Here is a 56,013-nt window from a genome sequence, read left to right on the forward strand (position 1 = left end):
CCCCGTTCCCCCGCCTCCGTCGGCCATCACCCCGCGCCGGCCGCCCCCTGTTCATCCCGATCTTTTGCGCGCAAAATGATTTGCGTACAAATTGTTCGCGCGTTCGACGCGCCGCCCGAATGATGGACCGCCCGCCCCCGCTGCCCCAGACGCTCGACGAGCAACTCTGCTTCGCCCTGTACTCGACTTCGCACGCGATGACGAAGGCGTACAAGCCGCTGCTCGACAAACTGTCGCTGACCTATCCCCAATATCTCGCGATGCTCGTGCTGTGGGAGCGCGACGACATCGCCGTGAAGGACATCGCCGCGCGGCTGGACCTCGACCCGGCCACGGTCACGCCGCTGCTGAAACGGCTGGAGGCGCTCGGCTACGTCGAGCGCGTGCGCAGCGCGGCCGACGAACGCGTCGTGAACGTGCGCGTGACACAGGAAGGCCGCGCACTGAAGGAGCGCGCGCGCTCGGTACCCGCCGATCTGTTCTGCGCGATGCAGCAGTCGCCCGAGTTCCTTGTCAGGCTGCGCGCCGATCTCCACCAGTTGCGCGACGCGCTGTCGGCCGCCAACGAACGCTGACGGCCAAGCATCGGCAAACCGGCCCGGCACTGCCGGGCCTTTTCTTCAAAATTTCATTTGCACACTAATGATTTGTGTTCTATATTTTACTCGTGGCCGGCGACACCCCGTTCGACCGGGCCGCTTTTCCTCCCCTTTCCCGACAGGAGCTGCACGATGAACATTCTGTACAAGACCAGCGCCACGAGCACGGGCGGCCGCGACGGCCGCGCGGTATCCGCCGACAACAAGCTGGAAGTGAAGCTGGCCGCGCCGCGCGAACTCGGCGGCACGGGCGCGGAAGGCACGAATCCGGAGCAGCTGTTTGCCGCAGGTTACTCGGCCTGTTTCCTGAGCGCGATGAAATTCGTCGCCGGCCAGGACAAGAAGGCGCTGCCGGCGGACACGCAGGTCACGGCGGAAGTGGGCATCGGGCCGAACGACGCAGGCGGCTTCGGGCTCGACATCGAGCTGCGCGTGTCGCTGCCGGGGCTCGACAAGGCCGACGCGCAAGCGCTGGTCGAGAAGGCGCACCACGTGTGCCCGTATTCGAACGCGACGCGCAACAACGTACCGGTGCGCCTGACGGTCGTCTGACGCGACGCGACACCACGCATGCAAAAAGGGCGCGTGCGGCATGTAGCCGCACGCGCCCTTTCTGCTGCGTGACTCGCCGGAATGGCGGACCGGCCGGCCCGCCCTGCGCTGCTTAGCGCGCGCCGAACGAATACGGGCGGTTCATCGCCGATTCGCGATCGATCTTGCGCATGCGGAATTCGAGATCGTAGATATCGGTGGCTTCGGACAGGTACGCCTCGGCGCGCTCTTTACGGGCCGTTTCAGCGTTCTTGGTCAGCATCAGGAAGAGGTGGCTCAGCAGGTACATGGTCGATCTCGCAATCCAAGGGTTCTTTGACTAGGGTTTTCCCGAATTATAGGGAAAACCCTAGTCCTTGGCCAGCGTCGATCAGACGATGCGTCGTTCGGTCGCCACAGTGCGCCGCTGTGCCTCGAAAAAGGCCCAGATCATCGCGCTCGCATCGGGGCCGACCGCCGCATGAAACGGCACGGCTTCATCGCCGCCGGCCCACGCATGATCGAGCCCTTTCACATGACAGAGCCGCACGACAGGCTCGCCGTCGCGGCAGACATCGGTGATCTGCGCGCCCGCGGCGCGCGTCTCGACCCGCTCGCCGCCGCGCAGTGCGCCGCGGCTGTCGGCAAGCCCGTTCAAGCGCATGAACTGAACCGTCAGCTGGTCGGCATTCTTCGGGGCGACCACGTGGTCGCCGTCGCCCTGGACGATCAGCGCGGGCATGCCCGGATACGCGGCGGCATCGACCAGGGCATCGACGGCCGCAGCCGGGTTCTGACGCACGCCGCGCCGCATCACGTCCATCGCGGTGATGCCAGAATTCGCCTCGCCGAGCGCGGGGCCCGAGTGCAGCGCCACCGCCGCGAAGCGGTCGGGATGATGCAGTGCAAGAAGCGACGCGAGGCCCGCGCCGGCCGACAGGCCCGCGACATAAACACGCGATGCGTCGAAACCGTGTTCGTCGACGAGCGCGTCGACGAGCGACGCCACCGCGTTCGCCTCGCCGCGGCCCGCGCGGTCGGTATCTTCATACCAGTGCCAGCAGCCATGTGCGTGCGCGCGCAGCGACTGCTCCGGATACAGCACCGCGAAACCATGCTTGTCGGCCAGCAGGTTCATCCGCGTGCCTTGCGCGAATTCGTCGACGGACTGCTGGCAGCCGTGCAGCATCACGACGAGCGGCATCGCGCCGCGCCGGCGGCCGGGCGGCACATAGAGGCCGTAAGCGAGATGCTGGACGAGGCGCCCGAGCGCGGGTGCCATCGGATGCTCGCCACGCGTCCATTCACCTGCCGCCCATGCGGCCGCGCGCGGGCGCACACGCGATTCGCGCGGCGGGGACGGATCGGATACGACGGAAGACGCCGCTGCCTCGAGTGCGTCGCGTGTGATGCGCTGCGCATCGCGCGCCGCGCGTTTGGCGGCCGGAGACAGCATGCGTTTCATGCCGCCCAGCCACACCTTGGTCAGACTTTTGGTCATCGATCGGGCTCGCAGTCAGGAAAAATAGGGGCACCACAGCGGATGCGGCGTTCGACTTTGTGCAATGCACCATAACATTGTTTCCGGGATTTTTCCTGCACGCGGCTATTTCCCGGCCGCGCAAAAAACGGGGCTCGGGCGCACGCGGCGCTATACTGGGGCTTCGCCGCTTGTATCCGTTGTAGTCGTTCTTTCCGGCTCGCGCGTTGATTTAAGCATCTTCCCCGCCTTCGTTCGTCCCCTTCCCGATGTTCGACCTGTCGTCTCACCTGTGGATCATGATCACCGCGTTCGGCGGCGCCGGCCTGACCTTGCCGCTCGCGATCACGATCGCCGTCTGGCTCGCGCTCGGCTACTCGTGGCAGCGCGCGGCCGCGTGGCTCGGCGTGCTCGCGGCCGCGATCGGCGTGGTCGCGCTGACGAAGATCGCGTTCCTCGGCTGGGGCATCGGCATCCGCAAGTGGGATTTCACCGGGTTCAGCGGCCATGCGATGCTGTCGACGTCGGTTTATCCGGTCGCGATTTTCCTGGCGCTGATCCGCACGCGCACACCGGTGCGGCTCGCCGGCATCGCGCTCGGGCTCGCGGCCGGCGTCGCGGTCGGCGTGTCGCGCGTCGCGCTCGACGCGCATTCGCCGTCCGAATCGATCACCGGCTGTATCGTCGGCGCGATCGCCGCGCTCGCGTTCATCGCGGGTTCGTGGCGCGCGGTGCCGCACCGCTGGTCGGTGCCCGCGGTCGTCGCGAGCCTCGCGCTCGTCACCGTGGCGCTGCACGGCATCACGGTGCCGTCGCATCGCTGGGTCACCAAGGTGGCGCTGCAGCTGTCGGGCCACGAGCGCCCGTTCGTCCGCGCGCGCTGGAAGGCCAACCCGAACTACCGCCCCGCATCGCAGCCGTCGTCGCTGCAGCGCACCCAGTCGTCGTCGCAGACGCTCCGCACGTGACCGGCCGCCCGGCCGGCTCTCCTTTTCAGGTCTGACCACTACATGCGCGCCGTCGCATGTGCGGTATGTCGAGCGTTATAACCCGCCCTATATTACGATTACGGTTTCCACCCATTCAAACGAACTCGCCATGCGCTCAACCGTCCGTCCGCTTCGCCGCACCCTGCTTCGCCTGCTGCCGATCGCCACGTTGGCCGCCGGGGTCGCGTTCAGCGCGCCCGCTTCCGCCGCCGGTGAACTCGTCGTGTCGGCCGCCGCCAGCCTGACGAACGCGTTCAAGGCCGTCGGCGATGCGTACGAGAAGCAGCATCCGGATACCAAGGTGCTGTTCAACTTCGGCGCGTCGGACGTCCTGATGCAGCAGATCGCCAAGGGCGCGCCGGCCGACGTGTTCGCATCGGCCGACCAGAAGGCGATGGATCGTGCAGCCGACGAAAAGGTGATCGTACCCGGCACGCGTCGCGATTTCGCGGCGAACTCGCTCGTGCTGATCGTGCCGGCGGACAGCCACGCGGCCGCGCCGACGTCGCTGAACGACCTGACCGCGCCCGGCGTGAAGCGCATCGCGTACGGCGACCCGGCGTCGGTGCCGGTCGGCCGCTACACCGAAGGCGCGCTGCGCGCGGCCGGGGTGTGGGACGCCGTCAGCGCGAAGGGCGTACTGGCCGCCAACGTGCGCCAGAGCCTCGATTACGTCGCACGCGGCGAAGTCGACGCAGGCTTCGTGTTCGGCACCGACGCGGCGATCATGCCGGGCCGCGTGAAGATCGCCCTGACGGTGCCGACCAAGACCGCCATCACCTACCCGATCGCCGTGGTCAAGGACAGCCGCCACGCCACGCAGGCGCAGTCGTTCATCGACTTCGTCGCGTCGCCGCAAGGCCAGGCCGTGCTGTCGACGTTCGGCTTCAAGCCCGCGGGCAAGTGAGCGTAACGCAATGCAAGACGCCTGGGTCCCGCTGCTGCTGTCGCTGAAGGTTGCCGGCTGGGCGACCGCGCTCGACATCGTGCTCGGCGTCGCGGCCGCGTTCATGCTCGCGCGCTGGCGCTCGCCGCTGCGCGACGTCGTCGATTCCGTGCTGACGCTGCCGCTCGTGCTGCCGCCGACGGTGCTCGGGTATTACCTGCTCGTGCTGCTCGGCCGACGCGGCGTGTTCGGCGCGTGGCTCGACAGGCTCGGCATCGAGCTCGTCTTCACGTGGCAAGGCGCGGTGATCGCATCGATGGTCGTCGCGTTTCCGTTGATCCTGAAATCGGCGCGGGCGGCATTCGAAGGCGTCGATCCGCATCTCGAACGCGCCGCGCGCACGCTCGGGCTCGGCGAAGCGGCGGTGTTCTTCCGCGTGACGCTGCCGCTCGCCACGCGCGGCATTCTCGCGGGCGCGCTGCTCGCGTTCGCGCGCGCGCTCGGCGAATTCGGCGCGACGCTGATGATCGCGGGCAACCTGCCCGGCCGCACGCAGACGCTGTCGGTCGCGATCTACGCGGCCGTGCAGGCAGGCGACGACAGCACGGCCAACTTCCTCGTGCTGGTGACGTCGATCACCTGCGTGCTCGTACTGCTCGCGACCGGCTGGCTCGTGCCGTCGCGTGCCCGGCGGAGCCAGCTGACATGACGCGCCTGCCTCGCCCATCGTCGTGCGTGGCCGGCCGGCTTCTGCGGAGGCCCGCATGAGCCTCGTCGTCGACATCCGCAAGACCTACGCGAATGCCGAGCGCCGCTTCACGCTCGACATGTCGTTCACCGCGACGACGCAGCGCGTCGTGCTGTTCGGGCCGTCCGGCGCGGGCAAGAGCATGACGCTGCAGGCGATCGCCGGCCTGTTGTCGCCCGACGAAGGCACGATCGCGCTGAACGGCGAACCGCTGTTCGACGCCGCGCGCCGCATCGACGTGCCGACCCGTGAGCGCCGCGTCGCGTACCTGTTCCAGGACTACGCGTTGTTTCCGCATCTGAACGTGCGCCAGAACATCGCGTTCGGGCTCACGCCGGGGCTGCGCAACCCGCGCGCGAAAGCAGTGCCGCCGGAAGTCGCGTACTGGCTGCAGGCGTTCGATCTCGAGGCGCTCGCAGGGCAGTATCCGTCGCAGCTGTCCGGCGGGCAGAAACAGCGCGTCGCACTCGCGCGCGCACTGGTCGCGCAGCCGCGAATCCTGCTGCTCGACGAACCGTTCGCGGCACTGGACGGCGCAATGCGCCAGCGCATGCGTCACGAGCTCGCCGAGCTGCAGGCGCGGCTCGATATCCCGATGGTGCTGATCTCGCACGATCCCGACGACGTCGCCGCGTTCGGCGACCAGGTCGTGCAGTTGAGCGAAGGACGCGTGCAGGCGGCGACGCCGCACGCCGAGTGGCCGACGCGCGTCGCCTGAGCGCGCGAGGCCGTGGTCGTGGCCGTCGTGGCAGGCACGTTGGAGCCTGAGAGAAGCCGCCAGCAGCGGCACAAGCGGAAAGCGGAAACGAAGCCGGCGCCGTACCGATACAGCGGCGACGCCGGCTTCGCTCCGTCCGTCACACAACGGTCGAAGCGCGCCGGTGCGCCGCCGCTCAGCCCGTCACCGCAAGAATCACGCTCGACGCCTTGAACAGCGCGATCGCGCGCCGGCCGGCACCGAGCTGCAGCGCATCGACGCTGTCGTTGGTCACGACGGCCGTCAGCGTCCCGCCGCCGTCGAGCGCCAGGGTCACCTCGCTGTTCACCGCGCCCGCTGCGACGGTTTCCACCTGGCCGCGCAGCTGGTTCCGCGCGGACACCTTCAACGCGTGCTCGCCGTCGTCGGCCGCGAGCACGACCCAGGACGCCTTCACGAGCGCGCAGGCATCCACGCCAACCCGCAGGCCGAGCGCATCGGCGCTCTCGTGCGTCAGCACGGCAACGACCGGCTGTCCGCCGGGCAGCGTGAGCGTGACCTCGTCGTTGACGGTGCCGCGCACGATTGCCGCGACCTTGCCGAACAACTGGTTGCGCGCGCTGGTCTTCATCCCGATCCGGCCGATCAGCGCCCAGTCGACGTCGAACCCGGCCACGGCCGCGCTCGCGGCCTCGATGAACCGGCGATGCTCGCGCTCGATCGTGCGGAACGCGGCGATCAGCGACGTCGCGCGCGGCGTCAGCGTCGTGCCGCCGCCGCCCTTGCCGCCCGTCGAACGCGCGACGAGCGGTTCGCCCGCGAGATTGTTCATCGTGTCGACGGCATCCCACGCGGCCTTGTAGCTGAGGCCGACGGCCTTCGCCGCGCGCGTGATCGACCCGGTGTCGCCGATCGCCGCGAGCAGCGCGATGCGCGTGGCGCCGCCGAGCGTCTGCTCGCCGGCGCGCAGCCACAGCTCGCCGCCCAGTTCGAGCGGTTCGGCGGACGGGGAAGAATGCGGTACGTCGGTCATCGGGATACGTGCGGGAATTCGACCGGAACCGGAATCGGGCCGGAATCAGGCGGCCATTATAGTCGGCGCGTGCCGCTCAACCCGGCTTGCCGTCGAGCTTCGGCGGCCGCAGGCTGGCAAGCAGCGTCTCGGCGTCGCGCGCCGCGCGCTGCTCGAGCGCCGCGCCGTAGCCGCGCACGAAACCGAGCTGGTACGGCGGCGCCGCCAGTTTCTCGAGGTGGCGCAGCGCGACTATCGCGTCGTTGGCTTCGCCGAGCACGCTCTGCACGCGCGCGAGCGTCTTGACCGTCTCCGTGCGCGTGCGGCGCGACGCCAGCGACGCGAAGAACTCGAGCGCATAACGCAACCGCTTCGCATCGATCCGCACCCGATGGCGCGCAGCCGTATCGAGCGACGTGAGCGATGGCGACGCGTACAGATGGCCGAACAGCCGCCGCACGCGCTTCGTCGCGTGGCGCCGCAGCGAGGGGGCGTCGTCTTCGGCGTGCGGCAGCGCAAGCGAGCCCAGCCATTCGAGCCAGCCGAGCGTCAGCCGCGCGTAGCGGGCCGAATGCAGCGCCTGCCGCAGCTCGCCCCGTGCCGCGACACACTGCGCGCGCGCGGCGTCGAGCGTGCCGTTCCATTCGCCGTCGCCGCCGTCGGCTGCGATCAGCGCGGGCAGGCTTTCGGTCGCGAACACGTCCCAGTCGCGCACCGTGCCGAGCAGCGCGGCAAGCCAGTGCATGTCCACGCCGAGCGTGTCCCGCCACTGGCGGTCGGCAAAGCGCGGGAAGAAGCGCATCAACGTACGGAGGCGGCGCAGCGCGACCCGCATCTGGTGCACGAATTCGGGATCGTCGTACTCGAGCACGCCGCCCTCGTTGCCCAGCCATTGCGCGGTGATGTCGCCTGACAACGCGAACAGCGCGGCGCGCTGCGTGCGCACGCCGGTCAGTTCGACGGGCTGCGCCTTGACGGGCCCGCTGGCGGCCGGCTCGGCCGCACATGCGCGATCGATCACGCTCGTCAGCTGGACGAATGCGGGCCACGCGCCGCTCAGTTCGCGCGCCGCGGCAAACAACGCGTGCAGCGCGGCCGTGCGCGCGGCCAGGGTTTCCCAGTCCGGCGCGGCAAGACGCAGTTCGACGTAGCGGCGCGGCGGCTCGTCGCCGCGATGCAACGTGACGTCGTCGAGCGTCATCTCGACCACGACGCCGCTGTCGTCGGCCCACCGCCCGCGCCGCCGCTCGCTGACGAGGCGCAACGCCGACGATTCCGGCTCCATGCCGGCCTCCGGGCGCCCGGTCGTATCCGGTGCGACGCCGTCGACTTCGCCCGTCGCGGCGCCTGCCGCCTCGGGTACGGGCAACGGCATCGCGACGACGATGCCCGCATGCTCCGCGTCGAACAGTTCGCGCGCCGTGACCCCTGGCGCAAACACCTTCGTGCGCGACGCAACGACCCGCCTGCCATGCGCATTCGACTCGACCCACGTCCACCAGCTTGCGCCGGGGCTCGGCTCGGCCTCCTCGATCTGGCACGGCTCGATCGTCACGCGCTCATGGCCGCGACGCATCCGGACCTGCGGGCAGATCCGCCACGCGCGCACGAGTTCGGCGCCGAAATCACGCTGCGCGCCACGGGCGCGACCTGCGGCCTTGGCCGGCCACCCTTCCAGCGACAGCGACAACACGATTTCCAGCACACGCGACATGGAGGCTCCTGCACATGAAGAAGCGCCGGCGGTCTTCCGATCGCGCCGGCGTCGTCCGTGAAGCTGCTTCCATAGTACACGCCGCAAAAACGCGCGGGCAACGATCTGGCCCTGTCGCCCTGTCGCAGGTCAAACGGCGTACTGCGCGAGGCCGTTGCCGAACGACCAGTTCTCCTTCAGCACCTCGACGAGACTGATGAATACGTCCTGCTGCCGCACGCCGGGCTGCTGCGCGAGGTTGTCCGCGATCGCCCGGTACAGCGCGCGCTTCTGCTCGAGCGTGCGCGTGTTGTTCGCGGTGATCTGGATCATCACGAGATCGTCGCTGCGTTCGATGTCGAGGTAGTGGCGGCCGTACACGAAGTTCTCGGCCGCATGCTCGGTGACGACCATGAAGATGTCGTCCTCGGGCACGTTGAACGTGTGCATCAGCGCGCGATGCACGCCGTCGACGAGCGCCGCGCGGTACGCGGCCGGTTTGCCTTCGCGGACTGCGATACGGGTGAATGGCATGGTCCTGCTCCTGTCTGTGAAGTTGATGTTGATGTTGACGTTGACGTTGACGTCGACGTCGACGAACGGAAACACAGCGTCAGGTTAGGTGCACCGAACTATAATGAACAGTCATTGATTAATATTTCATCCATTTACATCGAAAATGAAAGTCCTCGACCTCGATGCCGTACGCGCGTTCGTGCTGGTCGCCGATCTCGCCAGCTTCACGCGCGCCGCCGATGCGCTCGGCACCACGCAGTCGGCCGTGAGCCTGAAGCTGAAACGGCTGGAAGCGCACCTCGGCAAGCCGCTGCTCGCGCGCACGCCGCGTGTGGTCAAGCTGGCCGCCGACGGCGAGAATTTCCTGCCGGCCGCCCGCGCGCTGCTCGACGCGCACGACCACGCGCTCGGCGCGATATCGGCCGGCACGCACCGGCTCGCGCTCGGCGTCAGCGAGCATGTCGCCGTGCCCGACCTGCCGGCCGTGCTCACGAGCCTGCATCGACAGGACCCGGGGCTGTCGCTCGAAATGCATCTCGGAACGTCGACGAACCTGCTCGCGCAATACGACGAACGCCGGTTCGACGCGGTGATCGTGCGGCACGAGCCGGGCGAAGACCCGCCGCGCGAAGACGGCACCTTGCTGTTTTCCGAGCCGCTGGCCTGGCTCGCCGCGCCGGACTGGGCACCGCGTGCGGGCGAGCCGCTGCCGCTCGCGGTGCTGGCCGGCCCGTGCGGCGTGCGTGCGGCCGCGCTGCGCGCCCTTGATCACGCGGGGCGGCCGTGGCGAGAACGCTTTACGGGAGGCGGTGTCGCGGCGGTCACGGCCGCCGCTGCCGCGGGGCTTGCCGTCTGCCCGCTCGCACGGCGTGTCGCGCCGCGCACGCTGGTCGACGTCGGCGCGAAATTCGGGCTGCCGCCGCTGCCGCTGTCGCAGGTCGTGCTGTACTCGCGCGTGCGCGACCCACGCGCCGCCGCCGCGCTGCGCAGGTTTGCCGACAGCCTTGCAATCTCGGCGTAAACTGACGGGTTTCGCCGCCCGCAATCTCCAGAAGAATTCCAATGAAGCCCGAAGCCCGCAAGCACCTCCGTGCCAACCTGCTGATGCTCGCCGCCGCCGCGATCTGGGGTTCGGCTTTCGTCGCGCAACGCCTGAGCCTCGACGTGATCGGACCGTTCCTGTTCACGGGGCTGCGCTTCCTGCTCGGCGCGCTGGTGCTGGTGCCGCTGCTGACGCTGAACACGGCGTCGCGCGCGCAGCTCGCGGCGATCCGCCGTGCGCCGGCGCTGCTGCTGCCCGGCCTCGCGCTCGGCGGGCTGCTGGCGGTATCGATATCGCTGCAGCAGATCGGCCTGCAGTACACGCGCATCGCCAACGCGGGCTTCATCAGCTCGCTGTACGTCGTGATCGTGCCGCTGATGGGTGTGTTCGCCCGTCACCGGATCGGCACGGGCACGTGGTTCGGCGCGCTGCTCGCGGCGATCGGCCTGTATTTCCTCAGTATCGACGAGCACTTCTCGGTGCTGTACGGCGACTGGTTCCAGCTCGCCGGCGCCGTGATCATCGCCGCGCACGTGATGGCCGTCGGCCATTTCGCCCGGCGCCACGACCCGCTCGTGCTCGCGTTCCTGCAATTCCTCGTGTGCGGCGTGGCGTGTCTCGCGGTCGGCCTCGCCGTCGAGCCGGTCAGCGGCGCCATGCTGCGCGGCGCACTGCCGACGCTGCTGTACGGCGGCCTGTTGTCGGTGGGCGTCGGCTATACGCTGCAGGTCGTCGCGCAACGCGACGCCGCGCCCGCGCACGCTGCCGTGATCTTCAGCATGGAAGGCGTGTTCGCGGCGCTCGCCGGCTGGGCCGCGCTCGGCGAAACGCTGACCCTGCGCGCGCTCGTCGGCTGCGCGCTGATGCTGGCCGGCCTGCTCGCGTGCCAGTTGCTGCCGAACGGCGACGCCCGGAAAAAGGACGAGGACGCACTGCCGGCGTGACACGCACCGTCCCTATAATGGCGGTTCGCGTGACAACCACGCCAACCGCTTCCGACAGGCCCGCTCCGTGACGTCCACTTCCGTCGATCCCGCCGCCGACCTGCTGCGCGAACGCGCAGCGCACTACGCCACCCAGGCGGCGCTGTTCCTGCGCGACCAGGCGCTCTCCACCGCGTCGCACGACCTGCGCAGCCCGCTGAATGCCATGCATAGCTGGGCATACGTGCTCGAGCGCCAGCTCGCCAACGCCGATCCGAACCTGCAGCGCGCGCTCGCGGGCATCCGCACCGGGATCGACCAGCAGGTCGCGCTGATCGACGACGTGCTCGATGCGCCGCGCGCGGAAACGCGCACGCTCGCACTCGCGCCGCAGCCGTTCGCGCTGCGCGCGCTGCTCGACGACACGCTCGCGCTCGTCCGTTTCGCGCTCGCCGACGCACGACAGGTCACGCTCGACGCGACGCTGCCGGACGGCGAACCGTCGCTGACTGCCGACCGTGAACGCATCGCGCAGGCGCTCTGGACGATGCTGACGGTCGCGGTCGAAGCCAGCGCCGCCGGCGGCCGCGTGACGTTCGCGTGCGCGCGCGACGGCGTGCAGTTCACCGCGCGCGCCACATGCACCGTCAACGCCGACACGCTCGCCGATCCCGCGCAGCCGCACGCGTTCGAATCGTTCGCACGACGCGAGCTGCTGCGCGAGCGCGACGCGAAGCGGGTCGCGTGGGCGCTTGCGCTCTGCCAGCGCGTCGCGCTCGCACACGGCGGCACGTTCTCGCACGACGCGTTCGCCGATGGCGCAACCGCCACCGTCACGTTCTCCGTCCCCGGCGAGGCGCCGGTGTAAGCCAGCGGCCGCCCAATACATTACGAATTCCTTTCTGGCTCTATACTGACGGGCCTGTCATAACCGGAGTGATTCTTTGTTACAGATCTTCGCGCTCATCGGCGCGTTGTTCCTGGTGGCCCTGAACGGGTTCTTCGTCGCGGCCGAATTCGGCCTGGTCAAACTGCGTGCCACGCGCGTCAAGACACTGGCCCGCAAGCACGGCCTGCGCGGCCGCATCCTCGGCATCGTGCACGGCCGGCTCGACGCGTATCTTTCCGCGTGCCAGCTCGGCATCACGCTCGCGTCGCTCGGCCTCGGCTGGGTCGGCGAACCGGCGTTCGCGCAACTGCTCACCCCGCTGCTCGACCTGATCGGCGTGCAGTCGGAGCGCGTCGTGCACCTGATCTCGCTGGTGTTCGCGTTCTCGCTGATCTCGTTCCTGCACATCGTCGTCGGCGAACTGGCGCCGAAGTCGATGGCGATCCGCCAGTCGGAGAAGGTCGGCCTGTGGGTCGCGCTGCCGCTCTACGCGTTCTACTGGGCGATGTACCCGGCAATCTGGGTGCTCAACAACAGCGCCAACGCGGTGCTGCGGCTCGCCGGGCTGTCGGCCGACCATGGCGGCGACGCGCACTACTCGACCGACGAATTGAAGCTGATCCTGCGCAGCCGCCGCAGCACGGCCGGCAACTCCGCGCAGCCGGCGCGCGGCACGTACAGCAACGACGAGTGGAACACGCTCGCGCATTCGCTCGATTTTTCGTCGATGACCGTGTCGGACCTGATGCGGCCGGCCCATGAAATGATCGGCCTGCGCCGCGACCTGCCGCTGCCCGACAACATGGAGATCGTCGCGCGGCACCGCTTCAGCCGCTATCCGCTGTTCGAGGATGCGTCGCGTGAACAGGTGAGCGGGCTGATCCACCTGAAGGACCTGCTGCTCGCGCGTCACGCGGGCGCCGCGCTCGAAGACCTGTCCGACTACGTGCGCCCCGTGCAGTACGTGAAACCCGACACGCCGGCCCTCGACCTGTTCCGCCGTTTCCGCAAGGGCGCACCGCACTTCGCGCTGGTCGGCAACAAGGGCGAGAAGCCGATCGGCTTCCTGACGCTCGACAACCTGCTCGGCGCGCTGGTCGGCCAGATCCACGACGAGTTCCGCCAGGGCGACGCCGACTGGAGCCGCCTCGACGACGGCACGCTGATGGGCAAGGGCAGCCTGCCCGTCGTGTCGCTCGAACAGGCGCTCGGCATCGATATCGACGAAGGCCGCGCGGAATCGGTCGGCGGCCTGGTGATCCAGGCGCTCAGCGACCTGCCGACCGAAGGGCAGCGCGTGTCGTTCGACCGCTTCGACGTCGTCGTGAAGAAGATGAACGGGCCGCGCATCGTGCTCGTGCGCGTCTACCCGAAGATCGCGAAAGAGGCCGACGAATGACGGCCGCGCGTGGTTGCTGCCGCCGCACGCGATGAACGCGACGCTGCCGCGCTGCTGCGTGATCACGCCCGAGCCGGCGTCCGCGTCGGCCGCCGATTGCGCGGCGTTTCTCGACCGGCTGTCGGCCGTGCTCGCGCGCGGCGAGACGCTCGTGCAACTGCGCGTGAAATCGCTCGACGCAGCCGCGTTCGCGCGGCTCGCCGCCGCGGCGCTCGCGCGCTGCGGCGCGGCAAGCGCACACCTGATGCTGAACGGCCCGATCGATGCGGCCGGCGTGATGCGGCTCGACGGCGCCGGCTGGCATCTCGACGGCCGCGCGTTGCGCGCCGCCGCGCAGCGGCCGTTGCCGGCCGGAAGATGGGTGTCCGCGGCCTGCCACACGCGCGACGACCTGCTGCTGGCCGCGCGCGCCGGCGCCGATTTCGTCACGCTGTCGCCCGTATTGCCGACGCTCAGCCATCCCGGTGCGCCGACGCTCGGCTGGACGCAGTTCGGCACGCTGGCCGCCGAGGCCGCGATGCCCGTCTTCGCGCTCGGCGGCATGAAACGGTCCCACCTCGACGACGCACGCCGCCACGGCGCACACGGCATCGCGGGCATTCGCGGGTTCTGGTAGTCCGGGGATTTCCGGCGACGCAACCGGGCGCAGAGGCGCCCGGCCGTTCGGACATTACCGCCTCACGTCGTCATGCGTTCAGGTTCGGGCGCACTCCGCGCCACGCGCCGTCGTCGATGCGACGTGCATCGTGCGTGAGCGCATACCGGTTGACGTCACCCGTCAGCCACGCGACGAGCGAGTACGGCGGCAACTCCCCTTCATCGACCCGGTCGCGCGCACGCGCCGGCGTCTCGAACACGACCCGCCCTCTCGGCGCATCGAACGGCACCGCCTCGGGCGACAGGTTCAGCGCGATCGTCAGCGTCTCGTCGTCGGCGAGCCGCCATGACGCAAGCAGCGCGTCGGCATCGCCGTCGCCGTCCGACTTCAGCGCACGCGCATCCTGCGGCCGGCAATCGGACAACCTCGGCGCGATCAGCTTCGCGCGCACCGCCAGCGCCGACTGCACGAAATGCGCGCGATCGGCGTCGCGCGCGGTTTCGTCGAAGATCAACGGGATCTGCGGCGTGAGCAGCGACAGCGCAAGCGCGGCCAGACCGGCCTCCTGCCCGTGGTCGCCCTGCCCGCTGTCACGCCACGCGCCATCGGACAGCACCAGCGACGTCAACGACAGCCCGCTGTCGGCAGCCATGCCCTCGCCCGACCCGGCCGGCTGGAATGCGGCCCCGGCCGCGGTCAGCGCGCGGGCGAGCGTGTGGATCGACTGGTGCGCGGAAATGCCTTCATGAGCCGACGTGTCGCGGCCCGTCAGCCGGTGCAGCGCGCGTTCGCCGCACCCGTTCCACTGCGCATCGAAATGGGTATCGGCAAGATGCGCGGGATGCCGCTCGCTGCCGAGTACGAGGTGGATGAGCCGGTCGGCCGGCACCGCCGCGCGCACGCGGTCCGCGATCTCGCGCAGCCACGACACGCCGATCCGGTCGGCTTCGCGCAGGCGCAGCCCGTCGCAACGGTACTCGTCGATCCAGTACAGCGCGTTGTCGCAGAAGAAATCGCAGACTTCCGGATGATCGAGCGCGAGCGGCGACGCCTGCAGCGGATCGTCGCGCGTATGGAAGAACGGCGCCGCGTAGTGGCGCAGCGCGTCGGTACCGCTGCCGAAGCGCGCGTAGTCGAGTTCCAGCAGCACCGCGAGGCCGTAGCCGTGCGCATCGTCGATCAGCGCCTTCAGCGCGTCGGGGCCGCCTTCGGCCGCGAGCGGCGCGAACGGCAGGCTGTCGTGCGGCGACGCGAGCAGCTCCAGCGCGGTCACGCCGAGGCGCGCGAGTTGCGGCAGGCGCCGGCGCACGCCGCCGAAGCCGCCCACCGCGTGCGGGCGAATCGCATAGAGCGAGATGTCTTCCCATGCGCGCCCGCGCCAGAACGTGTTGCGCCACGTGAACGCGCGCGGATCGACGACCTCGCTCGGGCCGTCGAGCCCCTCGGGTTGCGAGCGCGACGCGGGATCGGGAATCGATACCGTATCGTCGAGGCGATAGCGGTAAAGCGCCCCCGCGCCGCAATCGGCAAAGACTTCGAACCAGTTCGTGCCGGCAGCCGTCATCGGAACGAGCAACGGGCCGAAACCGGTATCGAGTTCGAGCTGGACCTGCGTGCTGCCCGGTGCCCACACGCGAAAATGCGTGCGCGGCGTCGCGCAGAGCGCGCCACAGGGCTGTGCGCCGAACGGCAGGCAGTGAATGTAGTGCTGCGCATACGGGTCGTGCGGACAATCGGACATCATGCGCTCCTCGTGCGTACCGAGCGGCATGGCCGCGCCAGCGGCGCGGCACATCGGGGCCCGGCATGCGACGGCCAGGCGGGGGGAGAAACGAGTATGCGCCGGATTCGCCATCGCGATGCAAGGTCCCCGGACATTATTAAATGCGAATCGACCCCTGGAAAACCCGCGGTCCGGCAAGCGCCGGCGAGGCGGGTAGCCCGCATACCGGAATGCCTGCTCGCCTTGTTGCACCGGCCGTGCACGCTTACGCTCTGCGCGATGCGCGTGGACATACCGTCCGCGCCCGACCCGAGGAACCCGCCATGTCGCTTCCCGCCAGTGCCGCCAAATTCGATCCGGCACGCGCACACGAATACGCCGAGCAATCCCGCATCGCACTCGCCGGCTACGATGCCTGCCACGAACTCACCGCGTGCATGCTCGCATCCACAATCGCTGCACCCGACGCGCGGATCCTCGTCGCGGGCGCGGGCGGCACGGGGCAGGAAATCTGCGTGGCGGCCGCGCTCGAGCCGGGCTGGCGGTTCACGGCCGTCGACCCGTCCGGGCCGATGCTCGCGCTCGCGCGCTCGAACGTCGAGGCCACGGGCTGCGGCGCGCGCACGGCGTTCGTCGAGGACGGTGTCGATGCGTTGCCCGACACACCCGCGTTCGACGGCGCGACGCTGATCGGCGTGCTGCATCACGTCCCGGGCGACGAAGCGAAGGCGGCGCTGCTGCAGGCGATCGCGCGGCGCCTGAAACCCGGCGCGCCGCTCGTGCTCGCCGGCAATCATCGCCGCTACGCGGACCACCCTCGCCTGCTCGACGCATGGCAGCAACGCTGGCGCATGAAAGGCGCGACGCCCGACGCGGTGCGCGCGCAACTCGCGAAGATCCTGCAGGGCGCCGATCCGCCCGCGTCCGAGGAAGCCGTGTTCGCCCTGCTGCGCGACGCGGGCTTCGATGCGCCGCTGCGCTTTTTCGCGAGCCTGTTCTGGGGCGCGTGGATCGCCGTCCGGCGCGCGTGATGGATCGGCGCGGTCGGCCAGACGCGGTCGGCTAGAAGCGTCGCGCCACGTCGCGCGACGCGTTTCGCTGGTGCGCCACCCGCGCTGGGTATGATGTCGTTCCCGCCCCCACTTCCGGCGTCGACATGCTCACCGTCCATCACCTGAACAACTCGCGTTCGCAGCGCGTGCTCTGGCTGCTCGAAGAACTGGATGTGCCGTACGAGATCGTGCGCTACGCGCGCGACCCGAAGACGATGCTCGCACCGCCCGAGTTGCGCGCGATCCATCCGCTCGGCAAGTCGCCGGTCGTGACCGACGAGGGCCGCGCGTACGCCGAATCGGGCGCGATCATCGAATACCTGGTCGAACGCTACGGCAACGGGCGCCTGGCGCCGCCGCCCGGCACGCCCGAGCGGCACGACTACACGTACTGGCTGCACTACGCGGAAGGATCGGCGATGCCGCCGCTGCTGCTCAAGCTCGTCGCGCTGCGGATCGCGCACGCACCGATGCCGTTCTTCGCGCGGCCGATCGCGCGCAAGATCGCCGACACGCTGCAGTCGGGCTTCGTCGATCCGCAGATCGCGCTGCATCTCGGCCATGTCGACCGTGCGCTGCAGCGCACCGGCTGGTTCGTCGGCGACAGCTTCAGCGCGGCCGACATCCAGATGAGCTTTCCGCTCGAGGCCGCGACCGCGCGCGGCGGCGACGGCCGGTTTCCCGCGATCGCGCGCTTTCTCGACGCGATCCACACACGGCCGGCCTACCGGCGCGCGCTGGAACGCGGCGGCCCGTACGAGCTTCTCAAATGACGCGGCGCACGACCGCGGCCCGCGTCAGCTCAGCAGGCCGGCTGCCACGTTGATCGACAGCCCGAGCACGGCCATGTTGAAGTAGAACGACAGGATCGACTGCGCGAGCACCGAGCGCCGCGCGGAGCGGTTCGCCAGCGACACGTCGGCCGTCTGCGACGCGACCGCGAGCGTGAACGCGAAATACAGGAAATCCCAGTAGTCGGGTTCCGGATTGCGGTCGGGAAAGCGCAGCGCGCGGTCGTTGGATGGCGAGCCGTAATAGAGGCGCGCGTAGTGCAGCGTGAAGATCGTCGGGATCAGGAACCACGCGCCGAACAGCGTCGCGCCCGTCACCGCGTAATGGCCGAGCCCCGCGCGAAACCCGACGCCCTTGGCGGTCGCCAGTTCGATCGCGATCGCGGCCACGCTCGCGACCGTCGCGAGGCAGACGACCGTCAGCACGGTCGTCGCGCTTTCATCCTCGCGGATCGCGATTTCACGCACCTTGGAATGGTGCGCGGTGACCATGCGCACCCACATCAGCGCGAGATACAGCCAGATCGCGCAATCCCAGCCGATCAGCGCACGCACGGTCGGACGCAGCGGAAACGGCAGCAGCACCGCGCACAGCACGCCCGCGACGAACGCCGCGACCATGCGCGGCCGGTTGCGTAATACCTGCGGATAAAACGTCATTGTGTGATTCCGAAAGCAGATGGAAAGGGTTCGGCCGACGCGCGGGACACCCCCGCCGCGCCGCACCGGCGGGTAGCGCCCCGATTATCGTCATTCCGTCGTGACGTGGCGATGGGCGCGAGCGCCTAAGATAATGGGATGACTGCCACCGCCCCCCTCTGCCACCATCCCGCGAATACGGCCGGCCGTGACTTCGTCGTCGGCGACCTGCACGGCTGCGTGGATGTGCTGCGCGCGCTGTTGCACGACACCCGCTTCGATCCGGCTCGCGACCGCCTGTTCTCGGTCGGCGACCTCGTCGACCGCGGCCCTGCATCCGAAACCACGCTCGATCTGCTCGACCGCCCGTGGTGCCACGTCGTGCGCGGCAATCACGAGGAGGTGCTGAGCCTCGTGGCGCGCGGCAAGCTGTCGCCCGACGCGTGGCGCGGAATCGGCGGCGACTGGGGCGCCGACCTGCCGGCGGAACGGCTGCACGCGCACGCGGCGCGCGTCGACGCGCTGCCGCTGGTGCGCGTGATCGGCGACGGCCCCGGACGCTTCAACGTGCTGCATGCGGAATTCTTCGGCTCGGACGCCGATCTCGACACGGGCAACTATTCGCACGACGTGCGCGAACGGCTGATCTGGGGCCGCGATCTCGTCCAGGGGCTCGCCGATCCGGCGCGGCAGGCCGGGCTGTCGCTGACCTGCACCGGGCACACGCCGGTGCGCGCACCGCAGCGGATCGGCGCGCAGTGGTTCATCGACACGGGTGCGTTCGCACCGGCCGGGCGGCTCACGCTCGTCGAGCCGCGCACCGGGCGCACCTGGTCGATGACGCAGGCCGAGGCGCGCGAACGCCACGCGGGCGACTGGCCGTTGCCCTGATGCCCTGATGCCCTGATGCCCTGATGCCTGCGAGCGAACGCTAGCCGACCTGGTTCAGTTCGAACACCGCATCGACGGCCGAGCCGTTCCAGTTGTATTCGAGGTAGGCCGCGTGATGGCAATCGCGCAGCAGCGCGGTGCGGAACGCCGCCAGGCACTCGCCGCGCGGGTCGCGCACCGACGGATAGACGATCCCCGCGCCGCCGGCATTGCGCACCGCGCGGCCGAGCGCCTGCCCGGCGCTGTAATCGAGCGGGTGCAGCAACGCCGGATCGCGTTTCGGCCACATGCGCACGTCAGCCACGTCGCCTTGCGCGATCACCGTATAGAGCCGCATCTGCTGGCGCATCGGCGGCTCCTTCGTCGCCGCCAGGAACAGTGCGCTGTGATAACGCGTTTCGGCGATCGCCGTATCGCGCGAGCGCGCGCAGTAGAACACGCCGTAGCTGCCGTCGGAAAAACGGCTGCCCTGCGGATTCAGGTGCGTGAACGCGGCCATGATCGGCCCCCAGCCCTGCCCGTAGCGACGTTCGGCGGGCGGGACGAGGTCGAGCGTGCCGACTTCGTTGCGAATGCGGTCGTTGGTCAGCGATTCGAGCGCGTAAAGCGCGTCGAAATCGTCCGCCGACGCAACGCGGTCGAACAGGTTGATTGCCGGGAAACGGGTGGGGATCACGCGATAGGCAGGCGCCCAGTCGACCGCGGTCGTGGGCCATTGTTGTGCTTGGATCGGCATCGTCACGCCCAGCCACCTCGCATCGCGTCGAGATATTGGCGGACGGCGACCAGATCGCCGACATTGCCGGCGAGCATCCGGTCGAGTGCGCGCTTGCCGCCGAACGGCGCCGCGTCGTTGGGCCGCTTGACCCACGCATCGGCCGCGGCCGGCTGCGGCAGCAGGATCTGCAACGCCTTGTAGATACCGAGCAGCAGCGATAGCCGCTCGAGCGTATCGCGCGGCAGCCGCGCCGATTCCGGCGTGGCCTTCCACTTGAAGAACGTCGAACGGCCGGGTGACCCGAGCAGCACGATCTGTTCGTCGATCGTCAGTTCCCAGTCGCGCGCGATGTTGAAAAACGCACGCAGACCGGCCGCCGACATCTGCGCGACCGAGGCCTGCGGCGGGGAGGAATGCGATTCGTAGGCGGGCTGTGACATGATCGTTAGTCTCGAAACGAATTTACTAACAAGATTAGTCCATTTTCGCATTTTTGCAAGGGTCGGCACCCGGCGACCGATTCACGCATCCGGCAAAACGATATTTTTTGTCCATTCTGGACTCTGATTTTATTTTCTGCGTTAATGGCCGTGCGGACACCGCGCGCAGATGCGGCTCGGGTCCGTGAAACCGTGTCGCACAGAACCGGAAGCACCCCGCCAAGGAACGCACCATGAAGAGACTGATTGCCGCTGTTTCGATCGCCCTGCTCGCGGTATCCGCAGGCCCCGCCGTCGCGAAGGACTGGACCACCATCCGCTTCGGCACCGACGCCAGCTACGCGCCGTTCGAGTCGAAGGCGCCGGACGGCAAGCTCGTCGGCTTCGACATCGACCTCGGCAACGAGATCTGCGCGCGCCTGAAGGCGAAGTGCGTGTGGCTCGAGAACGATTTCGACGGGATGATTCCGGCGCTGAAGGCGAAGAAGTTCGACGCGGTGCTGTCGTCGATGTCGATCACGCCGCAGCGTGCGCAGCAGATCGGCTTCACGACGAAGATCTACAACCAGCCGACGCGGCTCGTCGTGAAGAAGGGCTCGCCGCTGCTGCCGACGGCCGAATCGCTGAAGGGCAAATCGATCGGCGTCGAGCAGGGCACGACGCAGGAAACGTACGCAAAGGCGTACTGGGGCAAGCAAGGCGCGAACGTCGTGTCGTACCAGAACCAGGACGGCGTGTACGCGGACCTGACCTCGGGCCGCCTCGACGCGGCGCTGCAGGATGAAGTACAGGCCGCGATCGGGTTCCTGAAATCGTCGCGCGGCGCGAACTACACGTTCGTCGGCCCGGAGCTCGTCGACGAGAAGGTGCTCGGCATCGGCGCCGGCATCGGGCTGCGCAAGGAAGACACCGACCTGAAGGCGAAGATCGACGGCGCAATCCTCGACATGGTCAAGGACGGCACCTACAAGCGGCTCGCGTCGAAGTACTTCGACTTCGACATCTACGGCGGCTGAAACGGCGTCGCGCGCGTACGGGCGCCACTCCCGTCGCGCGCGTCCGACCGCCCCTCCCCTCACCACCGGACGGCAACGGCATGACGCCGTTTGCCGTCGCATCGAATGCATCATCCGTCGCACGCGCGGCAAGACCCTCGCGCTTCATTCGGATTGCAGATCAATCGTTCGCGGCGACGATGCCCGGCGCGAACGGATATCGTGCGGCTTCGGTCAATAGGCGAAGACCGGGCGTCGAGGTACCGGCGCCCGAGCGCACATGCCCTTGCGAATCGGGTTCGCGTGCAGGAAAGTACCGACCCGGCGTGGATGACCGGCAATCAGCCGGATCCGCCTCGCACCGGGCGCGGAGAGATGGCCTGTCGATGCATGCCGGCCGGCCGAGAGAGCGACATGCGACCGGCGATGCTCAGCATCACTGCGATCGCGGCCTGCCGGCCGCGGCGTGTGGCGATCGTTCATTTTTCTACCCCGTGTCAGTCTGATGGTTGTTCCGGCAACCGGACCAGGCCGGTGCCCCGACGATCAGGCGACGACGCTCCGTGCTCGCCGGAACGCGGCTGTTGCGCCGCGCTCCGCCGCCGCATCCCCGCGGACCGTGTCCTGGCCGGTACTGACAGGGTTCGCTGCCGAACCGGACGGACCGTGCATCGTCGACTTTCGCACGCCCACTTTCGCAAGGAGCGGGCCAGCTTCGCGCGAGCCCGTCCGGACAAGGGGCCGGCCGGGCACCGTGGCGGCCGGGACGAGTGCCGAATGCGGGAAGTTACGAAACTGAAACACGCGGCGCGCGGCACGCGCGGGCCACGTGGCGGCCCTGGCTTGCCGGATAAGGCTGAACAATGAAGCACGGCATTTTTACCGATGGACGGCCGGCCGTTCACGCCGATTCGCCGCGAAAATTCGCATGGCCGCCGACGCGAAATGTTTCATGCGCTTTACATGCCGCCGGCAGCACGCGGGCCGCGGGTTGCCCGCACCATCCATCCGCCGGTGCCGGGCCGGCCGGGCACACGGCTATACTGCGAAACCGGCGCGCGTCGTGTCCGCATCGGCGCCTCCGACCGGCGGATGCCGTGCCGCACGACGACGCTGCACACCGCCACACACGCCGCCCCACCGCCCGAACGATCGCCCCGCCGATGATCCGTACCCTCTATATCGCCGAACGCGCCAGACTGATTCGCTTCGGTGTGTCGGGCCTCGGTTCGACCGCGCTGCATGCGTTGATCGCGGCCGCGATGTTCGCGCTGTTCGACGCAACGCCCGTGACCGCGAACGCGGTCGCGTTCGCCTGCTCGACCGCGTTCTCGTATCTCGCCAACACGCTGTGGAGTTTCTCGTCGCCCGTGACGTGGGGCAACTTCATGCGCTTTCTCGCCGTCGCGATGGTCGGCCTCGTCGTGACGATGCTGCTTGCGCACGGCGCCGTGGCGCTCGGGCTGGCACGCGCGTGGAGCGTCGTCGCGGTCGTGCTGTGCGTACCGCCCGTCACGTTCGTGCTGCACCGGCTCTGGACCTATCGCTGAACCGGCTCACGCGTCGCACGTGCGCCGCTCAGCCGACCCGCTGATGCCCCGCGTCGCCGGACGGCGCGCCGTCGTGCCCGCCGTTGTCGCCGTTCCCGCCGTTGTTGTCGTGATCGTTCAGCCCGTGCTCGATCATCATCCGGTAGAGCGTCACGCGCGAAATGCCGAGTTCGGCGGCGGCCTTGTTGATGCGGTGATCGTTGCGCAGCAGCGCATTCTCGATTGCGGTGCGCTCGGCGAGCGCCCGCGCCTGTTCGAGCGTCACGGGTTCGGTTTCGCCCGGCGTATCGAGCCCGAGATCGTGCGGCGTCAGCAGCCGGCTCTCGGCCATCACGATCGCGCGCCGCACGCGGTTGATCAGCTCGCGCACGTTGCCGGGCCACTCGTAGCGCCGCATCGCGTCGAGCGCGGCCGACGTGAAGCCGCTGATCTTGCGGCCGCTATCGGCCTTGTATTTCTGCAGTACGTAGTGCGCGAGGATGTCGATGTCCTTGCCGCGCGCGCGCAGCGGCGGCTCGTGGATGCGCAGCACGCACAGGCGGTGATACAGGTCGGCACGAAAGCGCCCGGCCTCGACCGCGCCGTCGAGATCCACGTGGGTGGCCGAGATGATCCGCACGTCGACTGGAATCGATTCCTGCCCGCCGAGCCGCTCGATCTTCCCTTCCTGCAGGAAGCGCAGCAGGCTCGCCTGGCTTTCGACCGGCATGTCGCCGATTTCGTCGAGAAACAGCGTGCCGCCGTTCGCCGATTCGATCCGGCCCGCGCGCCGCTGGTTCGCGCCGGTGAACGCGCCGCGCTCGTAGCCGAACAATTCCGACTGCAGCAGGTGATGCGGAATCGCGCCGCAATTGATCGCGATGAACGGCCCCTTGCCGCGGCCGGAACGCTCGTGAATTGCGAGCGCCGTCAGCTCCTTGCCGGTGCCCGACTCGCCCGAGATGAACACGCTCGCGTCCGTCTTCGCGACCTTGCGGATCGTGCTGAACAGCTGCTGCATCGCCTCGCAGTTGCCGATCATCCCGTGTTCGCCGATCGACGCCGCGTAGGCCGCGCCATCGACGCGATCGAGCGCGGCCATCCCGCGCGCGTGGCCGAGCACGTGCGAAATCCACTCGTACGGCAACGGAAGGGTCACGTAGTCGAAGCAGTAGCTGCGGATCAGCTCGCGCACAGCCGGGCCGATCGTGACACCGGCCTGGGCGATGGAAATCCAGCCGATCGACGGCTGGCTCAGGCATGCCTTCAGCGCGGGATACTCGCGCGACGTGAACCCGGAGAAATCGACCAGCCCGGCGGCGACGCTCACGCCGGACGTCATGTTCTGCGCGGCGCCGGCGGTCTTCGCGACGGAGATTTCCCAGCCCAGCCCGCGCAGTTGCGCAAGCAACGGCTCGTCGGGCGAACGCATGATCACGAACAGCTTGCGTCCATCCTCGGGCGCGGTGACGGACACATGCGTCATCTCGGGCACCGTGTGCCCGTTTGCCTCAGGTGACCTAGCAACCATCGTTGTTCCCCGCTTGGCATTGGTATCGCGCGCCCGGCTCGCCGCCGCTTGCGACGAACCTCGATCGAACCGACATATTGGCCGCATTTCCGTCCGAATAAAATCCCCTCGTGCATGAATCGCGCGTGAGGTGGACAGTGTCATCAACGGTATATCGATGTGGCCGGCGCGCGGCTAGATGGGTGTTATCCCGGTGGCGTGCGCGGCGCGCGCGGTCCACGGGCGGCCACGCGACGCGCAAAGCCGCGCCGGTGCTGGCGCTCGGCGTTCGCGGGCGATGCGGCACCGACAGGATCGGCCCGGCCGCGCATGCGTGCGCGGCCGGTCGGCCGGCCGCCGGGATGCCCGCCCGGCCGGTTCGAATTGATTTCGGTCAATCGTCAGAGGAAGCCGGCTGATGCAGGAACGCAACACGCCGGGCCCGATGCCGCGCACGCCGGCGCAGCGGCGGGATCAGCGACCCGATGCGAGCGGCGCCGGCGCGTTCGCACGGCCACGGCCGGCCGGCGTGCCGCCGTGTTCGCCGTAGGTGGCGGCAAGCGCGTCGACGCGCGCGAGATGGTGATGATTGTCGTGGTCCCACGGATGGAAGCCCGGCCGGAAGAAGCTCAGCCATTCGCCGGCGATGCGCGGGAACAGCCCGCGGCGCGGCCCGTACAGGAACGCGATCATCCGCAGCATGCCGCGCACGTGATGGCCGGCGCCGCGATCGCGCCACAGCAGCGTCGCGTGCATCAGGAACACGGTCGGCCAGAACGTCAGCGTCGTCAGCAGATACACGCCGATGCGGATCAGGTAACGACGCAGCCCCGGCGCCATCGCGGTGTTCCACACGTCGAACGACACGGCCTTGTGCTCGGTTTCCTCGAGCGCGTGCCAGATCCACATCTGGCGGTAGCCTTCGACCGAACCCTCCAGGCGCGTCGGGTCGCGCAGCAGCCAGTCGGCAAGCATCGCCGTGTAGTGCTCCGCCGCGACCGTGTGCGCGAGCTGCACCGAATGCGGCAGCTTGCGCTTCATGTAGCCGAGCACCGCCCACACACGCTTGTCGAGCTTGCGCGCGGGCAGGTGGTTCGCCTGCATCAGCTCGTTGTACTCGATGTGCTCGCGCGTGTGCATCGCCTCCTGGCCGATGAAGCCGAGCACCTGCTGCTTCAGCACGGGATCGTCGATCCGGTCGCGATAGTTGCGCACCGAATCCATGAAGAAACGCTCGCCGGCCGGGAACAGCAGCGACAGCGCGTTGAAGAAATGGGTCACGTGCGACCCGAGGCCATGCCAGTCCTTCGCGCGTTCGACCGGCAGGTCGAAGCGCAGGTCGCGGCGCACCGGCATGATCCCGGCTGCGGTGGCGGAAGCGGCTGACTTCATGTTCATCGTTCTCCTGGTTCCGGAGCGGCCCGGCGCGTCGTCCGACGCGGGCCCGGGCGGCACATCGCGCACCGGCAAAATCTTGACATCGACAGCTGTAAAGATAGGCCGCCCGCGGCGGCGCGCGCAAGCCGCGCGGTAGATGCGCGCTTCCAAACAGGGCACGGTCGAAAAGGCGGAAAAAACGGCGTTCGAGCGGCGTCCGGACACGGCGGGATTCGAACGCACGTGAACGCACGCGAGCCGTTCGCGGCAGTCGGCAGCGCATCGCAGCGGTGGCCCGAAAGCCCCGTGTGGCGGGCATTTCACGGAATCCGGCAACCCTGATCGGCACGTTGCCGAGCGCGCCGGTAGCACCGATTCATACACGCGTCGCACTCGCGCGGTGCAACCTCGGTCGCGGGGCTGGCCGGAAATTCAAACGCGCGTTCCATTTGCGTTCCGCGCGATCGCGGCCGCGACGGCCCGCCGCCGTCCGCGATACGCGTGCGACCGGCCGAAAGCCATGAGCGGCGGCCCGCAGCGCGCTCGCCTACAATAGCGGTTTTACCCATCCTTTTTCAGGAGAAGTCATGTCTGTCATCACGACCGAATCGGGCCTCAAATACGAAGACCTGACCGAAGGCACCGGCGACGCAGCGCAAGCCGGCCAGACCGTCAGCGTCCACTACACGGGCTGGCTGACCGACGGTCAGAAATTCGATTCGAGCAAGGATCGCAACGACCCGTTCGCGTTCGTGCTCGGCGGCGGCATGGTCATCAAGGGCTGGGACGAAGGCGTGCAGGGCATGAAGGTCGGCGGCGTGCGTCGCCTGACGATCCCGCCGCAACTCGGTTACGGCCCGCGCGGCGCAGGCGGCGTGATTCCGCCGAATGCGACGCTCGTGTTCGAAGTCGAACTGCTCGCCATCTGACACGGCACACGAGCCCCCGGCTGACGCCCCGCCCCGTGGCACACCTTCCGTCCCCCACCGTCGCGCTGCAACGCTACGACACGCTCGAAGCGTCGGACGTGCACGACTTTCACCAGATCGTGCTCGGCATCGACGGCGCGATGGTGATGGCGGTGAACGGCGTCAGCCAGCGTCTCGACCGGCACCGCGCCTGGCTGGTTCCAGCCGGCGCGCGCCATGATTACGCGGGCCTCGGCGAGAATCGCCAGCTCGTGCTCAATCTTCCCCTCGCGTCACTCGCGGTGCCGCAGCGGCTGTTCGACAGCGCGCGCGCCGTGGCAATCGATCCGGCCCTGACGTCACTGGTCGCGCAGATCGCGGCGGCGGCCGCGCAATTCGAAGCGCCTGCCGCCGACGCGCCGCATGCGGCCGCGCACCGTTTCCAGTGGCAGGCCGCCGCCCGGCTGTGCGGCGCGCTGCTCGACGAACGCGACATCGCCGCGCCCGCATCGGGCCTCGATTTCGCGCGCATCGACCGCTGGCTGCGCGCGCGGCTCGCCGAGCCGCTGCGCATCGCCGATCTCGCCGCGCACTGCGGCTACGGGATGCGCCGCTTTCATCAGCTGTTCGTCGATGCGTTCGGCGAAACGCCGCATCGCTACCTGCAGCGGCTCAGGCTCGACGCGGCGGTGATCCTGCTCGCGGATGGCCGGTATCCGCTCGTCGATATCGCCGGGATGGTCGGCTTCGCGGATCAAAGCACGTTTACGCATGCGTTCACGAAGCGCTTCGGCGTTGCGCCGGGTCGCTGGCGCGGCGAGCGGCATTGAACGCCGCCAAGGTTCCGCGCTGAGCGAGCGTCAACACGGGTCGTAGCGGCACGGTTGGGCACGCGGCGCTCACGTCGGCCCGAGCGCAGCATGCTTCGCTCCTGCTTCGCTCCTGCTTCGCTCCTGCTTCGCTCCTGCTTCGCTCCTGCTTCGTCCCTGCTTCGTCCCCTGCTTCATCCCCGCTTCGCCCCGCTCGCCGCCCTGCTGCTTCGCCCCCGGCGCTTCGACGCTTCACGTCCCGCTGAAACATCGCCGGCCGCCCGCGCCCTACGATTGGCGCATGGACACGACCCTCCCCTCCTCCGCCTTCCAGCCCGCGCTCGCCCGCGTCGTCGCGACCGTCAGCACCGGTTTCGTCGTCACGCAGCTCGACGTGACGATCGTCAACATCGCGCTCGCGCATCTCGCCGGCGACCTGCGCTTGCCCGTCGCCGGCCTGCAGTGGGTCGTCGATGCGTACACGCTCGCGTTCGCGGTACTGATGCTGTCGGGCGGCGCGCTCGGCGACCGCTTCGGCGCACGCCGCCTGTACATCGCCGGCCTCGTGTTGTTCGCGCTTGCGTCGCTCGCATGCGGCGCCGCGACCGCGCCCGCGATGCTGATCGCGGCGCGCGCACTGCAAGGCGTCGGCGCCGCGGCGATGCTGCCCAATTCGCTTGCCCTGCTCAACGACGCGTGCCGGCACGACCCGCGCCTGCGCGCGCGGGCCGTCGGCTGGTGGACGGCGGCCGGGTCGATTTCGATCGCGGCCGGCCCGGTCGTCGGTGGCCTGCTGATCGCGGCGTGGGGCTGGCGCGGCATCTTCCTCGTGAACCTGCCGCTGTGTGCGGCCGGGCTGGCGGCCGCCTTCGCGTGGATACCTGCGCGCCGTGCGGCGGCAACGCCGGCCGCGCCATTCCGCTCCGTCCGCGCACTCGACCTGCGCGGCCAGTTCATCGCGATCGCGATGCTGACCGCGTTGACCGGCGCCGTGATCGAATGGCGTCCGCTCGGCTTCACGCATCCGGTCGTCGCCGGCGGTTTCGCGCTGGCGACGCTCGCCGCGCTCGCATTCGTCGCGGTGGAAACGCGGACGGCCACGCCGATGCTGCCGCTGTCGCTGTTCCGCCATCGCACGTTCAGCGCGGCCGTGCTGTTCGGGATCTGCGTGAACCTCACGTACTACGGCACCGTGTTCGTGCTCGCGCTGTACCTGCAGCGCGCACGCGGCGAGTCGGCGTTGCAGGCCGGCCTCGCGTTCCTGCCGCTGACGGGCGGCTTCCTGCTGTCGAACCTCGCGAGCGGCCGCGTCGTGGCGCGCCACGGCCCGCGCGCGCCGATGCTGGCGGGCGCGCTCGTCGCCGCGTTCGGCTACGGATCGCTGCACTTCATCGACGCGTCGACGCCGCTGGCCGTCCTGCTCGTGCCGTTCCTGCTGATTCCGTCGGGCATGGGTTTCGCGGTGCCGGCGATGACGACCGCCGTGCTCGCGTCGGTCGCGCCCGAACGGGCCGGCATCGCGTCGGCCGTGCTGAATACCGCGCGGCAGGCCGGCGGCGCGATGGGCGTGGCCGCGTTCGGCGCACTCGCCGGCGGCGGCGGCGCGGCGCAGGTCGTGGACGGGTTGCGGATCGAAACGGCCGTGTCGGTCGCGCTACTGGCCGCCGCCGCGCTGCTCGCGACGCTGGTTCGGCCCGATGCGCATCGCGGCGCATCGTCCGTGCGTCAGGCCGTGCCGGCGGCCGATTGAACGGCTGCGGTCATGCGTCGCCGGGGTCCCGCTGGATCAGGTGACGCCACGGAAACACGTTGTCCTTGAAGTGACTCACGTAACCGCCGCTGCCGGCCTGGATCACCATGAACGACAGCCGCGGATGCAGCGCCTGCAGCGCTTCGAGCGCCTCCCGGTCGAGACAGGTGTTTCTCAGCGTCAGCCTGCGGAGCCGCTGGCCGGCGCGGCTCTTCAGCAGGCGCTCGTAGGCGTCGAACGACGTCACGCTGCCGGCGTCGCGCTCGCGTTTCCACGTCGAATGCAATGCAGTCGACTCGGAGAAATCGAGCCAGCCGAGCGACGGCAGGTTGTCGCAATCCGCGAGACGATCGATGAACTGCTGCGTGTCGTCTCCGCCGCCGATGCGCAGCCGCTCGAGATGCGCAAGCGGGACATCGAAGAAACGCGCATCGGGCGCGTTCGGCACCGTCAGCTCGGCGAGAAACGGCGCCTTCGCGGCAAAGCGGGCAATCTCGCCGCCTTCCTGCATGATCAGGTCGCGGCGCACGATCATCGACTGGTTGTGATCGGCCGGCTCGGTCGGCCGCACATACAGCGAGCGCAGCATCGGGAAGCGCGCATCCGAATCGAGCAGCGGCCCGAAATCCCATTCGCGCGTACCGTTCGCCCCTTCGTCGATGCCGCTGAACGCGAGGTCGGTCACGAGATCCGCGACGTCCCGCAACGCCAGACACTGCAGCGTCCAGTCGAACGGTTCCTCCCAGGCGCCGCCGAAGTACCGGACGTGCAGCCCCGCCCGCATCGGCGCGACCGTGACATGGTTGAAATCGGTCTGCCACAGCGGCTCCGCGGGATCGGCATGGTCGCGCCCGTCCTCGGCGCCCTCGCGCTCGCAGAAATCGTGAATGCGTCGCTGCAGGTCGAGTAACAGCCGATAAGCGGCGGAATCCAGCGGATGGGACATGGCGATGCAGCTCCGGTCGGCGACGATCGCGACAGTCTATCCGACCGTGCAGCCGTCGCGCACGACGCTCATCGCCGCCGTGCGCCCGCTTCGTCGCCGACCTTCTTCACGACCGTCTCGCCCGCCTTCACCGGCCGGCCGTCGTCGTGGCGCAGCGCAAGCTTGCGGATCGCGCGCCCCGTCTGGCGGTCGACCAGCACCGAATGCGGCTCGCCTCGCGCGAACAGGTTCGCTTCGCCCCACTGCCGCAGCATCACGATCACCGGGAACAGCCCTTCGCCCTTCCTGGTCAGCACGTACTCCTGATACGCGCTGCCGTCCGACGCCGGCACGACGTCGAACACGCCCGCATCCACGAGCATCCTGAGCCGGTCGGACAGGATGTTGCTCGCGACGCCGAGGCTCGCGCGGAAATCGCCGAACCGGCGCACTCCGTCGAACGCATCGCGCACGATCAGCAATGCCCAGCGATCGCCGACGATATCGGTCGCCCGCGCCACCGGGCACGGCGAATCCGCAAGACTTTTCTGCCTGGCCATGTGCCTCTCCGCAATCTTTCCGGCCGCCTTTTCGGCAACACCGGCCATCCGTGCACGGACGTTTCGCCCGCCGCACAACAGGTTGCATTTTAAAACTACTTTTCCTACACTCACACCAGTTTCAATTTGCAACTACTTTGCGCGAGGAAATCCATGGCGTCTTCCTGTCGTTCCGGCACCGTTGCATCGAACGCATCCGCGCCTGCCGCGCATCCGGCCGCAGTCGGCACCCTGTCCACGGCGCGCGTCGCGACGCTGGCCGTATGCTGCGCGGCCAGTGTCGCGAATGTCTACTACGCGCAGCCGCTGCTCGATTCGATCGCGCGGGATTTCGGCGTGTCGCAGGCGGCCGTCGGCGGCGTCATCACCGCGACGCAGCTCGGCTGTGCGCTCGCGCTGCTGTTCGTCGTGCCCCTCGGCGACCTGCTGAACCGCAAGCGCCTGATCGCCGTGCAGCTCCTGCTGCTGACGGCGGCCTGCATCGGCGTCGCCGCCTCGTCGACGCGCATCGCGCTGCTGGCAGGGATGGTCGCGGTCGGGCTGCTCGGCACCGCGATGACGCAAGGGCTGATCGCGTGCTCGGCCGCGCTCGCGGGCGCCGGCGAACGCGGGCGCGTGGTGGGTGCCGCGCAAGGCGGTGTCGTGGTCGGGCTGCTGGCCGCACGCTCGCTGGCCGGCGTCGTCACCGACATCGCGGGCTGGCGGGCCGTCTATCTGGTATCCGGCGCGCTCGCGATCGCCATGCTCGCCGTGCTGTCGCGACTGTTGCCGGACGAAAACGGGCCGCGCGAGCGCATCGGCTACGCGGCGCTGCTGCGATCGATGGTGTCGCTGCTGCGCGACGAACGCGTGCTGCGCGTGCGCGGCGCAATCGCGCTGCTGATGTTCGCGGCATTCAGCATCTTCTGGAGCGCACTGGTGCTGCCGCTGAGCGCACCGCCGCACGCGATGTCGCATACGCAGATCGGCGCCTTCGGCCTCGTCGGCGCACTGGGCGCGGCGGCCGCCGCCCGCGCGGGCCGGCTCGCGGATCGCGGGCGCGGCGAAGCGACGACCGGCGCCGCGCTCGCGCTGCTCGCGTGCTCGTGGCTGCCGCTCGCGTTCGGCGATTCGTCGATTGCATGGCTGGTGGTCGGCATCGTGCTGCTCGACGTCGGCGGGCAGGCCGTCCACGTCGTCAACCAGAGCATGATTCTCGGCACGCGGCCCGATGCGCACGCGCGCCTCGTCGGCTGCTACATGCTGTTCTATTCGGCCGGCAGCGGGCTCGGCGCGATTGCATCCACGATGATGTATGCGCGCGCCGGATGGACGGGCGTCTGCGTGCTCGGCGCGGTCGTGAGCGTGGCGGCGCTCGGCGTCTGGGCCGCGACGCTCAGGCGCACGTGACGCGTGCCGGCGTCGCGCATCGGATAGGAAGAACCAGCCGGCCCTGCGCAGGCGGCCGGCACGCGAACCGGCCGCGCATGCGCGCCGGTTCGGCTTCCCGTTCGGCTTCCCGTTCGGCTTCCCGTTCGGCTTCCCGTTCGGCGCGCCGATTGCGCGCCACGGGCGCTCAACCTGCCGCCCGGATCGCCTCTTCGTACACGCCGGCCACGCGCCGCGCGATCACCGCGTTGTCGAAATGATCGCGTGCATAGCGCTTGCACGCGGCCTCGTCGGGCAGCGTGATCGCGCCCGACAGCGCGGCACCGAGCCCTTCCGCGATCGCGTCCGCGCCGGTGGACGGCAGCACGAGATCGTCGGACAGCCCGGCCACCGCCTCCGGCAACCCGCCGACCGGGGTGACCAGCACCGGCGTGCCGGACGCGAGCGATTCGACGGTGATCAGCCCGAAGCCTTCGAGCGCGACCGTCGGCACGACGCTGACCGTCGCCGCGCGGTACAGCGCGGCGAGATGGTTGTCCGGCACGAAGCCGAGCAGCTTCACGTTGTCCTGCAGGCCTGCCGCATCGATGCGCTGCTGCAGTTCCTCGCCGATCTTGCCCTTGCCGGCGATCAGCAGCAGCACGTCCGGGTGACGGTGCTTGAGGAGGCCGATCGCGTCGATCAGGTCCTCCAGCCCCATGCGCCGCACGAGCCGGCGCACGGCCAGCACGATCGGCCGGTCCTGCGGCAGTTGCAGCTTGTGCCGCGCCTCGGCGGGCGTGAGCGGCGTGTCGAACTGCGCGGTATCGACGCAACCGGGAATCACGCGCACACGCGACGGATCGATCCCGTAGCGGTTCGTCAGGATCTGGCCGAACGCCTGCGACAGCACGATCAGCCGCGACGAACGCGTATAGACGGCCTGCTCGAGATAACGCTTCGCGCGCTGGCCGAGCGACGCGGCGCCCTCGACCTGGCTTTCGTCGGCCCACGGCCCCTGGAAGTGCGACACCTGCGGAATCCCGCGCGTGACGTCGAGGCCCGGGAACGTGTACAGCGCGAAGTGCGACGAGATCACGTCCGGCCGCTCGCTGCGGATCTCCTCGCGCAGCGCGCGCCGCGCGGCGAGCATGCGGCGCGCGAGCGGCTCCGATGCGGGGCCGAAGCCCTGGATCGCGCCGCCCGTGTCGTCGGCGACCTTCTGCGAGCCGGCGACGAGCCCGCGCACCTCGACGCCCGCGCCCGGCAGCGCGCCGACGAGCGAGTAGTACATCCGGTCGAGGCCGCCCGCGCGTTCGGGGAACCAGTGCATGCCGATCTGCAACGATTTGATCGGCCGGGAAGAGTGGGACATTACGATTGCTCCTGCGTCACTGCATGCTCGACCCGCTCGAAGGCGGACGGCTGCGTGGGTTGGCCGATGCGCCGGTAGAGCGCGACATACTGGGCGCCCATGTGCGCCCAGCCGAAACGGGTCATCAATTCGCGGGCCGCGTCGCCCATCGCGCGGCACGTGTCGCGCGACGCCGCGAGCGAGCCGATCGCCTGCGCGAGCGCGGCCGGATCGTCCGGGTCCTCCAGCACGATCCCGCATTCGCGCGTGATGATTTCGGCACCGCCCGCCGTACGCGCGGTGACGACCGGCAGCCCGGCCGCCATCGCTTCCAGCAGCGACAGGCTCATCGCTTCGTAGCGCGACGGGAACACGTACGCGTCGACCGAGCGCATCAGCGTCGGCATGTTTTTCACGAGGCCGAGGAAATGCACGCGCGCATCGATGCCGAGCGCGCGCGCCTCTTCCGGATACGGGCTGCCGGGCAGATAACCGGCCACCGCCAGGTGCACGTTCGCGGGCAGCTTCGTCAGCGCCTTCAGCACCGTGCCGAGGTTCTTGCGCGGCGTGCGCAGGTCGCCGACGAACAGCAGCAGGAACGCGTCGTCCGGCAGCTTGAACGCCGCACGGTCGGCCTGCGCACCGGCGAACGCGCTGCCGTCGACGCCGTTGTAGATCACGCTGATCTTGCGGCTGTCGATGCCGAGCCCGGCGATCTCGTCGGCCACCTTCTGCGACACGGCGGTGATCGCGCGCGACCGCCTGTACGCCCAGCGCTCAAGCGTGGTGTTCACGCGCGTATAGACATACTGATAGGCCGACCACAGCCCCTTCGTCGGCCCGAACGGATAGTACGGACTCTCGAACCAGCCGCCGTGCACGAAGTGCGCGGTATTGACGTCGGCCTTGATCCACGAGATGAAGCCGTTCACGTGCAGCACGTCGTATTCGCTGCGGTGCGCGCGCAGCCAGGCCGCGCTCTTCAGCGCGAACACCTGCTGCTTGACGAGATTCGACGGCCAGAAGCCGCCGACCTTCACCGGCACCCAGCGCACGCGCGGGTCGGCCAGCAGCTCGGGCGCGACGTGCGACGCGACCAGCGTGACCTCGTAGTTCTCGGCCAGCGCCGCGCGCGCGATTTCGTAATTGACGCGGCCCTGGCCGTCGTTATGTCGCACGACGTGCGTGACGATCGCGATTCTCAATGGTCGCCTCCCCGTGAATGCGCGGCGGCCAGCAGGCGTTGTGCCTTTTGCCAGTGCGCCGCGGCTAGTATCGAAAAAATGGCTGTGAACATCAGCAGGCCGCCCGTGCCGATCAGCGAGTTCGTGAACACGAGCATCGCGAAGGTCGACAGGCACAGGCTCAGGCACGCGCCGACGAACTTGTCGTTGCGCAGCTTGAATGCCGCGCGCAGCGTGCGGCCGAACAGCATCACGACGCCGGAGAGATACAGCAGCGTGCCGGGCCAGCCGAGCACGAACGGCACGTTCATCACGCCGCTGTCGAAGCTGCCGTACTTGCCGAGCTCGCCGCTGTCGCTCGACAGCTTCGTGGATGCACCCGTCGCGCCCATCCCCTCGCCGGCGACGTCGGTGAACGCCGTCTGCGCGAAGGTGGCGTAGAACTTGTTGCGGTCGTCGTAGCTGCGGTCGTCCTTCAGGTTCGTGATCGACTGCAGACGCGCGCCGAGACGGTCCGCCACCGGCCCGACGGTCAGGAGCGGCACGCACAGCCCGACCAGCACGACGCCGCTGATCAGGATCCGCATCCGCACGCGGTTGCTCGACTGCACGAGCTGGATCGCGAGCGCGATCACCCATCCGCCCCAGGTCGAACGCACGAGACACAGCGCGAACGACACGAAGCCGGCCGCGCCCGCGAACCAACGGATCTTCTGCGGCGCGGCGAACACGAACACCAGCGCGCCCATGATCGCGAACGCGAACGGCCCGGACGAATTCATCGTGCTGAACACGCGCACGCCGTACGGCACCGGCTCGCCCTGCGAACCCATGTCGGAGCCGATCATCCACAGCACGTCCCACTGCGGCATCACGAAGTACTGCACGACGCCGTACAGGCCCATCACGAGCATGCCCCACATGAACGTGGACAGCAGCACGTCGCGGTATTCGGGATAGTCGCGGGCGTTGACCATGATGTGAAAACCGATCAGCACCGGGTACACCCAGTTCGCGAGGTCGTAGGTGGCGGCCATCACGCCGCTCGACACGATCCCGACGAGGTACGCGTACGCGAGCCCGAACAGCATCAGCAGGATCGGGATGCCGCGCCGCTGCGCGAGCACGCGGTAATGCCGGATCAAGCCCAGGCCGGCGATCATCGTCACCGCGAGCGGCGCGACCTGGATCAGGCTCGTCGGCGTGAACGCGCCCTTCGACCAGTCGGCGAGACGCCGCACTTCCGGGCTCAGGAACCACACCCACCACATGAAGCCGACGTAGCGCGCCGGACTCTTGAAATACAGCCAGATGCCGACCGCGATGGCCAGCACCGGAAACGCGAGCGTCAGCACCTTGCCCTGGTGAATGGCAATCAGCGCGGCGGTGAAGGACCACAGCCCGGCCTGCCCGACCCAGTGCTTCCGCTCGGGCAGCCAGCTGCGGTGGCGCGACGGTGCGCGTTCGGCGGCAATCGTACTCATCGATCCGCTCTCACCGCGACGACGGGCGCGAATCCGCGAGCGGCATCGCGAGGCCCGCCGCCGCCGGCGTCCGGCGCCGGCGCAGCATGTCGCGCGTGATCCGCACGTGCTGCTCGGCGAACGCCTGCGTGGTCAGGTCGCGCTCGCGCAGGCACGCGGCGGCGGCGCGCGCGCAGCCCAGCGCCGCGACCGGATCGGCCGCGAAGCGATCGGCGGCCTGGCGCATCGCCTGCGCGTCGAAGGCCGGCACGTAGGCGGCCGTATCGTGCGGGAAGTAGTCGCTAAGGCCGCCGACGTCGGACACGATCATCGGCTTGCCGACCGCGGCCGCCTCGAGCATCACGGTGATGCCCGACGCATGGAAATTCGGCCGCAGCGGCACGACGATCACGTCGGCCCATGCGTACAGTTCATGCTGCTTCGCGAGCCCCGACGCCGAGCCGATCTTCACGTTCGGCGCATGCCACTCGCGCGGCACGCGGCGCCGGGTGGCCAGCCGCACGTCGTAGCGCGCATCGCCGCCGAACGCGGCGAGGAACGTGCGCCAGTCGCGGTCGCGGTCGTTGCCGATCGCCGCGATCCGCAGCGGCCGGTTCGGTTGCCATTGCCGCGGCTCGACGATCGGGAAATCCTGCGTGTTCAGCCCGTAGTAGACGAACTCGGCTTCGCGGCCGAGATAACGGCGGCACAGGTCGGCGTTGTCGCGGGCCAGCGTGGTCAGCGCGTCGGCGCGCGCGATCAGCTTGCGGTACAGCCAGCGGCGCGGGCCGCCGAAGCTGCCCCACTTGTCGAACAGCCACACGCTCTGCGCGAGCAGCAGCGGACGTTTGCCCTGCTCGCCGGCCAGCTTCAGGATCAGCGACGCCGCAAGGTGCTCCTGCTCCGTGTGCGTCCAGATCACGTCGGTGTTCAGCAGCGCGGCACGGTTGCGCCATGCATGCACGACGTCGAAGCCGAGCGCCGCCTTCAGCGCGCGGCGCGCGAGGCTGGCGACGCGGCTCTCGCCGCCGTCCTGCGAATAGGTCAGCCGGAATTCGTCGGATTCGGCGTGGTGATAACCGTACAGGCAGCCGATGTTCTCGCCTTTCCGGTAGGTACGCGGATCGGCGCCGTGGAACAGATGGACATGAACCTTGGTTGCAGTCATTCGAGCCCTTCTCCGGGTTCGGCCGCGCGGCGTTGCGCGCGGCTCGTTCAAGACGTCACCGGCGGCATCGCCGCACGGTGGGGGGCAAGGTTCGCGCGGCGGGCATCGCGCGCGCCGCGGCGCACCGCGCGCCACTGCTCGCGGATCCGCTCGCGCTTCGCCGTATGCAGCGACAGCAGCACGTGCGCGAGGCCCGGGTAGACGCGCGTACCGACCAGCGTCCACCACCACCACGCGATTTCGCGCCGCACGGGCGGCAGGTGCTCGCGCAGGATCAGGTGCAGGTTGTACGCGCCGTTGCTGATCGCATTCAGCGACGCGGCATCGCGCCGGTCGTCGTCGAAGCGTTCCGCCGGAAAATGATCGACCGCGATCGCCGGGTCGTAGACGAGCTTCCAGCCGTTGCGCTGCACGTGCATGCTGAAACCCATGTCGTTGTGCACCTGCGCACCGGCGCCGCGCAGCCGCGTGTCGAAGCGCAGCCGCTCGATCGCGGCGCGGCGGTAGCTCATGTTCGCGCCTTTCAGCATGTCGACTTCGCGCATGCCGCCGACGCCGAGGTGATGGTTGCCGACGATCTTGCCGGACAGCGTGAGCTGGCCGACGAGCTCGCGCGATTCGTCGAGCACGCGGCCCTTCTCGTGCACCCAGTCGCGCCCGCCGACCGCGCCCACGCGCGGGTCGGCCTCGAACGCCGACTCGACGCGGGCGAGCCAGTCGGGATGGGGCGCCGCGTCGTCGTCGGTGATCGCGACGATGTCGCCGTTCGCCGAGTCGAGCCCCTTGTTCAGCGCGGCGACCTGGCCCGGCACATCGACCGGCACGATGCGCAGCGGCAGCGCGCCGCCGACCGCCGGATCGGCGAGCCGTTCGTGCGTGGCATCGTCCTCCGGGCGCGCGACGACGATCACCTCGTCGGGCAGCCGCTGCTGCCGCTGCAGCGCCAGCAGGCAGCGCGCGAGGTCGGCGGGGCGCCGATAGGTCGGAACGAGCACGGAAATTTTCATCGTTGGTTCTCCTGTCGACCGGACAGGCGGCACGCGCGGCCCGCCCGGTTACGTGCGATTCGGATCAGGCGCTCAGGTATTCATGCACGGCCGCATAACCGCGGCCGTAGCCGCGCGCCTTCGGCGGCACGCCGTTGAAGATCCCGCCTTCCAGATCGACGCCCGCGGTACGCAGGCGCTTGATCGCGTCGGCGATCTCGCCTTCGGTATGCATGCCCGAGCGCAGCACGAGGAACGTCGAGCCGGCCATGCGGCCGATGATGGTCGCGTCGGTCACCGCCAGCACCGGCGGCGAATCGATCAGCACGACGTCGTAGCGCTTGCCGAGTCCTTCGAGGTATTGCGGCAGGCGCGTCGACATCAGCAGCTCCGACGGGTTCGGCGGGCGCGTGCCGGCCGAGATGAACGACAGGCCCTGCACCGGCGTCTCGCGCACCGCGTCCTCGAGCGCCGACTGGTCGCTCAGCAGCTCGGACAGGCCCGGCTGCGAGGTGAGGCCGAAGTAGCGGTCGAGCAGGCCGCGGCGCATGTCGGCGTCGATCAGCAGCACGCGCTTGCCCGAATGCGCGAGCAGCACCGCGAGGTTGACCGTCAGGAAGCTCTTGCCGATGCCGGGCGTCGGGCCCGTCAGCACGATCACGCGGTTCTTCGCGTCCATCATCGCGAACTGCATCGCGGTGCGCAGGCTGCGCAGGCTCTCGACACTCAGATCCTTCGGACGCAGGCTCGCGAGGATCGGCCGCGTACGGCTGCCGCCCTTCTCGGCCGCCGCGTCGAGCTTCACCTGTTCGGCGCTTTGCGGTACCAGCCCGTACAGCGGCAGGTTGAACGTGCGCTCGATGCGGTCGGGGTCCTCGATGCCCTGGAACAGGTTGCGGCGCAGGAACACGACGCCGGTGCCGAGGATCAGCCCGAGGAACACCGCGGCCGACAGGATCAGCACCTTCTTCGGCTTGACCGGGTCGCCCGGACGCAGCGCGGAGTCGACGAGGTGGATGTTGCCGCCCGTGCCGGCCTTCTGCACCGACAGCTCCTGCACGCGGTTCAGCAGCAGCACGTAGATGTCCTCGGCGACCTTCGCGTCGCGCTGCAGCTGGACGGCCTTCACTTCGGTGGCCGGCAGGCTGCGGAAGCGGTTGCTGAACTTGTCCTTCTCGCCCTGCAGCTCGGCGAGCTGCTGCTTGGCGGCGATCACCATCGGGTGCGAATCGGTGAAGCGCTGCGCGAGCGACGCGAGCTGCAGGCGCTGCGCGGCGATCTGCTGCTCGTACTGCACGCTGCCCTCGAGGTAGACCTTCGCCTCGTCGCTCGCGTTGATCGAGCCCGACGTGCGCTGGTACTGCGTCAGCGCGGCTTCCGCCCGTTCGAGGTCGGCCTTCAGGCGCGGTTCCTCGCCCTTCAGGAAGTCGAGCATCTTGGTCGCTTCGGCCTGCTTCGCGACCACGTGCTGGTTCAGGTACGACTGCGCGAGCGCGTTCGCGATCGCGGCGGTCTGGTCCGGGTCCTTGCCTTCGAGCGAGATCTGCACGACGCCCGTCTGCTTGCCCTGCTCGGTCACCTGGATGCCGGCCTGGAACCCGCTGATCGCGTCGAGATCGTTGTAGCGGACCACCGTGAACTGCGTGCCGGGGCGCGCGACGAGCTTCGACACGAGCAGCGTCACGCCGCCGCCCTGCGCCGATTCGCCGACCTGGCCCGACAGCAGCCGCATGCCGTTCTGGTCGACGAGCGAATAGGTGCCGTTCGGGCCGGCCGTCAGCGTCAGCTTCTTGCCTTCGAGCGCGGGCACGACGCTGATCGAATCGACGTCGGCGACTTCACCGCCCCATGCATACGATTTCAGGCCGAGCCACGGCCGCGACGGCGTGCCCGGCGTCGCGACACGCGCGGCGAGGCTGCCGATCAGCGGCAGCGTCTTCGGCACGACCGAGAAATTCAGCTTGAACTGGTCGACCACCGGCGCGACGACGCCGCGGCTCTTGATGATCTCGATTTCCGCGTCGGTCTGCGCCTGCTGCGGGCCACTGTTGATCGTCGCGCCGGTCTGCGTCTGCGTGAGCGCCTGCGACGTGTTGTCGTTGCTCTCGACCCGCACGTGCACGTCGGCCTGGTACACCGGCTTCGCGACGTAGCAGTAGAGGCCGGCGAGCGCGACGACCGTCACCGCGATGCCGAGCAGCAGCCAGATGTCGTCCATGATCACCTGGAGCAACTGGCCGAGGACGACGTCCTCTTCCTCGGTTTTCACGGACAGATCCGCGTAGGAGTGTTTCGCTTGCGTGTTCACCATTCGTTCCCGCTTGAGTGGTGCCGGGGCGGAGGTGCCGCCCCGGCGGGCTATCAGCGCGTGATTTGCCGCATGTAGAAGATCGTCTGGATCGTCGGCAACACCTGCTGCAGCACACGGTTGAACTGCACCGAGCTGGCCGTGCTGACGTAGACCACGTCGAGCGGCTGAAGCGGGAAGCGGCTCGACAGCATCAGCGCATCGGGCTGCGTCATGTCGAGACGGAACACTTCAGGCTTCGTCGGGTTGTCGCGCATGCCGCGCATCACGTAGATCTTGCGCGGGTTCGCATCGGTGTCGAGGATGCCGCCGCCGGCCGTCAACGCGTCGGCGATGGTCAGCTTGCCCTTGAGCATCGGCACCGTGACCGGCGTCTTGACCTCGCCCATGATGAACACGCGGCTGTCGCTGCGGTCCGGCACGTTGATGATGTCGCCCTGCTGCAGCATCACGTTCTGCCGCACGTCGCCGCGGTCGAGCACGCCGTTCGCGTCGAGCGTGTAGAGCTTGCCGTCGCGCGTCAGGCGCACGCGCTGCAGATCGGCGTCGGTCGTCGAGCCGCCCGAACGCGAGATCGCGTCGACCAGCGTCAGCGGCACGTCGCTCATCGCGAGCGGGCCCGGCGTCTTGACCTCGCCGGTCACCTGCACCTTCTGGCTGCGGAACGACAGCACGCGCACGTCGAGCTGCGGATTCTTCACATAACGCGCGAGTCGCGTGGCCAGCTCGTCACGGGTCTGCGCGATCGTCTTGCCCGCCACGTGGATGCGGCCGACGAACGGGAAGAAGATCGTGCCGTCGGCGGCGACCGTCTGGCCATAAGGATCGGCCTGGCCCGGCAGCGACGACGAATAGGGTTGCTGCAGCGCGCCCGCGATCGTCTGCGTCGTGTTGCCGCCGCTCGAGAACGACTGGCCCTGCGGCGTCGTCAGCTCCGGGTGGTCCCAGACGGTGACGCCGAGGATGTCCTGCGGCCCGATGCGGTACACGTATTGCGACGGATCGGTATAGCGTCCGGGCGGCAGCGGATGATCGACCTGCGCTTTCTGCAGCTGGTCCATCACCACTTTGGCGTCGATGTAATGAACCGGATAGGTCTCGGCCGCTTGCTGCCGGCCTTCGTCCTTCAGGTTCGACGAGTCGAGGTAGTTGCCGGGCGCGGTTGCACAGGCTGACAGGAAGGTCGTCAGCGCGACGGCAAGCGCCACCGGGCGCATCGGGCGTTTCAGCATAGTTTCTGTAGCCATCCTTGAACCAGACGTTCGATCAGTGAGTAGCTCTCGCGGTAATCGGCCTCGGGGCCGCCGTGCGGGTCGGCAATCTCGGCCCCTTCCCACTTGCCGAGCAGGTGGACCTTGCCGCGCGCGAACGGATCGACCTGTTCGACGGCCGCGATCTGTCCGCGCTCGCTGACGAGAATCAGGTCGGCGTCGCGCACGATCCGGCGCGACAGCCGCCGCGAGCGGTGGGTCGTCGCATCGACGCCCCGCTCGGCGAGCAGCTGCCGCATCACCGGATCGATGCCGTCGCCGTCGTTCGCATGCACGCCGGCCGAATGGAACGTCGGGCGCGGGCCGCCGCGCGACGCGGCGTGCGACTTGAACAGCATTTCCGCCGCCGGGCTGCGGCAGACGTTCGCGTGACAGACGATCAGGATGTTCCGGAACATGGCGTCTCGTAACGAGTGACGGGAAACGGGTTACGCGCTCGCGGGCGCGGTGCCCGGCACACGCGCGGCGACGGCCTGGCGCGAGCCCGGCCGGCCGATCGGGTGGTATTCGATGCCCTGCTCGCTCATCGTCTCCGGCTCGTACAGGTTGCGGCCGTCGAAGATCACCGGCGCTTTCCACAGCCGGCCGAGCGCGACGAAGTCGGGGCTCTTGAAGATCTTCCATTCGGTGACGATCACGAGCGCGTCGGCATCGCGTGCGGCCTGCGCCTCGTCGTCGACGAAGCTCAGGCGCTCGAGCCAGCTCGGGTGATCGGCGAGATCGAGCGCGATCACGCGGCGCGCTTCCTGCTGCGCGACCGGGTCGTACGCGGCGATGCGCGCCCCGCGCGACAGCAGCTCGGCGATCAGCTCGCGGCTCGGCGCTTCGCGCATGTCGTCGGTGTTCGGCTTGAACGCGAGGCCCCAGATCGCGAACGTGCGGCCGGTCAGGTCCTCGCCGAAGCGGGCGACGATCTTCTCGGCGAGCACGCGCTTTTGCGTGGCGTTGACCGACGACACGGCCTTCAGGATCTGCAGTGCCTGCCCGTGCTCGTCGGCCGTGCGGATCAGCGCCTCGACGTCCTTCGGGAAGCACGAGCCGCCGTAGCCGCAGCCGGCATACAGGAAGTGATAGCCGATGCGCGGATCGGAGCCGATCCCGCGGCGCACGGCCTCGATGTCCGCGCCGAAACGGTCGGCGAGGTTCGCCAGCTCGTTCATGAAGGAAATGCGGGTCGCGAGCATCGCGTTCGCCGCGTATTTCGTGAACTCGGCCGAGCGCACGTCCATGTACAGCGTGCGTTCATGGTTGCGGTTGAACGGCGCATAGAGCTTCTTCATCAGCTCGCGCGCGCGCTCGCCCGGCACGTCGTCGTCGCAGCCGATCACGATGCGGTCCGGCCGCGTGAAATCGTCGACCGCCGCGCCTTCCTTCAGGAATTCCGGATTCGACACGACCGAGAACATCTGGTCGCCGCCGCGCTTCGCGAGCTCTTCGGCCACCGCCGCGCGCACGCGCTCGGCCGTGCCGACCGGCACCGTCGACTTGTCGACGATCACCTTGAAGCCCGTCATGTAGCGGCCGATGTTGCGCGCCGCCGCGAGCACGTATTGCAGGTCGGCCGAGCCGTCCTCGTCGGGCGGCGTGCCGACCGCGATGAACTGCACGTCGCCGTGCGCGACCGCGGCCTCGATATCGGTCGAGAAGCGCAGGCGGCCCGCCGAGCGGTTGCGCGCGATCACTTCCTTGAGGCCCGGCTCGTGGATCGGCACGCCGCCGTTGTTCAGGATGTCGATCTTTGCCTGGTCGACGTCGAGACAGAACACGTCGTGCCCGATGTCGGCGAGACAGGCGCCGGTGACAAGACCTACGTAACCGCTGCCGATGATAGTCAGATTCATGATGTGTCGGACCTCTTGACCAATGATTCGAAATTCGTAAAACCGCGATGCCTGCGTGGCGCGGCCTCGGTACTCAGTACGCGTTGCTGCCGGTGAAGCCTTTCCAGAGCGTCAGCACGACGATCTTGATGTCGAGCCAGAACGACCAGTTCTGCATGTAGTACAGATCGAGCTTCACGCGTCCCATCATCTTCTCGATCTGGTCGGTCTCGCCGCGAAAGCCGTTGATCTGCGCCCAGCCGGTGATGCCCGGCTTGATCCGGTAGCGGAACATGTAGCCCTTGACGAGATCCTTGTAGATGTCGTCGTGCGCGAGCGCATGCGGGCGCGGGCCGACGACCGACATCTCGCCCTTCAATACGTTGATGAACTGCGGCAGCTCGTCGAGGCTCGTGCGGCGCAGGAACCGGCCGACCGGCGTCACGCGCGAGTCGTTCTTGGTCGCCTGCGTGACCTGCCCGGCCACTTCCTGGTGCACCTTCATCGAGCGGAACTTGTAGATCTCGAACTCGTGCCCGTCGATGCCCTTGCGCTTCTGGCGGAAGAACACCGGCCCGCGCGACGTCAGCTTGATCAGGCCGGCGATCACCACCATCACCGGCGCAAGCGCGGTGAGTGCGGCCAGCGCGAACAGCCGGTCGAACACGAACTTCGGCAGGATCCGCACGTCGGTGATCGGCGACGCCGCGAGGTTGATCGCCGGCACGCCGAGCACCTCGACCACTTCCTGGTTGAAGAACGACAGCGTGCGCACGTCCGGGATGAAGCGGATGTTGACGAAGTCGTGGCGGAACACGGTCACGATCTGGTGAATCCGGCGTTCCTCCGTGATCGGCAGCGTGAGCCACAGCTCGCTGATCGCGCGGCTGCGCACCAGCCACACCAGCGATTCGAACTGCCGCTCGATGCGCACGTCGTCGAGCGCGACCTCGCCCGGCGCTTCGCTTTCGTCGTAGACGCACACCGGGTTGAAACCGGCTTCCGGCCGCGCCCGCATCTGCGCGATCAGCCGCCGCGCCGCCGGCGTACCGCCGACGATCGCGACCGCCTTCAGGTTGTAGCCGCCGCGGCGCAGCTGCCGCAGCACGACGTGCACGCAGGCTTTCGAGCCGGCGAGCAGCGCCATCGTCACGAGCGCCCAGTAACCCAGCCACAGCCGCGACAGGTCGCCCGACTGATGGAAGCTGAAGCTCATCAGGATGCCCGCGAGCTCGACCACGAGCCACGCGAACGCAACCCGGCCCACCAGCCCGACGAGACGCTTGCCGCGCCACGACTGGTAAATGCCGATGGCCGGAAAGAACACGATGACGAGCAGGCAGTCGAACAGCACCGTCGTGCGCTGCAGGTCGTTGAGCCAGATGCTGCCGCCGTGCAGTGCGGCGGCGATCAGCGCCCCCGCTACGACCATCGCGATATCGATGACTCTCGCCAGCACGCTCAACATGTCTGCTTCCTCTTTGAACAGGCGTTTGCCGAACAGCTCCTCGTGCGACCCGTGCCGCACATTCGATTCAAACGTTGCATGACGCTATTGAAGCGGTAAGAAAATTCCGCCTCAAGCGCACAAGTATTTCGAAAAATAATCGGAAATTCTTGCTGCGTAGTTTTTGAATTAAATCGGCAGCTTTTCCCGAAATGATCGCGAATCGGGAATTTTTCGGAAGCTTTACGGTTTCCGCTCGCCCTTTGCGGACGGTCAACACCAGCCGATTCACCGATTTATTTTTTACTTTTTTATTTGCACCGGATGCTGGCGAGGAAAATTCTTCCCGGTGAATGCCCGGCGAATATCAGGCAATGGACCCGGTTTTATTGTCGATTTACTTCATGCTACAACGGCAGGCACTGACTTCAACCGTGGAGAGTGTCAACATGAATGCTCCGGCCGTGGCTGCCGAAACGCGCCATTCCCCTTCCGCCGCACCCGCCGCCGGCACGCGCGTCGCCGTGCAACCGGTGATTCTCGCCGGCGGCTCCGGCACGCGCCTGTGGCCGATGTCGCGCGAGCGCTTTCCGAAACAGCTGATCGGCTTGCTCGGCGAACATTCGTTGCTGCAGTCGACCGCGCTGCGCCTCGACGGCCTGGCGGGCGATCATCCGCTGACCGACGACGTGCTGATCGTATGCGGCGAGGATCACCGTTTCACGACCGCCGAACAGCTGCGCCTGACCGGCAAGTCCGCGTCGATCATGCTCGAGCCGATCGCCCGCGACACCGCGCCCGCGCTGACGCTCGCCGCGCTGCGGCTCGTCGCCGACGGCAACGACGCGATCATGACCGTGATGCCGGCCGACCATGCGGTGGCCGACCTGCCGCGCTTTCACGCCGCGGTCGCGGCCGGCGTGCACTGCGCGAAGCAAGGCCGGATCGCGACGATGGGCATCGTGCCCAAGCACGCGGAAACCGGCTACGGCTACATCCGCGTCGGCGCGCCGCTCGGCGACGCCGCGACGGGCAGCCTCGACGTGCGCCGCCTCGATCGTTTCGTCGAGAAACCGCATCTCGAACTCGCTCAGCAGTACGTCGCATCGGGCGAATACTGGTGGAACAGCGGGATCTTCATCGTGCGCGCATCGGTGTGGCTGAAGGCGATCCGCCAGCTCGAACCCGCGATCTACGCGGCCTGCGAACAGGCCGTCGCCCAAGGCAAGGCCGATGGTGATTTCTTCCGCGTCGATCGCGACGCATTCGCCGCGTCGCCGTCGAACTCGATCGACTACGCGGTGATGGAGCCGCTCGCGAGCCTGCCGCAACTGTGCGAGAGCGTCGTCGTGCCGCTCGACGCGGGCTGGTCGGACGTCGGCTCGTGGGATGCGATCTGGCAGATCTCGGAGAAGGACGAAGCCGGCAACGTCGGCCGCGGCCACGTGCTGCTCGAAGACGCGGAATCGACGTTCGCGCATTCGGAAAGCCGGCTCGTCGCCTGCGTCGGCACGCAGAACCTCGTCGTCGTCGAAACCCCCGACGCCGTGCTCGTCGCGGACAAGTCGCGCGTGCAGGACGTGAAGAAAATCGTCGGGCGCATCAAGGCGCAACGCGGCGCGGAAGCGTCCGATCACCGCAAGGTGCATCGCCCGTGGGGCCACTACGACTCGGTCGACATGGGCGAACGCTTCCAGGTGAAACGCATCGTCGTGAAACCGGGTGCGCGGCTGTCGCTGCAGATGCACCACCACCGCGCCGAACACTGGATCGTCGTGCGCGGCACCGCGCGCATCACGCGCGGCGACGAAACGTTCCTGCTGTCCGAAAACGAATCGACGTACATCCCGCTCGGCGTGTCGCATCGCCTCGAGAACCCGGGCAAGATGCCGCTCGAGCTGATCGAAGTGCAGTCGGGTGCGTATCTCGGCGAGGACGACATCGTCCGCTTCGACGATACCTACGGCCGCCAGTAACACACGTACACGCCCGGGGCGCCGCTTCGACGGCGGCGCCCCGGGCGATGCAGGCATGGAAAGACGAGGCTTCCGAGCGGGCGTCGTGGCACACGACGGCCCGCCCGTTTCACCGGTGCGGCGATCAGCCCACGCGGTACACGTATTCGCGACGCTCCTGCTGCACCGGATCGTTGCGGCTTTCGGACAGCGCGCTCGTGTGACGCTCGGCGATGAAGCGCTTGATGTCCGACTCCGCACGCGCGAGCGCGGACAGGCCGGCCAGCACCTCGCCTTGCGGCGCGCGTGCCGGTTCGTCGCTCGCGCCATGGCGATCGATCCACTGACGTGCCCAGTCGAGCGCGAACTGCTCGGCTTCCTCGGCATCGGTGAAGCGCGGGCCGATCAGGCCCGAACGCTCGACGCGCCGCTCGTCCTGCGAGATCTCGGCCCACGCGCGATACATCAGGTTCTGCACGGGCTGCGCGATGCCGCGGATCGTATAGCCGCGATACTCGTCGACTTGCGGTTCGGCCGCGGCGAAGCTCGCCGACGACGCACGCGCATGGCGCAACTCCACCGACCGCGCGCCCGGCACCACGAACGACGCGTCGGACGGCCGCGCTTCGGCGTCGTCCTGGATGGACGACTGCGACGCGCCTTCGCCACCCCAAACGTTTGCGTGCGCGACCGGCAATTGCCACGACTCGGGGTTTTGCCAGAACACGCCACGCAAGCGATCGTTGTCGGGCACGGGCTCGGCACGGCGTGCGGGCACGACCGGCACCGGCGGCGGCGGGATATACGCGAACGTGCGCCCGCTGAACTGGGTCAGCACGTCGATCATCTGCAGCAGCGTGCCGGACGCCAGCCATTCCTCGTAACGGCGACGGCACGTCGGCCCGGACGGGTAACGACCGGGCAGCTTCGACCAGGCTTCACCGGTCGTCAGGATCCAGAGCACCGCGTTGGCGACGACGCGCGGTTCGGCACGCGGACGCCCACGACGGTTCAGCCGGATGGGTTCATCGGCGATCAGCGTTGAAAGACGAAACCACTCTTCATCGGTAAGCTCATCGAAGAACATAGTAGATCTCTCCACGCAGCCAGGCCGGGGCTGCGATTGGCGGCGCCATCGCGACACATCGCGTCGCGGGGCGGCCAGGTTGCACATTATGCTTATCCGGTGTTGTGCATGCCGGTGCGACACCGCACTTTCACGGTGCCGCCATTCCCGGCAATGGCGCACAAATCACGGTCTCACTCCAATGTGGGAATTTTTGTGCACGAAGCATACCATCCCTAGGGTTTATCTCAATATGACAATGACTTAATGTTACGCACTGAAACAACCTGCCAAGGGTGCGTAATGTATTTATGCTTGAATTTTTTTGCGGGATCTTTATGCCCGACGCTGCAAAGGCCCGTCTGGCGGGGCTCTACAGCGTATGAAGAATGCCCGCGAATGGGCATTTTCGGGCCGCTCCGCCCCCTGCCGGCAACAATCCCGCGCATTGCTTCCCAACATCGGTAAATCAGGGAAAAAAGCGTAACAAGATATTCACGAATCGGTAAATCATTCAAATTTCGCCGATTTTAATTATCTCCGTGCACAATCTTTTTATTGTTTCTCTGCGAGTGATGAAAGCACGGTGACGTGCGATGCACGTCTTTCGCTGGATGCAAGTTCGTGACGCCTGTTACATCTTCGCGGCCGCAGGCGAGCGATACGCGCCGCATCGCGTGCGGAGATCGCGTTTCGGGTCGGAACGGAAAAATGGACACCGGTGCGCGGGACGCACCGGAAGTGCCGGAAGCGCCGCTGACGTGCTGCGGATGCGTCAGCGCAGATCGCCGGCCAGCGATGCGGTCACGTCTGCGTCCACGCGCTGCGCCGGCATCGTGTAGGCCGGGTGATCGCAGCCGATCGACAGCGCCGCCCCGCCCTTGAGCGCCGCGCGCATCGGCGCGTCGAGCTCGAAGCGCAAGAAGTGCACGGCCGACGTCTTCTCGGCATTGTCGCGCTCGAGATCCTCGTCGGCGATCGCATAAATGCGCGCGTGGCCGTCGACCTGCAGGTACACGCGATCCTCGACACCGATCAGCCGCGCGAGCGCCGCCCGCCGTTCGACCTCGTGCTCATACTCGATCTGCATCGTCGCCTTCAGGTTCGTGCCGTCGGGCACGAGCGGCAGATACGCTTCCAGCTCCCCTTCGATGCCGGCCTGGTCGAAGATCTTCTCGATGTGCAGCATCTCCTGGATCTGATAGCGGATCGTCGTCTCGTCCTCGAACAGGAAGCGCAGGTGGTTGCCGAGGGCTACCGCGCGGCGGCGCTTGTACGCGACGAGCCGCGCGTGTTCGGCCTTGCGGATCTTCGCGTACGCTTCGAGCGTCAGCAGGGAGTCGCGGGTCAACGTCATGGGATGTCCTCGTGGGTCGGCCGGCGGCGGCTCAGATGCCGTATGCGCGGCGCAGCAGCGTGAGCGGATGCGCGAGCGGCGCGGACGGCAGCCCGTTCTCGTCGATGCCCTGCACGATGTGATGGCCGGCCAGCGCGCAGTCCGACGACACGAAATCCGGCTGCGGCTCGGCCATCGCCTTGAACACGGGGCCGCCGATCCGCATCGCGTCCGCATGAAACTCCTTTTTCACGCCGAACGTGCCCGCGTGGCCCGAGCAGCGCTCGACGACGTTCACGCGCGTATCGGGCACGAGCGACAGCGCGTCGGCCGTCTTGCGGCCGATGTTCTGCACGCGCGCATGGCACGGCACGTGATACGACACGGTGCCGAGGCCCGTCTTGAAATCGGTCTTCAGCAACCCGTCGCGATGCCGCGCGATCACGTATTCGAACGGATCCCAGAATGCGTCGGCCACCGCGCGCACCGCGTCGTCGCCGGGGAACATCAGCGGCAGCTCGCTCTTGTACATCAGCACGCAGCTCGGAATCGCGCCGATCAGTGCATAACCTTCGCGCGCATAGCGCTCGAGTACGGGCAGGTTCACGTCCTTCTTCGCGGCCACGCCGGCGAGATTGCCCTGCTCGAGCAGCGGCATTCCGCAGCAGGCTTCGCGCGTGACGAGCTCGTAAGGGATGTCGTTGTGCGCGAGGATCGCGAGCAGGTCGTGGCCGATGCCCGGCTCGTTGAAATTCACGTAGCAGGTCGCGTAGATCGCGACCTTGCCGGGCGTGCGTTCGCCGTCGCGCACGGGCAGGCCGTCCGACGGTTTCGCCGCGCGCCGGAACTTGCGCGGCGCGAATTCCGGCAGCCACGCATGGCGATCGACGCCGAGCGTCGCTTCGAGCGCATGACGCGCGGGCGGCGTACGGTTCACCGCGTTCACCGCCTGCGTGACGATCGGAATGCCGGCAAAGTGACCGAGCGCGTCGGTGTTCGACAGCACCTTGTCGCGCAACGTCGCTTCGCCGCGCTTGTAGCGCGCGGCCTTGCCGCGCAGCATCAGGTGCGGGAAGTCGACGTTCCATGCGTGCGGCGGCACGTACGGGCATTTCGTCATGTAGCAGAGGTCGCACAGGTAGCACTGGTCGACGACCTTGCCGAACGCCGCCTTCGGCACTTCCTCGATATCGCCCATCGGCGTGTCGTCGACCAGGTCGAACAGCGTCGGAAACGCGCCGCACAGCGACACGCAGCGCCGGCATCCGGCACAGATGTCGAACACGCGCGTCATTTCCGCGTCGATCGCGGCCTGGTCGTAGAACGCATCGGACTGCCAGTCGAGCGGATGCCGGGTCGGGGCTTCGAGACTGCCTTCCTTGTGGGGCATGGGGCGCTCCAGCGTGGCGCGCATGCGCGCCAGCGCCGCCCGCGCGATGCGGGCAGCGATGAACGAACAGCCGGCCGCTTGCCGGTCGCACGGCCTGCCGTGCGGCCCGCGGCGGCCCGTCAGTCGACGAGACTGTCCAGCGCCTTCGTATAGCGGTTCGCGTGGCTGCGTTCGGCCTTCGCGAGCGTCTCGAACCAGTTCGCGATTTCGTCGAAGCCCTCGTCGCGCGCCGTCTTCGCCATGCCCGGATACATGTCCGTGTATTCGTGCGTTTCGCCGGCGATCGCCGATTCGAGATTCAGTCGCGATGAACCGAACGGCAAGCCCGTTGCCGGATCGCCGACGGCTTCCAGGTATTCGAGATGGCCGTGCGCATGGCCGGTTTCGCCTTCGGCGGTCGAGCGGAACAGCGCGGCGACGTCGTTCTGGCCTTCGACGTCAGCCTTCGAAGCGAAATACAGATAACGCCGGTTCGCCTGCGATTCGCCCGCGAATGCGGCCTTCAGGTTCTCTTCGGTTTTGCTGCCCTTGAGTTGAGCCATTTGCGCCTCCGTTCGAGTCGGCGCGGCCGCGTGCGAAGCCGGGCCGATCAGGTATGTGGGGAACGATGCGTGCGCCGCGGCGCGCGTATCGTGCTCTTCAATCTAGGCGCTCGCGTTCGCATCCCCCAATAGGCTTTTTCAATCCGGACGATAGTCGGCGCGTTGCGCGGCGGGGCGGGATGCGTTGCCGGGTGGCGGGTGGTGTCCGGTGCGCGGCGCGCGTTCGCGTTCGCGTTCGCGTTCGCGTTCGCGTGTGCGTGTGCGTGTGCGTGCTGGGCGCTGCGCGCCTCACGCGTCGGTCGCACGCCTGAGCAGCAGTTCGCGCTCGCGCTCGTTGCGCGTCAGTTCCGCCGCGCGGCGGAATTCGGCCTTGGCCTCGTCGGCGCGGCCGAGCTTCGCCAGCAGGTCGCCGCGCACGCTCGGCAGCCAGTGATAGCGCGCAAGCGCCGGATCGTCGCGCAGCACGTCGACGAGTTCGAGCGCCGCGGCGGGCCCGAATGCCATCCCGACGGCCACCGCGCGATTCAGTTCGACGACCGGCGACGGCGCGACCTCGGCGAGCGCGTCGTACAGCGCGACGATCTGCGGCCAGTCCGTGTCCGCCGCCTGCCGCGCACGCGCATGGCAGGCGGCGAGTGCAGCCTGCAACGCATACGGCCCGCGCACGCCGCCGAGCTTCGTCGCCTGCTCCAGCGCCGCGAGGCCGCGCCGGATCAAGAGCGGATCCCAGCGGCTGCGATCCTGGTCGAGCAGCAGGACGGGCCGGCCCTGCGCGTCGGTGCGCGCGTGCATGCGCGACGCCTGCAGTTCCATCAACGCGACGAGCCCGAGCACTTCGCTCTCGTCCGGCGCCAGCCCGGCCAGCACGCGGCCGAGCCGCAGCGCCTCGTCGCACAGCGCCGGGCGTGTCCAGTCGTCGCCCGCGGTCGCCGCGTGGCCTTCGTTGAACACGAGATAGATCACCTCGAGCACCGACGCGAGCCGCGCGGGCCGCGCATCGGCGGCCGGCACCTCGAACGGCACGTGCGCGGCCGCGAGCGTGCGCTTGGCGCGCACGATCCGCTGCGCGATCGTCGGCTCGGGCGTCAGGAACGCGCGCGCGATCTCGCCTGTCGTCAGCCCGCCGAGCAGCCGCAGCGTCAGCGCGACGCGCGCATCGGTCGACAGCACCGGGTGGCACGACGTGAAGATCAGCCTCAGCAGATCGTCGCCGATGTCGTCGTCGCTCGCGTCGGCGAGCGCATCCGCGATGTCGGGCACGACATGCGCTTCGAGCGCGTCCATCTCGTGGCCGAGCTGGTCGCGCTTCGCCGCGTGGAGCGACTCCTGCCGGACCCGGTCGAGCGCGCGGCGCTTCACGGCCGTCATCAGCCACGCGGCCGGGTTGTCGGGCACGCCGTCGACGGGCCAGTGCTCGAGCGCCGCGACGAGCGTGTCCTGCGCCAGCTCCTCGGCCACGCCGACGTCGCGCACCACGCGCGCGGCGCGCGCGATGATCTTGGGCGCCTCGATCCGCCAGACCGCTTCGATCGCACGGTGAGTCGCCTCGAGCGTCACGACGCCTGCCCCTGGGCGGACGCATCCAGCGGCATGGCCATCAGCTCCCATGCATGGCCGTCCGGATCGTCGAACCCGTGGCCGTACATGTTCGGATACTCGCGCGGCGCCTGCGGCGCGGACCCGCCGGCCGCGAGCGCCTTCGCGACGATCGCGTCGACCTCGGCGCGGCTGTCGCACGACAGGCACGTCAGCGCCTGCACCTGCGTCGCCGGATCGACGATGGTCTTGCCGGTGAAGGTCTGGAAAAACGGCCGCACGAGCAGCATCGCGAAAATCGTGTCGCTGATCTTGATGCAGGCGGCCTGTTCGTTGGTGTAGGCCGGCACGACCTCGAAACCGAGTGCCTGGTAGAACGTCTTCGCGCGCGGCAGGTCGGCCACGGGCAGGTTGATGAAAACCATCTTGTGCATGACGGATGCTCCGGTGAGACTGGATTCGGGTGGATTCAGGCCTGGGTGCGGCCGACGTGGAGATCGCGGAAGCGCTCGACCGCGTCGCTCGGGGTGAGGTCGTCGAGCTCGAACAGCGGCCGCACCTCGATCTCGCAGTCCATTTCGGCGCCGAACGGCGCGGGGAACCGGCGCGTCCATTCGAGCGCCTCGTCGCGCGAACGCACCTGGATCAGCGTATAGCCGGCTATCAGTTCCTTCGTTTCGGCGAACGGGCCGTCGATCACCGTGCCCTTGCCGCCCGTGTAGCGCACGCGCCAGCCGCGCGCGCTCGGCCGCAGCCCGTTCGCGTCGAGCAGCACGCCGGCCCTGGCCAGTTCCTCGTGGTAGACGGTCATGGCTTCGACCAGCCGGTTGTCCGGCAACGCGTCGGATTCGCTGACGGCGTTCGCCCGGATCATGATCATGAATCGCATCGTTTACTCCTTGTCATCGGTGGCAGGCGGCGCCCGTTCGGCGGCGCCTTATCCGGACGACGGCCGGAAGACGCCCGGATCGACACGTTCCGCGAACAATCAGGGTAAATACCGAGTCGCGGCATTCACAGGAAGCACGGGCCGACCGCGCGTACCTCGACCGTGCACCATTGCGCGGCCGGGCACTGGCGCGCGATCTCGATCGCTTCCTCGCGGGTGTCGACGTCGACGAGGAAGAAGCCGCCGACCATCTCCTTCACCTCCGCGAACGGGCCGTCGAGCAGGCGCGTCTCGCCGTCGCGCACCTGCACGCGCGTGCCGCGCTCGGAACGCTCCAGCGACTCGACACCGCGCAGCACGCCGCGCGCCTTCAGCGTCTCGGCGAAATCGACCATCCGCGCGTACAGCGCCTGGCCTTCGTCGAGCGTGCGCTCGGCACGCTGGTCGGTCGGCTCGACAATCAACAGCATGTAGGACATGGATTTCTCCTGTGGGAACGGGGCGCGGCAGCGTGTGCTGCGCGATCGGGATGCGCCGCCGATGCAAAAGCGTAACAGCCGCCGTGCGCGTTGCATCGTCGGCCGATCGGCACACTGGCCGGACGGCCAATTTCGCCGCTTCCCGACATTTTGCCGTCAAGATGCTTTCCCGAATCGTCGGATTTTCTTCCTGTGGACCGCCCCATGTCACGCCTGCTTTCGCCGCCTGCCGTTGCAGCGTTCTTCGTCCTCTCCACCCTCTTCGTCCTCTTCGCCGGGCCCGCCGCGGCCGCGCCGCCGGTCAGCGCCGGCTGCGGCGGCGCAACCACGCCGATTGCCGACCTCCGCGGCGCCGGCGGCCCGTCGCCGCTGGCCGGGCAAACGACCTCGATCGAGGCGATCGTCACCGCGGCATTCACCGGCGCCGACGGCCTGGGCGGCTTCTTCGTCCAGCAGGCCGACGCGCAGCGACAGCACCGGCCGGGCGTCCCGGAAGGCGTGTTCGTGTACGCACCGAACGCGCGTGCTAAGGCCGGCGATCTCGTGCATCTCACGGGCCGCGTCGACGAGCGCTACGGCCGGACGCAGTTCACACTGTCGGGCGGCATGACCGTCTGCGCAAGCGGGCAGACCGTCACCCCGGCGACGCTTACGCTGCCGGTCGCCACGTTATCCGTGCTGGCCGCGCATGAGGGCATGCGTGTGCGCCTGCCGCAAACGCTGACGGTCAGCGATACCCACGCACTCGGCCGCTACGGCAGCGTCGTCCTCAGCCACGGCCGGCTGCGCATCCCGACCCACGTCGCACCGCCGGCCGAGGCCGCCACGCTCGCGGCAGCCAACGCACGCAACCGCATCGTGCTCGACGACGGCTCGAACCGCCGCGATCCCGCAACCGTGCGCTATCCGCCACCCGCGCTCAGCGCCGCCAACACGCTGCGCGCGGGCTACACGGTGCGCGGCGTCGACGGTGTGCTCGAACTGCGCTACGGCGCATGGAGGCTGCAACCGGTTGCCGGCGCGGCGCCCGTCTTCGATTCCGCCTCGAACCCGCGTACCGATGCGCCGGCCCGTCATCCCGATGCCGACGCGCGCATCGTGTCGTTCAACGTATTCAACTATTTCAATGGTGACGGGCACGGCGGCGGATTCGATGCCCCGGCCGGCCGAGGCGCGAAAACGCCCGCCGTGTTCGCGCGGCAGGAGGCGAAGATCGTTGCGGCATTGCGCGCGCTGCGTGCCGACGTGATCGGGCTGATGGAAATCGCGAACAACGGCCACGGCGACACGAGCGCCGTGCGGCGTCTCGCCGCGCAGCTTGGCGAAGGCTGGCGCGCGGTCGATCCCGGCACCGCGCGGCCCGGCCGCGATGCAATCGCGGTCGCGCTGCTGTACGACAGCCGCACGGTCGAGCCGGTCGGCCGCGCCGCGACCGTCTCGCTCGGCGGCCGGCATCGCCCGCCGCTCGCGCAGACATTCCGGCGCATCGGCGGCACGCGCGCGTTGACGGTCGCGGTCAATCACCTGAAATCGAAGAACTGCCCGATCGCGACCGGCGCCGATCTCGACCGGTCGGACGGCCAGGGCTGCTGGAACGCGGCGCGCACGCGGGCCGCCGTGCGCATCGCCGGCTGGCTCGCCGGATCGCCGACAGGCGCCGCGGCCGATGGCGTACTGCTGGTCGGCGACCTGAACAGCTATGCGAAGGAAGATCCGGTTCGCGCGCTCGAATCGCGCGGCTACGCGAACCTGGTGGCGCGCTTCGTCGGCGATACTGCGTACAGCTACGTATTTCGCGGCGAGGCCGGCAGCCTCGATCACGCGCTCGCGACGCCGGCCCTGACCGCGCGCGT

53 protein-coding genes (1 of these 53 only partly in view) are annotated in these 56,013 nt (G+C 68.5%); 22 read left to right on the top strand and 31 right to left on the bottom strand.

Annotated elements, in window-relative coordinates; all coding sequences use genetic code 11:
- Window positions 1-122 precede the first annotated feature (122 nt).
- A complete protein-coding gene (locus tag FOZ70_RS12055; RefSeq protein ID WP_027791066.1) occupies window positions 123-575 on the top strand; it encodes a MarR family transcriptional regulator in 453 nt (150 codons plus the stop codon).
- A 156-nt stretch (window positions 576-731) separates the two neighbouring features.
- Window positions 732-1,151, top strand: a complete 420-nt coding sequence (locus tag FOZ70_RS12060) for an organic hydroperoxide resistance protein (protein ID WP_039358076.1) — start codon at window positions 732-734, stop codon at window positions 1,149-1,151.
- A 112-nt stretch (window positions 1,152-1,263) separates the two neighbouring features.
- Here the strand turns inward: FOZ70_RS12060 and FOZ70_RS12065 are convergent, their stop codons facing one another.
- Both FOZ70_RS12065 and FOZ70_RS12070 read right to left on the bottom strand, forming a co-directional pair.
- Window positions 1,264-1,440 (bottom strand): DUF3563 family protein, encoded by a 177-nt coding sequence (locus FOZ70_RS12065; protein WP_021156289.1) that lies wholly within the window; start codon window positions 1,438-1,440, stop codon window positions 1,264-1,266.
- 81 nt (window positions 1,441-1,521) lie between these two features.
- On the bottom strand, window positions 1,522-2,631 hold the full coding sequence (locus FOZ70_RS12070) for a PHB depolymerase family esterase (RefSeq protein ID WP_059484081.1): 1,110 nt from the start codon (window positions 2,629-2,631) through the stop codon (window positions 1,522-1,524).
- A 248-nt stretch (window positions 2,632-2,879) separates the two neighbouring features.
- Here FOZ70_RS12070 and FOZ70_RS12075 point away from each other — a divergent pair, with 248 nt between their 5' ends.
- The 4 genes from FOZ70_RS12075 (at window position 2,880) to FOZ70_RS12090 (ending at window position 5,951) form a co-directional block, all read left to right on the top strand.
- The gene (locus FOZ70_RS12075) at window positions 2,880-3,578 is read left to right on the top strand and encodes a phosphatase PAP2 family protein (protein ID WP_021156291.1); all 699 of its coding nucleotides are present in this window, start codon (window positions 2,880-2,882) and stop codon (window positions 3,576-3,578) included.
- 130 nt (window positions 3,579-3,708) lie between these two features.
- Window positions 3,709-4,506: a molybdate ABC transporter substrate-binding protein gene (gene modA, locus FOZ70_RS12080; RefSeq protein WP_021156292.1), complete on the top strand. Its 798-nt coding sequence runs from the start codon at window positions 3,709-3,711 to the stop codon at window positions 4,504-4,506.
- A 10-nt stretch (window positions 4,507-4,516) separates the two neighbouring features.
- On the top strand, window positions 4,517-5,194 hold the full coding sequence (gene modB / locus FOZ70_RS12085; RefSeq protein ID WP_021156293.1) for a molybdate ABC transporter permease subunit: 678 nt from the start codon (window positions 4,517-4,519) through the stop codon (window positions 5,192-5,194).
- A 55-nt stretch (window positions 5,195-5,249) separates the two neighbouring features.
- Window positions 5,250-5,951: an ATP-binding cassette domain-containing protein gene (locus tag FOZ70_RS12090; protein WP_048022274.1), complete on the top strand. Its 702-nt coding sequence runs from the start codon at window positions 5,250-5,252 to the stop codon at window positions 5,949-5,951.
- A 175-nt stretch (window positions 5,952-6,126) separates the two neighbouring features.
- On the opposite strand, the gene FOZ70_RS12095 is transcribed toward FOZ70_RS12090, so the two are convergent.
- The 3 genes from FOZ70_RS12095 to FOZ70_RS12105 form a co-directional block, all read right to left on the bottom strand.
- Window positions 6,127-6,963 carry a TOBE domain-containing protein gene (locus tag FOZ70_RS12095; RefSeq protein ID WP_124588346.1) on the bottom strand — a complete coding sequence of 279 codons (837 nt, stop codon included), beginning with the start codon at window positions 6,961-6,963 and terminating at the stop codon, window positions 6,127-6,129.
- 76 nt (window positions 6,964-7,039) lie between these two features.
- Window positions 7,040-8,656, bottom strand: coding sequence for a CHAD domain-containing protein (locus tag FOZ70_RS12100; RefSeq protein WP_021156296.1), 1,617 nt, complete (start codon window positions 8,654-8,656; stop codon window positions 7,040-7,042).
- A 129-nt stretch (window positions 8,657-8,785) separates the two neighbouring features.
- Complete coding sequence (locus tag FOZ70_RS12105) at window positions 8,786-9,169, bottom strand: tautomerase family protein (RefSeq protein ID WP_059649181.1); 384 nt, start codon at window positions 9,167-9,169, stop codon at window positions 8,786-8,788.
- Between the two features lie 145 nt (window positions 9,170-9,314).
- Here FOZ70_RS12105 and FOZ70_RS12110 point away from each other — a divergent pair, with 145 nt between their 5' ends.
- The 5 genes from FOZ70_RS12110 to FOZ70_RS12130 all read left to right on the top strand — a co-directional run bounded on the left by FOZ70_RS12110 (window position 9,315) and on the right by FOZ70_RS12130 (window position 14,020).
- A complete protein-coding gene (locus tag FOZ70_RS12110; RefSeq protein WP_021156298.1) occupies window positions 9,315-10,172 on the top strand; it encodes a LysR family transcriptional regulator in 858 nt (285 codons plus the stop codon).
- 41 nt (window positions 10,173-10,213) lie between these two features.
- Complete coding sequence (locus tag FOZ70_RS12115; protein ID WP_021156299.1) at window positions 10,214-11,137, top strand: DMT family transporter; 924 nt, start codon at window positions 10,214-10,216, stop codon at window positions 11,135-11,137.
- A 67-nt stretch (window positions 11,138-11,204) separates the two neighbouring features.
- Window positions 11,205-11,984, top strand: a complete 780-nt coding sequence (locus tag FOZ70_RS12120; protein ID WP_021156300.1) for a HAMP domain-containing sensor histidine kinase — start codon at window positions 11,205-11,207, stop codon at window positions 11,982-11,984.
- Window positions 11,985-12,060: 76 nt separating this feature from the next.
- On the top strand, window positions 12,061-13,404 hold the full coding sequence (locus FOZ70_RS12125) for a hemolysin family protein (protein WP_021156301.1): 1,344 nt from the start codon (window positions 12,061-12,063) through the stop codon (window positions 13,402-13,404).
- Between the two features lie 31 nt (window positions 13,405-13,435).
- On the top strand, window positions 13,436-14,020 hold the full coding sequence (locus tag FOZ70_RS12130; protein ID WP_111996948.1) for a thiamine phosphate synthase: 585 nt from the start codon (window positions 13,436-13,438) through the stop codon (window positions 14,018-14,020).
- A gap of 70 nt (window positions 14,021-14,090) precedes the next feature.
- Here FOZ70_RS12130 and FOZ70_RS12135 read toward each other — a convergent pair whose 3' ends face one another.
- On the bottom strand, window positions 14,091-15,743 hold the full coding sequence (locus tag FOZ70_RS12135; protein WP_060343397.1) for a DUF3459 domain-containing protein: 1,653 nt from the start codon (window positions 15,741-15,743) through the stop codon (window positions 14,091-14,093).
- Between the two features lie 305 nt (window positions 15,744-16,048).
- On the opposite strand from FOZ70_RS12135, the gene FOZ70_RS12140 reads away from it, so the two are divergent.
- Together FOZ70_RS12140 and FOZ70_RS12145 are read left to right on the top strand one after the other, a co-directional pair.
- Entirely contained in the window at window positions 16,049-16,756 is a 708-nt protein-coding gene (locus FOZ70_RS12140) for a class I SAM-dependent methyltransferase (protein WP_219705950.1), read from the top strand.
- A gap of 125 nt (window positions 16,757-16,881) precedes the next feature.
- A complete protein-coding gene (locus FOZ70_RS12145; RefSeq protein WP_219705951.1) occupies window positions 16,882-17,550 on the top strand; it encodes a glutathione S-transferase in 669 nt (222 codons plus the stop codon).
- A gap of 24 nt (window positions 17,551-17,574) precedes the next feature.
- Here FOZ70_RS12145 and FOZ70_RS12150 read toward each other — a convergent pair whose 3' ends face one another.
- Entirely contained in the window at window positions 17,575-18,228 is a 654-nt protein-coding gene (locus FOZ70_RS12150) for a DUF1345 domain-containing protein (RefSeq protein WP_021156306.1), read from the bottom strand.
- Window positions 18,229-18,366: 138 nt separating this feature from the next.
- Here FOZ70_RS12150 and FOZ70_RS12155 point away from each other — a divergent pair, with 138 nt between their 5' ends.
- Window positions 18,367-19,098, top strand: a complete 732-nt coding sequence (locus FOZ70_RS12155; RefSeq protein ID WP_042972649.1) for a metallophosphoesterase — start codon at window positions 18,367-18,369, stop codon at window positions 19,096-19,098.
- Between the two features lie 40 nt (window positions 19,099-19,138).
- Here FOZ70_RS12155 and FOZ70_RS12160 read toward each other — a convergent pair whose 3' ends face one another.
- Both FOZ70_RS12160 and FOZ70_RS12165 read right to left on the bottom strand, forming a co-directional pair.
- Window positions 19,139-19,834: an RES family NAD+ phosphorylase gene (locus FOZ70_RS12160; RefSeq protein WP_048022260.1), complete on the bottom strand. Its 696-nt coding sequence runs from the start codon at window positions 19,832-19,834 to the stop codon at window positions 19,139-19,141.
- A 2-nt stretch (window positions 19,835-19,836) separates the two neighbouring features.
- Window positions 19,837-20,256, bottom strand: coding sequence for an MbcA/ParS/Xre antitoxin family protein (locus tag FOZ70_RS12165; RefSeq protein WP_042972651.1), 420 nt, complete (start codon window positions 20,254-20,256; stop codon window positions 19,837-19,839).
- Between the two features lie 233 nt (window positions 20,257-20,489).
- On the opposite strand from FOZ70_RS12165, the gene FOZ70_RS12170 reads away from it, so the two are divergent.
- Together FOZ70_RS12170 and FOZ70_RS12175 are read left to right on the top strand one after the other, a co-directional pair.
- Window positions 20,490-21,272, top strand: coding sequence for an ABC transporter substrate-binding protein (locus FOZ70_RS12170; protein WP_021156310.1), 783 nt, complete (start codon window positions 20,490-20,492; stop codon window positions 21,270-21,272).
- A gap of 1,142 nt (window positions 21,273-22,414) precedes the next feature.
- On the top strand, window positions 22,415-22,801 hold the full coding sequence (locus FOZ70_RS12175) for a GtrA family protein (protein ID WP_021156312.1): 387 nt from the start codon (window positions 22,415-22,417) through the stop codon (window positions 22,799-22,801).
- 28 nt (window positions 22,802-22,829) lie between these two features.
- Here FOZ70_RS12175 and FOZ70_RS12180 read toward each other — a convergent pair whose 3' ends face one another.
- Complete coding sequence (locus tag FOZ70_RS12180; protein WP_042972653.1) at window positions 22,830-24,311, bottom strand: sigma-54 dependent transcriptional regulator; 1,482 nt, start codon at window positions 24,309-24,311, stop codon at window positions 22,830-22,832.
- Between the two features lie 453 nt (window positions 24,312-24,764).
- Window positions 24,765-25,682 (bottom strand): metal-dependent hydrolase, encoded by a 918-nt coding sequence (locus FOZ70_RS12185; RefSeq protein ID WP_059484191.1) that lies wholly within the window; start codon window positions 25,680-25,682, stop codon window positions 24,765-24,767.
- 572 nt (window positions 25,683-26,254) lie between these two features.
- Here FOZ70_RS12185 and FOZ70_RS12190 point away from each other — a divergent pair.
- The 3 genes from FOZ70_RS12190 to FOZ70_RS12200 all read left to right on the top strand — a co-directional run bounded on the left by FOZ70_RS12190 (window position 26,255) and on the right by FOZ70_RS12200 (window position 29,134).
- Window positions 26,255-26,596 carry an FKBP-type peptidyl-prolyl cis-trans isomerase gene (locus FOZ70_RS12190; protein ID WP_021164331.1) on the top strand — a complete coding sequence of 114 codons (342 nt, stop codon included), beginning with the start codon at window positions 26,255-26,257 and terminating at the stop codon, window positions 26,594-26,596.
- A 35-nt stretch (window positions 26,597-26,631) separates the two neighbouring features.
- Window positions 26,632-27,405 (top strand): AraC family transcriptional regulator, encoded by a 774-nt coding sequence (locus FOZ70_RS12195; RefSeq protein ID WP_219705952.1) that lies wholly within the window; start codon window positions 26,632-26,634, stop codon window positions 27,403-27,405.
- A 280-nt stretch (window positions 27,406-27,685) separates the two neighbouring features.
- Entirely contained in the window at window positions 27,686-29,134 is a 1,449-nt protein-coding gene (locus FOZ70_RS12200; protein WP_219705953.1) for an MFS transporter, read from the top strand.
- A gap of 10 nt (window positions 29,135-29,144) precedes the next feature.
- Here the strand turns inward: FOZ70_RS12200 and FOZ70_RS12205 are convergent, their stop codons facing one another.
- Both FOZ70_RS12205 and FOZ70_RS12210 read right to left on the bottom strand, forming a co-directional pair.
- Window positions 29,145-30,080, bottom strand: a complete 936-nt coding sequence (locus FOZ70_RS12205; protein WP_059591704.1) for a hypothetical protein — start codon at window positions 30,078-30,080, stop codon at window positions 29,145-29,147.
- A 68-nt stretch (window positions 30,081-30,148) separates the two neighbouring features.
- Window positions 30,149-30,619 carry a helix-turn-helix domain-containing protein gene (locus FOZ70_RS12210; RefSeq protein ID WP_196485908.1) on the bottom strand — a complete coding sequence of 157 codons (471 nt, stop codon included), beginning with the start codon at window positions 30,617-30,619 and terminating at the stop codon, window positions 30,149-30,151.
- 153 nt (window positions 30,620-30,772) lie between these two features.
- On the opposite strand from FOZ70_RS12210, the gene FOZ70_RS12215 reads away from it, so the two are divergent.
- A complete protein-coding gene (locus tag FOZ70_RS12215) occupies window positions 30,773-32,008 on the top strand; it encodes an MFS transporter (protein ID WP_059857263.1) in 1,236 nt (411 codons plus the stop codon).
- A 166-nt stretch (window positions 32,009-32,174) separates the two neighbouring features.
- Here FOZ70_RS12215 and FOZ70_RS12220 read toward each other — a convergent pair whose 3' ends face one another.
- From FOZ70_RS12220 to FOZ70_RS12265, 10 genes are all read right to left on the bottom strand, one after another.
- The gene (locus FOZ70_RS12220) at window positions 32,175-33,341 is read right to left on the bottom strand and encodes a glycosyltransferase family 4 protein (protein ID WP_027791034.1); all 1,167 of its coding nucleotides are present in this window, start codon (window positions 33,339-33,341) and stop codon (window positions 32,175-32,177) included.
- Window positions 33,341-34,525, bottom strand: a complete 1,185-nt coding sequence (locus FOZ70_RS12225) for a glycosyltransferase family 4 protein (RefSeq protein WP_219705954.1) — start codon at window positions 34,523-34,525, stop codon at window positions 33,341-33,343. The genes FOZ70_RS12220 and FOZ70_RS12225 overlap by 1 nt, the downstream gene beginning before the upstream one ends.
- Entirely contained in the window at window positions 34,522-35,988 is a 1,467-nt protein-coding gene (locus tag FOZ70_RS12230; RefSeq protein ID WP_048022241.1) for a glucose-6-phosphate isomerase, read from the bottom strand. The genes FOZ70_RS12225 and FOZ70_RS12230 overlap by 4 nt, the downstream gene beginning before the upstream one ends.
- A gap of 10 nt (window positions 35,989-35,998) precedes the next feature.
- Complete coding sequence (locus FOZ70_RS12235; protein ID WP_059484097.1) at window positions 35,999-37,135, bottom strand: glycosyltransferase family 4 protein; 1,137 nt, start codon at window positions 37,133-37,135, stop codon at window positions 35,999-36,001.
- A 47-nt stretch (window positions 37,136-37,182) separates the two neighbouring features.
- A complete protein-coding gene (locus tag FOZ70_RS12240; RefSeq protein ID WP_059484098.1) occupies window positions 37,183-38,142 on the bottom strand; it encodes a glycosyltransferase family 2 protein in 960 nt (319 codons plus the stop codon).
- A 64-nt stretch (window positions 38,143-38,206) separates the two neighbouring features.
- Window positions 38,207-40,432 carry a polysaccharide biosynthesis tyrosine autokinase gene (locus FOZ70_RS12245; RefSeq protein ID WP_219705955.1) on the bottom strand — a complete coding sequence of 742 codons (2,226 nt, stop codon included), beginning with the start codon at window positions 40,430-40,432 and terminating at the stop codon, window positions 38,207-38,209.
- A 50-nt stretch (window positions 40,433-40,482) separates the two neighbouring features.
- Window positions 40,483-41,661 carry a polysaccharide biosynthesis/export family protein gene (locus tag FOZ70_RS12250; protein WP_021163250.1) on the bottom strand — a complete coding sequence of 393 codons (1,179 nt, stop codon included), beginning with the start codon at window positions 41,659-41,661 and terminating at the stop codon, window positions 40,483-40,485.
- On the bottom strand, window positions 41,655-42,098 hold the full coding sequence (locus FOZ70_RS12255; RefSeq protein WP_021163251.1) for a low molecular weight protein-tyrosine-phosphatase: 444 nt from the start codon (window positions 42,096-42,098) through the stop codon (window positions 41,655-41,657). Before FOZ70_RS12255 ends, FOZ70_RS12250 begins: the two co-directional genes overlap by 7 nt.
- Before the next feature lie 30 nt (window positions 42,099-42,128).
- Entirely contained in the window at window positions 42,129-43,541 is a 1,413-nt protein-coding gene (locus FOZ70_RS12260; RefSeq protein WP_048022236.1) for a UDP-glucose/GDP-mannose dehydrogenase family protein, read from the bottom strand.
- A gap of 73 nt (window positions 43,542-43,614) precedes the next feature.
- The gene (locus FOZ70_RS12265; protein ID WP_219705956.1) at window positions 43,615-44,988 is read right to left on the bottom strand and encodes an undecaprenyl-phosphate glucose phosphotransferase; all 1,374 of its coding nucleotides are present in this window, start codon (window positions 44,986-44,988) and stop codon (window positions 43,615-43,617) included.
- Window positions 44,989-45,416: 428 nt separating this feature from the next.
- On the opposite strand from FOZ70_RS12265, the gene FOZ70_RS12270 reads away from it, so the two are divergent.
- Complete coding sequence (locus FOZ70_RS12270; RefSeq protein WP_059493574.1) at window positions 45,417-46,943, top strand: mannose-1-phosphate guanylyltransferase/mannose-6-phosphate isomerase; 1,527 nt, start codon at window positions 45,417-45,419, stop codon at window positions 46,941-46,943.
- A 124-nt stretch (window positions 46,944-47,067) separates the two neighbouring features.
- On the opposite strand, the gene FOZ70_RS12275 is transcribed toward FOZ70_RS12270, so the two are convergent.
- From FOZ70_RS12275 to FOZ70_RS12310, 8 genes are all read right to left on the bottom strand, one after another.
- Window positions 47,068-48,009 carry a transposase gene (locus FOZ70_RS12275; RefSeq protein WP_219706045.1) on the bottom strand — a complete coding sequence of 314 codons (942 nt, stop codon included), beginning with the start codon at window positions 48,007-48,009 and terminating at the stop codon, window positions 47,068-47,070.
- A gap of 754 nt (window positions 48,010-48,763) precedes the next feature.
- Window positions 48,764-49,345, bottom strand: coding sequence for a DUF3501 family protein (locus tag FOZ70_RS12280; protein ID WP_021163254.1), 582 nt, complete (start codon window positions 49,343-49,345; stop codon window positions 48,764-48,766).
- A gap of 31 nt (window positions 49,346-49,376) precedes the next feature.
- A complete protein-coding gene (locus tag FOZ70_RS12285; RefSeq protein ID WP_021163255.1) occupies window positions 49,377-50,714 on the bottom strand; it encodes a heterodisulfide reductase-related iron-sulfur binding cluster in 1,338 nt (445 codons plus the stop codon).
- Between the two features lie 119 nt (window positions 50,715-50,833).
- The gene (locus FOZ70_RS12290) at window positions 50,834-51,256 is read right to left on the bottom strand and encodes a rubrerythrin family protein (protein ID WP_006497294.1); all 423 of its coding nucleotides are present in this window, start codon (window positions 51,254-51,256) and stop codon (window positions 50,834-50,836) included.
- A 288-nt stretch (window positions 51,257-51,544) separates the two neighbouring features.
- Complete coding sequence (locus FOZ70_RS12295; RefSeq protein WP_059484101.1) at window positions 51,545-52,813, bottom strand: RNA polymerase sigma factor; 1,269 nt, start codon at window positions 52,811-52,813, stop codon at window positions 51,545-51,547.
- Window positions 52,810-53,226 (bottom strand): VOC family protein, encoded by a 417-nt coding sequence (locus tag FOZ70_RS12300; RefSeq protein WP_021164038.1) that lies wholly within the window; start codon window positions 53,224-53,226, stop codon window positions 52,810-52,812. The genes FOZ70_RS12295 and FOZ70_RS12300 overlap by 4 nt, the downstream gene beginning before the upstream one ends.
- A 35-nt stretch (window positions 53,227-53,261) precedes the next feature.
- Window positions 53,262-53,681, bottom strand: a complete 420-nt coding sequence (locus FOZ70_RS12305) for a YciI family protein (RefSeq protein WP_021164039.1) — start codon at window positions 53,679-53,681, stop codon at window positions 53,262-53,264.
- Between the two features lie 125 nt (window positions 53,682-53,806).
- The gene (locus tag FOZ70_RS12310; RefSeq protein ID WP_021164040.1) at window positions 53,807-54,160 is read right to left on the bottom strand and encodes a YciI family protein; all 354 of its coding nucleotides are present in this window, start codon (window positions 54,158-54,160) and stop codon (window positions 53,807-53,809) included.
- A gap of 204 nt (window positions 54,161-54,364) precedes the next feature.
- Here FOZ70_RS12310 and FOZ70_RS12315 point away from each other — a divergent pair, with 204 nt between their 5' ends.
- Window positions 54,365-56,013, top strand: partial view of an ExeM/NucH family extracellular endonuclease gene (locus tag FOZ70_RS12315; RefSeq protein ID WP_219705957.1) — the 5' portion only. It continues 217 nt past the right edge of the window; only the first 1,649 of its 1,866 coding nucleotides appear in the window; its start codon is at window positions 54,365-54,367; its stop codon lies beyond the right edge, outside the window.

The sequence above is a fragment of the Burkholderia sp. COPS genome (genome assembly GCF_019425585.1).
GTDB classification, from domain to species: Bacteria; Pseudomonadota; Gammaproteobacteria; order Burkholderiales; family Burkholderiaceae; genus Burkholderia; species Burkholderia cepacia.

Bases quoted from the DNA above. Each gene is read 5' to 3' on its own strand.
- FOZ70_RS12260 (WP_048022236.1), bottom strand. From the start codon at position 43,541: ATGAATCTGACTATCATCGGCAGCGGTTACGTAGGTCTTGTCACCGGC.
- FOZ70_RS12200 (WP_219705953.1), top strand. From the start codon at position 27,686: ATGGACACGACCCTCCCCTCCTCCGCCTTCCAGCCCGCGCTCGCCCGC.
- FOZ70_RS12220 (WP_027791034.1), bottom strand. From the start codon at position 33,341: ATGTCCCACTCTTCCCGGCCGATCAAATCGTTGCAGATCGGCATGCAC.
- FOZ70_RS12210 (WP_196485908.1), bottom strand. From the start codon at position 30,619: ATGGCCAGGCAGAAAAGTCTTGCGGATTCGCCGTGCCCGGTGGCGCGG.
- FOZ70_RS12275 (WP_219706045.1), bottom strand. From the start codon at position 48,009: ATGTTCTTCGATGAGCTTACCGATGAAGAGTGGTTTCGTCTTTCAACG.
- FOZ70_RS12110 (WP_021156298.1), top strand. From the start codon at position 9,315: ATGAAAGTCCTCGACCTCGATGCCGTACGCGCGTTCGTGCTGGTCGCC.
- modB (WP_021156293.1), top strand. From the start codon at position 4,517: ATGCAAGACGCCTGGGTCCCGCTGCTGCTGTCGCTGAAGGTTGCCGGC.
- FOZ70_RS12285 (WP_021163255.1), bottom strand. From the start codon at position 50,714: ATGCCCCACAAGGAAGGCAGTCTCGAAGCCCCGACCCGGCATCCGCTC.
- FOZ70_RS12145 (WP_219705951.1), top strand. From the start codon at position 16,882: ATGCTCACCGTCCATCACCTGAACAACTCGCGTTCGCAGCGCGTGCTC.
- FOZ70_RS12310 (WP_021164040.1), bottom strand. From the start codon at position 54,160: ATGTCCTACATGCTGTTGATTGTCGAGCCGACCGACCAGCGTGCCGAG.
- FOZ70_RS12165 (WP_042972651.1), bottom strand. From the start codon at position 20,256: ATGTCACAGCCCGCCTACGAATCGCATTCCTCCCCGCCGCAGGCCTCG.
- FOZ70_RS12100 (WP_021156296.1), bottom strand. From the start codon at position 8,656: ATGTCGCGTGTGCTGGAAATCGTGTTGTCGCTGTCGCTGGAAGGGTGG.
- FOZ70_RS12230 (WP_048022241.1), bottom strand. From the start codon at position 35,988: ATGAGTACGATTGCCGCCGAACGCGCACCGTCGCGCCACCGCAGCTGG.
- FOZ70_RS12090 (WP_048022274.1), top strand. From the start codon at position 5,250: ATGAGCCTCGTCGTCGACATCCGCAAGACCTACGCGAATGCCGAGCGC.
- FOZ70_RS12105 (WP_059649181.1), bottom strand. From the start codon at position 9,169: ATGCCATTCACCCGTATCGCAGTCCGCGAAGGCAAACCGGCCGCGTAC.
- FOZ70_RS12095 (WP_124588346.1), bottom strand. From the start codon at position 6,963: ATGACCGACGTACCGCATTCTTCCCCGTCCGCCGAACCGCTCGAACTG.
- FOZ70_RS12170 (WP_021156310.1), top strand. From the start codon at position 20,490: ATGAAGAGACTGATTGCCGCTGTTTCGATCGCCCTGCTCGCGGTATCC.
- FOZ70_RS12075 (WP_021156291.1), top strand. From the start codon at position 2,880: ATGTTCGACCTGTCGTCTCACCTGTGGATCATGATCACCGCGTTCGGC.
- FOZ70_RS12155 (WP_042972649.1), top strand. From the start codon at position 18,367: ATGACTGCCACCGCCCCCCTCTGCCACCATCCCGCGAATACGGCCGGC.
- FOZ70_RS12290 (WP_006497294.1), bottom strand. From the start codon at position 51,256: ATGGCTCAACTCAAGGGCAGCAAAACCGAAGAGAACCTGAAGGCCGCA.
- FOZ70_RS12060 (WP_039358076.1), top strand. From the start codon at position 732: ATGAACATTCTGTACAAGACCAGCGCCACGAGCACGGGCGGCCGCGAC.
- modA (WP_021156292.1), top strand. From the start codon at position 3,709: ATGCGCTCAACCGTCCGTCCGCTTCGCCGCACCCTGCTTCGCCTGCTG.
- FOZ70_RS12070 (WP_059484081.1), bottom strand. From the start codon at position 2,631: ATGACCAAAAGTCTGACCAAGGTGTGGCTGGGCGGCATGAAACGCATG.
- FOZ70_RS12150 (WP_021156306.1), bottom strand. From the start codon at position 18,228: ATGACGTTTTATCCGCAGGTATTACGCAACCGGCCGCGCATGGTCGCG.
- FOZ70_RS12160 (WP_048022260.1), bottom strand. From the start codon at position 19,834: ATGCCGATCCAAGCACAACAATGGCCCACGACCGCGGTCGACTGGGCG.
- FOZ70_RS12240 (WP_059484098.1), bottom strand. From the start codon at position 38,142: ATGAAAATTTCCGTGCTCGTTCCGACCTATCGGCGCCCCGCCGACCTC.
- FOZ70_RS12265 (WP_219705956.1), bottom strand. From the start codon at position 44,988: ATGTTGAGCGTGCTGGCGAGAGTCATCGATATCGCGATGGTCGTAGCG.
- FOZ70_RS12245 (WP_219705955.1), bottom strand. From the start codon at position 40,432: ATGGTGAACACGCAAGCGAAACACTCCTACGCGGATCTGTCCGTGAAA.
- FOZ70_RS12185 (WP_059484191.1), bottom strand. From the start codon at position 25,682: ATGAAGTCAGCCGCTTCCGCCACCGCAGCCGGGATCATGCCGGTGCGC.
- FOZ70_RS12270 (WP_059493574.1), top strand. From the start codon at position 45,417: ATGAATGCTCCGGCCGTGGCTGCCGAAACGCGCCATTCCCCTTCCGCC.
- FOZ70_RS12055 (WP_027791066.1), top strand. From the start codon at position 123: ATGGACCGCCCGCCCCCGCTGCCCCAGACGCTCGACGAGCAACTCTGC.
- FOZ70_RS12140 (WP_219705950.1), top strand. From the start codon at position 16,049: ATGTCGCTTCCCGCCAGTGCCGCCAAATTCGATCCGGCACGCGCACAC.
- FOZ70_RS12180 (WP_042972653.1), bottom strand. From the start codon at position 24,311: ATGGTTGCTAGGTCACCTGAGGCAAACGGGCACACGGTGCCCGAGATG.
- FOZ70_RS12280 (WP_021163254.1), bottom strand. From the start codon at position 49,345: ATGACGTTGACCCGCGACTCCCTGCTGACGCTCGAAGCGTACGCGAAG.
- FOZ70_RS12305 (WP_021164039.1), bottom strand. From the start codon at position 53,681: ATGCGATTCATGATCATGATCCGGGCGAACGCCGTCAGCGAATCCGAC.
- FOZ70_RS12115 (WP_021156299.1), top strand. From the start codon at position 10,214: ATGAAGCCCGAAGCCCGCAAGCACCTCCGTGCCAACCTGCTGATGCTC.
- FOZ70_RS12215 (WP_059857263.1), top strand. From the start codon at position 30,773: ATGGCGTCTTCCTGTCGTTCCGGCACCGTTGCATCGAACGCATCCGCG.
- FOZ70_RS12300 (WP_021164038.1), bottom strand. From the start codon at position 53,226: ATGCACAAGATGGTTTTCATCAACCTGCCCGTGGCCGACCTGCCGCGC.
- FOZ70_RS12130 (WP_111996948.1), top strand. From the start codon at position 13,436: ATGAACGCGACGCTGCCGCGCTGCTGCGTGATCACGCCCGAGCCGGCG.
- FOZ70_RS12205 (WP_059591704.1), bottom strand. From the start codon at position 30,080: ATGTCCCATCCGCTGGATTCCGCCGCTTATCGGCTGTTACTCGACCTG.
- FOZ70_RS12065 (WP_021156289.1), bottom strand. From the start codon at position 1,440: ATGTACCTGCTGAGCCACCTCTTCCTGATGCTGACCAAGAACGCTGAA.
- FOZ70_RS12235 (WP_059484097.1), bottom strand. From the start codon at position 37,135: ATGACTGCAACCAAGGTTCATGTCCATCTGTTCCACGGCGCCGATCCG.
- FOZ70_RS12175 (WP_021156312.1), top strand. From the start codon at position 22,415: ATGATCCGTACCCTCTATATCGCCGAACGCGCCAGACTGATTCGCTTC.
- FOZ70_RS12135 (WP_060343397.1), bottom strand. From the start codon at position 15,743: ATGTCCGATTGTCCGCACGACCCGTATGCGCAGCACTACATTCACTGC.
- FOZ70_RS12190 (WP_021164331.1), top strand. From the start codon at position 26,255: ATGTCTGTCATCACGACCGAATCGGGCCTCAAATACGAAGACCTGACC.
- FOZ70_RS12250 (WP_021163250.1), bottom strand. From the start codon at position 41,661: ATGCTGAAACGCCCGATGCGCCCGGTGGCGCTTGCCGTCGCGCTGACG.
- FOZ70_RS12255 (WP_021163251.1), bottom strand. From the start codon at position 42,098: ATGTTCCGGAACATCCTGATCGTCTGTCACGCGAACGTCTGCCGCAGC.